General features: G+C 69.3%; 55 protein-coding genes (2 of these 55 only partly in view). 36 read left to right on the forward strand and 19 right to left on the reverse strand.

Going from position 1 to position 56336, the window contains the following annotated elements:
- Positions 1-222, reverse strand: partial view of a hypothetical protein gene (locus SM116_RS06440; protein WP_320943629.1) — the 5' portion only. Its footprint begins 684 nt before the window's first position; only the first 222 of its 906 coding nucleotides appear in the window; its start codon is at positions 220-222; its stop codon lies beyond the left edge, outside the window.
- A 272-nt stretch (positions 223-494) separates the two neighbouring features.
- Here SM116_RS06440 and SM116_RS06445 point away from each other — a divergent pair, with 272 nt between their 5' ends.
- Positions 495-986, forward strand: coding sequence for a hypothetical protein (locus SM116_RS06445; protein ID WP_320943630.1), 492 nt, complete (start codon positions 495-497; stop codon positions 984-986).
- 831 nt (positions 987-1817) lie between these two features.
- Here SM116_RS06445 and SM116_RS06450 read toward each other — a convergent pair.
- A complete protein-coding gene (locus SM116_RS06450) occupies positions 1818-2117 on the reverse strand; it encodes a hypothetical protein (protein WP_320943631.1) in 300 nt (99 codons plus the stop codon).
- Between the two features lie 164 nt (positions 2118-2281).
- On the opposite strand from SM116_RS06450, the gene SM116_RS06455 reads away from it, so the two are divergent.
- The 3 genes from SM116_RS06455 (at position 2282) to SM116_RS06465 (ending at position 4213) form a co-directional block, all read left to right on the forward strand.
- Positions 2282-2851 (forward strand): DUF2510 domain-containing protein, encoded by a 570-nt coding sequence (locus SM116_RS06455; protein WP_320943632.1) that lies wholly within the window; start codon positions 2282-2284, stop codon positions 2849-2851.
- A 527-nt stretch (positions 2852-3378) separates the two neighbouring features.
- Positions 3379-3822: a hypothetical protein gene (locus tag SM116_RS06460; RefSeq protein ID WP_320943633.1), complete on the forward strand. Its 444-nt coding sequence runs from the start codon at positions 3379-3381 to the stop codon at positions 3820-3822.
- Between the two features lie 103 nt (positions 3823-3925).
- The gene (locus SM116_RS06465; RefSeq protein WP_320943634.1) at positions 3926-4213 is read left to right on the forward strand and encodes a hypothetical protein; all 288 of its coding nucleotides are present in this window, start codon (positions 3926-3928) and stop codon (positions 4211-4213) included.
- Positions 4214-4272: 59 nt separating this feature from the next.
- Here SM116_RS06465 and SM116_RS06470 read toward each other — a convergent pair whose 3' ends face one another.
- Positions 4273-4986 carry a TspO/MBR family protein gene (locus SM116_RS06470; RefSeq protein ID WP_320943635.1) on the reverse strand — a complete coding sequence of 238 codons (714 nt, stop codon included), beginning with the start codon at positions 4984-4986 and terminating at the stop codon, positions 4273-4275.
- An 83-nt stretch (positions 4987-5069) separates the two neighbouring features.
- Entirely contained in the window at positions 5070-5240 is a 171-nt protein-coding gene (locus SM116_RS06475) for a hypothetical protein (RefSeq protein ID WP_320943636.1), read from the reverse strand.
- 104 nt (positions 5241-5344) lie between these two features.
- Between SM116_RS06475 and SM116_RS06480 the strand changes: the two genes are divergently transcribed.
- Positions 5345-5848, forward strand: coding sequence for a hypothetical protein (locus SM116_RS06480; RefSeq protein WP_320943637.1), 504 nt, complete (start codon positions 5345-5347; stop codon positions 5846-5848).
- 142 nt (positions 5849-5990) lie between these two features.
- Here the strand turns inward: SM116_RS06480 and SM116_RS06485 are convergent, their stop codons facing one another.
- From SM116_RS06485 to SM116_RS06495, 3 genes are all read right to left on the reverse strand, one after another.
- Positions 5991-6221, reverse strand: coding sequence for a helix-turn-helix transcriptional regulator (locus tag SM116_RS06485; RefSeq protein WP_320943638.1), 231 nt, complete (start codon positions 6219-6221; stop codon positions 5991-5993).
- Positions 6221-6637, reverse strand: a complete 417-nt coding sequence (locus SM116_RS06490; RefSeq protein ID WP_320943639.1) for a hypothetical protein — start codon at positions 6635-6637, stop codon at positions 6221-6223. Before SM116_RS06490 ends, SM116_RS06485 begins: the two co-directional genes overlap by 1 nt.
- 250 nt (positions 6638-6887) lie before the next feature.
- Positions 6888-7751, reverse strand: coding sequence for an SMP-30/gluconolactonase/LRE family protein (locus SM116_RS06495; protein ID WP_320943640.1), 864 nt, complete (start codon positions 7749-7751; stop codon positions 6888-6890).
- A gap of 594 nt (positions 7752-8345) precedes the next feature.
- Between SM116_RS06495 and SM116_RS06500 the strand changes: the two genes are divergently transcribed.
- The 6 genes from SM116_RS06500 to SM116_RS06525 all read left to right on the forward strand — a co-directional run bounded on the left by SM116_RS06500 (position 8346) and on the right by SM116_RS06525 (position 15197).
- A complete protein-coding gene (locus SM116_RS06500; RefSeq protein WP_320943641.1) occupies positions 8346-8987 on the forward strand; it encodes an LON peptidase substrate-binding domain-containing protein in 642 nt (213 codons plus the stop codon).
- Positions 8988-9434: 447 nt separating this feature from the next.
- Positions 9435-10118, forward strand: coding sequence for a hypothetical protein (locus SM116_RS06505; protein WP_320943642.1), 684 nt, complete (start codon positions 9435-9437; stop codon positions 10116-10118).
- Entirely contained in the window at positions 10097-10816 is a 720-nt protein-coding gene (locus tag SM116_RS06510) for a hypothetical protein (protein ID WP_320943643.1), read from the forward strand. The genes SM116_RS06505 and SM116_RS06510 overlap by 22 nt, the downstream gene beginning before the upstream one ends.
- Before the next feature lie 228 nt (positions 10817-11044).
- Entirely contained in the window at positions 11045-11446 is a 402-nt protein-coding gene (locus SM116_RS06515) for a hypothetical protein (protein ID WP_320943644.1), read from the forward strand.
- A 2-nt stretch (positions 11447-11448) separates the two neighbouring features.
- Positions 11449-12663, forward strand: coding sequence for a serine/threonine-protein kinase (locus SM116_RS06520; RefSeq protein WP_320943645.1), 1215 nt, complete (start codon positions 11449-11451; stop codon positions 12661-12663).
- A 182-nt stretch (positions 12664-12845) separates the two neighbouring features.
- Positions 12846-15197: an arylsulfatase gene (locus SM116_RS06525; RefSeq protein WP_320943646.1), complete on the forward strand. Its 2352-nt coding sequence runs from the start codon at positions 12846-12848 to the stop codon at positions 15195-15197.
- A gap of 84 nt (positions 15198-15281) precedes the next feature.
- Here SM116_RS06525 and SM116_RS06530 read toward each other — a convergent pair whose 3' ends face one another.
- Together SM116_RS06530 and SM116_RS06535 are read right to left on the reverse strand one after the other, a co-directional pair.
- Complete coding sequence (locus tag SM116_RS06530) at positions 15282-16349, reverse strand: LacI family DNA-binding transcriptional regulator (protein WP_320943647.1); 1068 nt, start codon at positions 16347-16349, stop codon at positions 15282-15284.
- A 59-nt stretch (positions 16350-16408) separates the two neighbouring features.
- Positions 16409-17437, reverse strand: a complete 1029-nt coding sequence (locus SM116_RS06535; RefSeq protein WP_320943648.1) for a glycoside hydrolase family 2 TIM barrel-domain containing protein — start codon at positions 17435-17437, stop codon at positions 16409-16411.
- A 254-nt stretch (positions 17438-17691) separates the two neighbouring features.
- Between SM116_RS06535 and uxaC the strand changes: the two genes are divergently transcribed.
- The 3 genes from uxaC to manD are packed head-to-tail and all read left to right on the forward strand — an operon-like array spanning position 17692 to position 21643.
- Entirely contained in the window at positions 17692-19086 is a 1395-nt protein-coding gene (gene uxaC / locus SM116_RS06540) for a glucuronate isomerase (RefSeq protein WP_320943649.1), read from the forward strand.
- A complete protein-coding gene (locus SM116_RS06545) occupies positions 19083-20408 on the forward strand; it encodes a mannitol dehydrogenase family protein (RefSeq protein WP_320943650.1) in 1326 nt (441 codons plus the stop codon). Before uxaC ends, SM116_RS06545 begins: the two co-directional genes overlap by 4 nt.
- The gene (manD, locus tag SM116_RS06550; protein WP_320943651.1) at positions 20405-21643 is read left to right on the forward strand and encodes a D-mannonate dehydratase ManD; all 1239 of its coding nucleotides are present in this window, start codon (positions 20405-20407) and stop codon (positions 21641-21643) included. The genes SM116_RS06545 and manD overlap by 4 nt, the downstream gene beginning before the upstream one ends.
- A gap of 74 nt (positions 21644-21717) precedes the next feature.
- Here manD and SM116_RS06555 read toward each other — a convergent pair whose 3' ends face one another.
- The 5 genes from SM116_RS06555 to SM116_RS06575 all read right to left on the reverse strand — a co-directional run bounded on the left by SM116_RS06555 (position 21718) and on the right by SM116_RS06575 (position 29349).
- Complete coding sequence (locus SM116_RS06555) at positions 21718-23613, reverse strand: amylosucrase (protein ID WP_320943652.1); 1896 nt, start codon at positions 23611-23613, stop codon at positions 21718-21720.
- 103 nt (positions 23614-23716) lie between these two features.
- Positions 23717-25894: an alpha-galactosidase gene (locus SM116_RS06560; protein ID WP_320943653.1), complete on the reverse strand. Its 2178-nt coding sequence runs from the start codon at positions 25892-25894 to the stop codon at positions 23717-23719.
- A gap of 100 nt (positions 25895-25994) precedes the next feature.
- Positions 25995-27374 carry an ABC transporter substrate-binding protein gene (locus tag SM116_RS06565; protein ID WP_320943654.1) on the reverse strand — a complete coding sequence of 460 codons (1380 nt, stop codon included), beginning with the start codon at positions 27372-27374 and terminating at the stop codon, positions 25995-25997.
- A gap of 48 nt (positions 27375-27422) precedes the next feature.
- On the reverse strand, positions 27423-28370 hold the full coding sequence (locus tag SM116_RS06570) for a carbohydrate ABC transporter permease (RefSeq protein WP_320943655.1): 948 nt from the start codon (positions 28368-28370) through the stop codon (positions 27423-27425).
- 10 nt (positions 28371-28380) lie between these two features.
- On the reverse strand, positions 28381-29349 hold the full coding sequence (locus SM116_RS06575; protein WP_320943656.1) for a carbohydrate ABC transporter permease: 969 nt from the start codon (positions 29347-29349) through the stop codon (positions 28381-28383).
- Between the two features lie 203 nt (positions 29350-29552).
- On the opposite strand from SM116_RS06575, the gene SM116_RS06580 reads away from it, so the two are divergent.
- Complete coding sequence (locus SM116_RS06580) at positions 29553-30752, forward strand: Gfo/Idh/MocA family protein (RefSeq protein ID WP_320943657.1); 1200 nt, start codon at positions 29553-29555, stop codon at positions 30750-30752.
- A gap of 9 nt (positions 30753-30761) precedes the next feature.
- Positions 30762-31793, forward strand: coding sequence for a LacI family DNA-binding transcriptional regulator (locus tag SM116_RS06585; RefSeq protein WP_320943658.1), 1032 nt, complete (start codon positions 30762-30764; stop codon positions 31791-31793).
- Positions 31794-31824: 31 nt separating this feature from the next.
- Here the strand turns inward: SM116_RS06585 and SM116_RS06590 are convergent, their stop codons facing one another.
- Positions 31825-32541, reverse strand: coding sequence for a hypothetical protein (locus tag SM116_RS06590; protein ID WP_320943659.1), 717 nt, complete (start codon positions 32539-32541; stop codon positions 31825-31827).
- Between the two features lie 206 nt (positions 32542-32747).
- Here SM116_RS06590 and SM116_RS06595 point away from each other — a divergent pair, with 206 nt between their 5' ends.
- The 3 genes from SM116_RS06595 (at position 32748) to SM116_RS06605 (ending at position 34600) form a co-directional block, all read left to right on the forward strand.
- A complete protein-coding gene (locus tag SM116_RS06595) occupies positions 32748-33014 on the forward strand; it encodes a hypothetical protein (protein ID WP_320943660.1) in 267 nt (88 codons plus the stop codon).
- 60 nt (positions 33015-33074) lie between these two features.
- Positions 33075-33851, forward strand: a complete 777-nt coding sequence (locus tag SM116_RS06600) for a COG4705 family protein (protein ID WP_320943661.1) — start codon at positions 33075-33077, stop codon at positions 33849-33851.
- A gap of 71 nt (positions 33852-33922) precedes the next feature.
- On the forward strand, positions 33923-34600 hold the full coding sequence (locus SM116_RS06605; RefSeq protein WP_320943662.1) for a phosphatase PAP2 family protein: 678 nt from the start codon (positions 33923-33925) through the stop codon (positions 34598-34600).
- 28 nt (positions 34601-34628) lie between these two features.
- Here SM116_RS06605 and gnd read toward each other — a convergent pair whose 3' ends face one another.
- Entirely contained in the window at positions 34629-35678 is a 1050-nt protein-coding gene (gene gnd, locus SM116_RS06610; protein ID WP_320943663.1) for a phosphogluconate dehydrogenase (NAD(+)-dependent, decarboxylating), read from the reverse strand.
- A 165-nt stretch (positions 35679-35843) separates the two neighbouring features.
- Between gnd and SM116_RS06615 the strand changes: the two genes are divergently transcribed.
- The 5 genes from SM116_RS06615 to SM116_RS06635 all read left to right on the forward strand — a co-directional run bounded on the left by SM116_RS06615 (position 35844) and on the right by SM116_RS06635 (position 42043).
- Positions 35844-36857 carry a LacI family DNA-binding transcriptional regulator gene (locus SM116_RS06615; protein WP_320943664.1) on the forward strand — a complete coding sequence of 338 codons (1014 nt, stop codon included), beginning with the start codon at positions 35844-35846 and terminating at the stop codon, positions 36855-36857.
- A 165-nt stretch (positions 36858-37022) separates the two neighbouring features.
- Positions 37023-38672, forward strand: a complete 1650-nt coding sequence (locus SM116_RS06620) for a glycoside hydrolase family 13 protein (protein ID WP_320944114.1) — start codon at positions 37023-37025, stop codon at positions 38670-38672.
- A gap of 97 nt (positions 38673-38769) precedes the next feature.
- Positions 38770-40155 carry an ABC transporter substrate-binding protein gene (locus SM116_RS06625; RefSeq protein WP_320943665.1) on the forward strand — a complete coding sequence of 462 codons (1386 nt, stop codon included), beginning with the start codon at positions 38770-38772 and terminating at the stop codon, positions 40153-40155.
- Complete coding sequence (locus SM116_RS06630; RefSeq protein WP_320943666.1) at positions 40152-41075, forward strand: carbohydrate ABC transporter permease; 924 nt, start codon at positions 40152-40154, stop codon at positions 41073-41075. The genes SM116_RS06625 and SM116_RS06630 overlap by 4 nt, the downstream gene beginning before the upstream one ends.
- On the forward strand, positions 41060-42043 hold the full coding sequence (locus tag SM116_RS06635; RefSeq protein ID WP_425563247.1) for a carbohydrate ABC transporter permease: 984 nt from the start codon (positions 41060-41062) through the stop codon (positions 42041-42043). The genes SM116_RS06630 and SM116_RS06635 overlap by 16 nt, the downstream gene beginning before the upstream one ends.
- 257 nt (positions 42044-42300) lie before the next feature.
- On the opposite strand, the gene SM116_RS06640 is transcribed toward SM116_RS06635, so the two are convergent.
- Positions 42301-42720, reverse strand: coding sequence for a GIY-YIG nuclease family protein (locus tag SM116_RS06640; protein ID WP_320943668.1), 420 nt, complete (start codon positions 42718-42720; stop codon positions 42301-42303).
- Positions 42721-42764: 44 nt separating this feature from the next.
- Between SM116_RS06640 and SM116_RS06645 the strand changes: the two genes are divergently transcribed.
- Positions 42765-43604 carry a zinc-ribbon domain-containing protein gene (locus SM116_RS06645; protein WP_320943669.1) on the forward strand — a complete coding sequence of 280 codons (840 nt, stop codon included), beginning with the start codon at positions 42765-42767 and terminating at the stop codon, positions 43602-43604.
- 4 nt (positions 43605-43608) lie between these two features.
- Here SM116_RS06645 and SM116_RS06650 read toward each other — a convergent pair whose 3' ends face one another.
- Both SM116_RS06650 and SM116_RS06655 read right to left on the reverse strand, forming a co-directional pair.
- Positions 43609-43860: a hypothetical protein gene (locus tag SM116_RS06650; RefSeq protein ID WP_320943670.1), complete on the reverse strand. Its 252-nt coding sequence runs from the start codon at positions 43858-43860 to the stop codon at positions 43609-43611.
- 39 nt (positions 43861-43899) lie between these two features.
- On the reverse strand, positions 43900-44505 hold the full coding sequence (locus SM116_RS06655) for a TetR/AcrR family transcriptional regulator (protein WP_320943671.1): 606 nt from the start codon (positions 44503-44505) through the stop codon (positions 43900-43902).
- Positions 44506-44591: 86 nt separating this feature from the next.
- Here SM116_RS06655 and SM116_RS06660 point away from each other — a divergent pair, with 86 nt between their 5' ends.
- From SM116_RS06660 to thrC, 11 genes are all read left to right on the forward strand, one after another.
- Entirely contained in the window at positions 44592-45272 is a 681-nt protein-coding gene (locus tag SM116_RS06660) for a DUF899 family protein (RefSeq protein ID WP_320943672.1), read from the forward strand.
- A gap of 9 nt (positions 45273-45281) precedes the next feature.
- A complete protein-coding gene (locus tag SM116_RS06665; RefSeq protein WP_320943673.1) occupies positions 45282-45656 on the forward strand; it encodes a DUF2200 domain-containing protein in 375 nt (124 codons plus the stop codon).
- 79 nt (positions 45657-45735) lie between these two features.
- Positions 45736-46320, forward strand: a complete 585-nt coding sequence (locus SM116_RS06670; protein WP_320943674.1) for a PadR family transcriptional regulator — start codon at positions 45736-45738, stop codon at positions 46318-46320.
- 48 nt (positions 46321-46368) lie between these two features.
- A complete protein-coding gene (locus SM116_RS06675; RefSeq protein ID WP_320943675.1) occupies positions 46369-48033 on the forward strand; it encodes an ABC1 kinase family protein in 1665 nt (554 codons plus the stop codon).
- 136 nt (positions 48034-48169) lie between these two features.
- Positions 48170-48958 (forward strand): transglutaminase-like domain-containing protein, encoded by a 789-nt coding sequence (locus SM116_RS06680; RefSeq protein ID WP_320943676.1) that lies wholly within the window; start codon positions 48170-48172, stop codon positions 48956-48958.
- A 27-nt stretch (positions 48959-48985) separates the two neighbouring features.
- Complete coding sequence (gene argS / locus SM116_RS06685; protein WP_320943677.1) at positions 48986-50650, forward strand: arginine--tRNA ligase; 1665 nt, start codon at positions 48986-48988, stop codon at positions 50648-50650.
- A gap of 5 nt (positions 50651-50655) precedes the next feature.
- On the forward strand, positions 50656-51810 hold the full coding sequence (locus SM116_RS06690; protein WP_320943678.1) for an LmeA family phospholipid-binding protein: 1155 nt from the start codon (positions 50656-50658) through the stop codon (positions 51808-51810).
- Entirely contained in the window at positions 51807-52556 is a 750-nt protein-coding gene (locus tag SM116_RS06695; RefSeq protein ID WP_320943679.1) for an LmeA family phospholipid-binding protein, read from the forward strand. The genes SM116_RS06690 and SM116_RS06695 overlap by 4 nt, the downstream gene beginning before the upstream one ends.
- Positions 52557-52673: 117 nt before the next feature.
- On the forward strand, positions 52674-54095 hold the full coding sequence (lysA, locus tag SM116_RS06700) for a diaminopimelate decarboxylase (protein WP_425563248.1): 1422 nt from the start codon (positions 52674-52676) through the stop codon (positions 54093-54095).
- Positions 54092-55408 carry a homoserine dehydrogenase gene (locus tag SM116_RS06705; RefSeq protein ID WP_320943680.1) on the forward strand — a complete coding sequence of 439 codons (1317 nt, stop codon included), beginning with the start codon at positions 54092-54094 and terminating at the stop codon, positions 55406-55408. The genes lysA and SM116_RS06705 overlap by 4 nt, the downstream gene beginning before the upstream one ends.
- Before the next feature lies 1 nt (position 55409).
- A protein-coding gene (thrC, locus tag SM116_RS06710) for a threonine synthase (protein ID WP_320943681.1) crosses the window boundary here: on the forward strand, positions 55410-56336 show its 5' portion. The gene runs 162 nt beyond the window's last position; 927 of the gene's 1089 nt are visible here — the first part of the coding sequence; the start codon lies at positions 55410-55412; its stop codon lies beyond the right edge, outside the window.

A 56336-nucleotide genomic window follows, 5' to 3' on the forward strand; every position in this document is an offset into this window, starting at 1 on the left:
CACCATGAACACGTCGGGACCGAGTAGAACGAACAGATCGACCATGACCCCGGTCGCCGTGTACCACACCGCGACGAGCACGGGCAGCAGCCCACCGACGACGGCGAGGGCAGCCAGCCGGCCAGACAGTGAGACGCCATGCCGACGCATCACCATCCAGACGACGGCCGCCAGGAAGCCAAGCACAAACGGTATCCACGCGACCAGCAGGATCCACTCCACCGGCACCTCCAGGTGTATCAACTGAGTGTCACACAATGTAGCAAACAGCTGTTACACCCGGCAGGCTCGCGCGTGGATGCTGAGGAGCTTCGCCCCTCCCGAGAGGTCGTGAGCTGGCGTCTCTGGGCACATGCGGGTCCTTCAGCGAACGACGACGCGCGCTGCCACGCGGAAGTGGTCGTTGGCGGCGGAGTGTTGTCGTGCCGCCATCTGCCTGGGTTCCGTTGGGCAACGGGTGGCGCGATCATCGAATGTTCGATGACGATGGACGGATGGTGAAACGGCTGACGACGATCGGGGTCGGATGGGTCGGGCCGGCGATCGGGTACGGCGTGTCGCTCCTCATTGGGTTAGCCGTGTCGCTCGCGCTGTTCCTCTCCGGCTGTCAGGACGCGGGCATGGTGCCCGTCCTCCCGTTTCGTGAGCTGTGCCTCTCGGGCGCCGAACGTGAGGTTGTTGTCCAGTCCGCGACGGTCGTGATGCTCGCGTTGATGAGCGGCGGAACACTGCTCGCCTGCGCCGCAGCGCTCTCTCATCTGAACCGCGGCGTACATTCCTCGCTGCAGGCGAGTGCGTTGCTGATGACGACGGTGCTCGCGGGGACGGCCGCCATCCTGATCGGGGCGCAAGCTTTGCCCTTCGGCGGGCTCAATCCGTTCTCTCTCGGTGTTGCCTGTGTCGCGGGGGTGGTGTGCATCATCGTGATCGGCCCCTTGGCCGCGTGGGTCGCGGGCCTGATCGAGCGGCGCCGAAGCACCGCGTAGTCGCGAGCCCTGGCTTGTGCACAGACCGGTCCGCATACGTGCGGCAGCGACATTCGCGGGGTTCGTGACCCGAGAGGTGCAACAGCAGCCGTCGGGGCGTTGGTCGCCGACAGGGCATGCGTGAAGCTTGGAAAGGTGATGAGACCAAACCGCAATGCGGGAACCTGGGCCTGGCGCGTTGAGGTGAATACCGTGGATGCGTGACTTGGTGGCGGAGGTTCTTCGCGCCGGCCGCCGTCTCGATCATGGTGGCTTCGTGCTGCGTCGGCTGCACACTGGCCGCATGCACACGGCCGGCGGACGGCGGCCCGGCGGTATGGCTGGACGCCTCACCGTGGTTAGCAGCGCATCCCGGCCAATCGCTGGAAGCATGTTTCGCACAGAGATGTCAGCGTCTGGGGCCGCAGCAGTCCGTCGGGCAACTCGTCCAGGACAACGGCACTCTGGGCGCGAGGCAGCCGTTGACGGTATCGACCGCGGGAGATTTTCCTCGGCAGTTGTTCGAAACGCGTACAGCCTTGACGGATGTTGTGCAGCACGGCCCGTGCGGGGATGACCACTTCTGGGGGCTGAACGCGCGGGTTGGCGACGACGGGCAGGTCATGATCCTCGGGTGGTCGGGTGCCCGCCTGCGACCGACGACCGTCGTTCCCCGCCCGACAACAGCGCCTACCTTCTCCCGCTAGAGGACACCGCCGCCGGTCCGACCGCAGGATCCTCACTCGACGTGTACTCGGATGGCACCCACCCATCGATGACGCGGGCGCCTCGAGACGGTGACACCTCACCATGTCGTCTGTGCTGTGACGAAGTGTCGACCAGCGGTGATGATCAGCGCGTGAACGCGTCGAGGTCGAGGGCGACCAGATCGGGACGGCCTGGCGGAATCCGCGCGGGCACCACCATTCCGACACGCGGCCAGTGCTTGACCCGCAGCACGGCCTCGAAGGTCACGGTCCGCGGCTCGATTTCCGGCGCCTCCGCGATGACCTCGAGCACGCATTTCGAGTATGGGGCACGACCGACGGGCTCGGAGACCGACAGGATCTTCGCGCTGCCCTTGACGGCATCCGCCATCGGATCGCTGAAGAACCTCTTCAGCCATCCTGCCTCGGTGCCGCTGTCAGTCATGGCATCAGCCTAGATCGCAGGAGCGCCGAGCAGTCCGCGCCAGCCGAGGATCCACAGACGGCCACTGGCCCGGAAGGGCGCCCGCCCGGAGCGTTGCACCTGCGTCGTCGATCCGATGAGCACATGTCGGGTACCGCGGCCGCTCGCGCGAGTAGCCTCGATTCATGGTCGCGGCGGCGGAGCCCGGGTGGTACGACGACGGCACCGGCGCGATGCGCTGGTGGGACGGTTCGCGGTGGACCGAGCACTTCGCGGACTTCGGGTTCGGGGTCGAGCTGCACACGGGCGCCGCCCCGGCAGCGTCCCCGACCGCTGCGGGCTGGTACGACGACGGTCGCGGTCGGATGCGCTGGTGGGACGGACGCCGCTGGACGGCGCAGTCGCGATTCAGCGGCGGCGAGGAATCCTACGCCGGGGTCGTGGTCGACGGCCGGTGGATCCACCTCGGCGAGCGGAGTCAGCCGGTCGCCGGTGTCGTCGCGGTCGTGGACAGCCTCGAGCGCATCGGCAAGCGGTCCGGCTTCGCCCGGGCGGCTCACGCGAAGGCCTTGTTCGATCCGCGCGGCCGGGTCACCTGGCACCAGTTCGGCCGCTTGGACCGTCGCGTTCTCGGGCTCGCGATCGAGAGCGCGGACCAGGCGTGGATCACCTTCCCCCGGCCCGGCGACGAGGCGCGAGCACGCCAGTTCGCCGGCTGGATCACGGCGAGCGCCGAGCACTACCGCTACAGGTGACGGATGCCGCCTGCACGCCTGCCCGACCGCAAGCCGTTCGGCTTCGAGGTGGAGTGGACGGGGGAAATCCATTCGCTCGTTGAAGTGCAGGGACGGTGCCCTGGCGGGCTAGCATCAGCCCATGAACCCACGGTCGAGTTGGCCCGCGTGCCCGTTCGCCCGACGACATCCTGGCGCCGTGCATGACTGACGCTGTTCCCGATGAGCTGGGTGCGCTACGGGAACGGGCCTACGGGCCGTCCGCCGACATCCACGAAGACCCCGAGGCTATGCGACGCCTGGAGGAGCTCGAGGCTGCTCAATCCCCGTCGCGTTACGAGCGGACGGATGCTGGTCCCCGAGAGGTCGTCGGGGTTCGTCCCAGCTCCCCGCCCCCCATCGTGTCCTCGGAGAGTCCGGACGCGGATCAGACGGATCGCTCACTCGAGCCCGGGGATGACGCTCCGACGCCGGTAGCCGCCCCTCCGGGAGGGGTCTCGCCTCGCCTGTGGCGGTGGGTTCCCGCGTTGTGGATCGTATCGATTCTCGTGGCCTTCGGCATCGGAGCGGCGGCGACGTCGATATGGGCCGTGACAGCGTTCGCGCCGATCACGCGCGGACCGGCCATCCCGCATCACGTCGCCGTCCTGTCGGAAGCGCCCGATCCCGCGCCCTCCGGCACGCTCGGGCTCAGCGGTCTGCGGTCGTTCGGCGACTTCTACGGTCTGAGCATCCTGTCTCCGAGTCCTGGCACGATCGGGCCTCGCAGTTCACGCTGCTTGATCGTCATGAAGACGGCCGATTATCAGGACTCCGCCTCCGACGTCCGCGGCCCGGTCAACTTCAGCTGCAGTGCCGGCAGGTTTCCGGCAACCGTCGTGATGTCGGTGGAGGCGGATGCGCCGACGGAATTGCGGGCGATATTCCGTACCGGGACGGCTCTGCAGTTCGTTCTCGACGGCTCGAGGGTCGGTGTCTTCACCGACCGGTGAACACACGAGGAAGACCACCTGTGATGTGTCGATTTCGGAGGTGCTCGCACGTCGTACTGCTGAGTCGACATCCGACGTCGACCAGGACCACAAGGAGTACATCATGTCTGCTTTCGTTCTTGCTTTCCGCAACGACCCCGCTGTGACGGCCACCGAGGACCAGGTCGCTGCCTGGGGCACCTGGTTCCAGGAGCTCGGGTCGGCGGTGACCGACATGGGCAGCCGCGTCGGGGCGACCACGCTGCTGGGATCGTCCGCCGGAGCCAATGCATTGTCCGGCTACGTGCTTGTCGACGCGGCCGACCTGACCGCGGCGACCGCATTGGCTGAAGGATGCCCCGGCCTCTCCTACGGGGGCAGCGTCGAGGTGGGCGAACTGATCGCGATGTAGACCAGCACTGTTGATCGGCAGTCAGGCAGTCGCCCGAACGGAGTCTCACACGGCGGGTGTCACGTCGTGCGCTGTGCAAGGCGTGTCACGGCTGTGACGACGAGAATCACGCCCGCCACCGCGAAGGCCGTCACGGCGACGATCCACGAGTGAGGCGTCCCGCTCGCGCGGGCGACTCCGATCCAGAAGACGCCCCATGCCGTAGCGAAGGCGGGCGCGATGCGTCCGCGATCCCAGACTGCCAGAGCGGTGGCGATCGCTCCTGCCGCGATGAGGACGATCACGCCCCACGCCTCGGGTCCGATCCCTGCGCTTGTGAAGCCGACGCGAACAAGGACGACCGCGACGTTCGCCACCGTCGCGATGAGGACCCACCCGAGGTAGAGGCCCATCGTGCCGTGCACGACGATCGCATCCGCCCAGCCGCTCGCGCGAATCACTCGCAGCCGCATCAGGATCACGACGAGGTCAGCCAGGAGCACCGCGATCACGACAAGCGAGAGGGCGACGAGCCCGGCCTGCACGACGAGGATCCACGCGGCGTTCAGCAGAACCGAGGCCAGCGCCCACCATCGCACGCAGCGGTGGACGGCGCGGCCCGCCTGCCGAGGGAGCGCTTGATAGACGGCGTAGGCGATGAGACCGAGGTAGATCGCCGACCAGATCGAGAACGGGCACAGCAGGAGCGAGCATCGTGGCGTCGGCAGCGAACGCCCCTCCTGCGGCGTCCTGGATCGGCGTGCCGCCCGCGGCGCCGGACCCGATGAACGCACCGACCGCTGCCAGTGCGGTGCCGATGGCGACTGCTACCTGGCGGATGCGATCCGAAAAGATGGCCGCTTCGTCTGGGAATCCATCACGCTGTCGGATTCCGGATCGCTTCGATGATTGCTTTCGCGGCGAGGATTGTCGTCAACTGCCCGTTCAGCTGGTCCCGATGCGCGACGTCGGTGGCCACAACCTGTCCAAGTTCGGCACGAACCTCGTCCTCACGCTCAGTGAGCCGCTCGAAGTGTGGATCACTCATCATTCGTCTCCCCGGCGCATCCGTCTTCGTAAGAAGAAAATTACCGTTGCATCGTACTCGTCAAGGGTCTGGATGACTGACCGCTCAGCGGCGACATTCGAGGTATGAGCAACGTAGAGAACACCCAGATCTTCGACTTCGTGAGTGGAGCGATCGAGGCCTCGGCAAGCTTCAGGAAGGCCGGCTTCGGTTCCCGGGTAGACGAGGAACGGGAGGCATGGCCGCTCTGGACGCAGACCCTGAAAGAAGAGATCACTCTGCTGATCGGCACTCAGCCCGTGCGGTACATCCAGGCAAAAGGCGACTCCGAGCAAAGCCTGGCGGACAATGAGGCGCACCTGCTCATCGTCACCGACCGCCTTCTTGTTCGGGTGTACGTCAGGAGATTCGCGGAGCCCGACATCGCCGAGATCCGGATAACCAGTCATTCGCTCTCGCGTGTTCGGTCGCTCACTCTGGATTCTTCAGCGGACTCCCGCACACTGACCGCCGAGTTCGAAGGTGGCGACAGCCTGAATCTTCCGTTGGTCCCCTCCGAGCCGCTGGCCCCGGGCATCGGGTTGCCGGCCGTCATTGCGGTTCTGCGTGACGCACTGGCGAGCGAGTAGCGTCTGCGCACACATGACGGAAACCGCCGATCGCCGCGGCCCGCGCACTGTCACATGCTGTCGCCGATGAGCGGGTACAGACACGCGTCGCCGCCGTCCGCGGCGCGCACGCCGGGCCGCTTCCGCGCTCGCAACCGCGGAACTACGGGCGCTTCTGGAGATGCCCGGTGTCTCGGATGGCAGGTGTTGGAAAGAAGAGTTCTTCAACGGACTTACCGAAGAGGCTGGCGATGCGGAAGGCCAAAGGCAGGGAGGGATCGTATCTGCCTGTTTCGATAGCGACGACCGTCTGGCGCGAAACGTCGAGGTGTTCGGCAAGTCCCGCCTGGGTCCAGCCGCGTTCCACGCGTTCCGCGCGGATGCTGTTGTCCATCAGGCGACAGGTGCCTTGACGAGCAGGTTCGTGACCTCCCACGCGACGATCCCGAGAAGGGCGACCGGCCACCCGGCGTGCGGCACGCTGTATCCGGCGGAACTGAGGGTTCCGAGCGTGAGGGCGGCGAATATCGAGACCGTGAAACCGACCGCCAATCCTGGGAAGAAGAGCTTGACCTGGTATTCGTCCATCTGACGCACTCTGAGCACGATCAAGCCCACAACCCATGCCATGAATGCGAGGGGCAGCAGTGCCCAGACAAGACGCCACGGGCTGTTTCCGTGTCCCCACTGGTAGAGGGCCAGGCTCGCGAGGAGGTAGCACCCGGTGCCGATCCATAGCGGTACTCGGAAGGCGCGACGGCGCCGGCGTTCGGTCGGTGAGTCCTTCTCCGAGTCAAGGTCGCTTGTCATCCTCCGACGGTACGGCGGCGAATCCCGCGGTGTCAAGGGCCCTTGACACGGCGGGATGGCTCCATCGACAGAGGAAGGCTGACGCGCCACGCACTCTCAGGCTGCAGAAGTGGGTCCCCGACCGTGCGACTTCGACCTTGGACATGGCCGACGGCCGCCGTCTGTGACAAGCCCAGGGATCAGACATCGCCCGACGTGCCCGTCGCCCCGGCGACCACGGTGCGCCTTCTCGACCTGCCGGTCCTCGGCGTCAGGGGTTGATGCGGATGCGGTAGAGGCTGGTGGATGCGGTGATGTAGAGCGTTGCACCGTCTGCGTCTCCGAAGCAGAGATTGGACACGACCTCGGGAACGGGGATCGCGCCGACGACGGCACCGTCCGCATCGAAGACGATGATGCCGGTGGCGCTGGATGCCCAGACGCGCCCGCGGGCGTCGACGCGCAGGCCGTCGCAGACCCCGTCCCCGATCAGCGCGAAGGTCTCGCCCCGATCGCAGGCGCCCTCGCGGACGCGGTAGCGGCAGATGTGGCGCGGGACGCCCGGTTGCGTGCTCCCGGCCGTGTCCGAGACGTAGAGGACCGTCTCATCCGGTGAGAACGCCAGTCCGTTCGGATGCACCATATCGGTGATGACCGGCTGCAGCTCTCGCATCCGCTCGTCGAAGCGGAAGACGAAGCATCCTTCGTACTCGGCCGCCGCGGCGTGTCCTTCATGGTCGGAAAGGATGCCGTAGGGCGGATCGGTGAACCAGATCGCGCCGTCCGACGCGATCACCACGTCGTTCGGCGAGTTGAAGCGGACGCCGTCCCATCGATCGACGATCGGCGTCACGATTCCGTCGACGTCGCGCTCGATCCGGCGCAGCCCGTGCGAGCACTGCACGACGCGACCCTCGAGATCGAGGGTCCGACCGTTCGTGAACTCGACTCCGGTCCGATACACATCCACGCGCCCGGTCGCGGCGTCGAACTGCAAGATCCTGTCGTTCGGGATATCGCTCCAGCGCACGGCTCCGGCATCCGGGAGCCAGACCGGTCCCTCGGCCCAGGCCATGCCGGTGTGCAGGCGCTCCAGATGTGCACCGGGCTGCGTCAGAGGCGTGGTCTGGGTCATTTCACGGTCAACTCTGTCATGTTGCCGCGGAATGCGTCGAGGGCATCGGCAGTGTCGCCGTCCGTTGCCACTCCGTGACGATGGAGCGATGTCAGCGACGCATGTGCGACTGGCGCGATCGACGCCTCGCCTCGCTGGGCGTACCCTGATGCGCATCGGCCGGGGAGGGATCGTGAGGAAGCACGACGCACAGACTGCAATCAGCGCCGACGAGCAGCTTTGGCGATACGCCTATGTCTTGGGGAACGGGCCGGCGTCCATCGCGGACCTGGAGATCGACTAACATCCACCGTGGATGCACGAGCTCGCCGGGCACGAGACCACCCCGATCGACGCGGGGGGAAGCCACCGCCATGGGGTGAGTTTCGGCGAGTGATGCACGCTTGCCATCCGCCCACTGCAGCTTCTGCGTCGAACGCTCGATCCTCGCGAGGGCACGGCCCAGCCCATGGCCGGATGAAGGCCGGTGGTCGACCGTGCGCAAACTGGTCGCTCCTTGCAGGCTTGGACCTTGGCCACGGAACCGCTGCCAGGAGTGACAGGGCGGACCGTCCCGACGCGCGAGCAGCGCGTCCGGCTGATTGACTGGTGCGTATGGACGTCGTCGCGATGTTCCCGCTTGGCAGCGTGCTCTTCCCCTACACACCGCTGGTGCTGAGGGTGTTCGAGCCGCGCTACCTCACCATGATGGGCCGTCTGCTCGACACGGAGGATCCGGAGTTCGGGGTCGTGCTGATCGAGCGCGGGCGTGAGGCCGGTGGTGGCGAGGAGCGCGCATCGATCGGCACCATGGCGCGCATTCTGCAGATCGAGGCGGGGGCCGCGGACTTGTACGTGGTCGCCCGGGGCGGGGAGCGGATCACCGTGAACACGTGGCGCGAGGACGACCCGCACCCGATGGCCGACGTGTCGACGATGGCCCCGCTCGTCTGGGACGACGCGCTCACATCGCTGCACCGCGAAGCGGAACGGGTGGTGCGCCGCCTCGCGACGCTCGCCTCCGTGCTCGATGAGGCTCGATGGGATCCCGCGACGGCGCTATCGGATGATGCCGTGGTGTCGGCCTGGCAGCTCGCCGCGCTCGCTCCGCTCGGCGAGTACGACCGATTTCGTCTGCTGGGCTCGACCAGCCTCGGAGGACTTCTCGGCGGGATCATCGACCTGTGCCTCGAGGAGGAGCCAGTGCTCATCGCGCGGGCTGCTGATGCACGCGACGAGGATGACGGCGACCTTTAGATCGCGCACCAGGGCGATCTTCCGCATCCAGACCGGGACGAACCAGGCGAACTCGGATGGTTCGACCATGACGACATGGTCGAGCTAACCCGACACGACTGCATCGACAGAGCCATAACCGACGGCATTCAGCGGTGCCGTGCCGCTCGTACCCGCGTGCGAGGTGGAGTTGCTGTCGAGCCGTCGCGTTTTAGCGGCGAAGAGAGGGTCAGCGGCCCGGCCATAACGTGGCAGACGACTGCGCCGAACCCCGCTGCTGGCGCTGTTGCCGCCGTCGCGGGCGCCGCTGCCGCCGCCGTCGCGGGCGCCGGCTCGTAGGCGCGCGACTGCCCGCGTGCGCCGGCGGCGCCTCATCGGCATGGCCCATCTGGGACCGAGGAAGCACACGTCTCGGCTGGATTCCGCAATCGCATGCTATAAATATTCCGAGTTCGGAAGGTTTATGGCATGGCGGAGATTTCGGTACGGGAAGCTGCTCGGCGTCTCGGTATCAGCGAGAGGCGCACGCGCGAAATGCTGCGCGGGCAAGAGCTCGTCGGCAGGCAGATCGACGGTCACATCTGGCAAATCGATGCGACGAGCGTGCAGGACCGTGCCCGGGCCGATGCCGGCAACGGTCGGCCTTGGGCGGATCACACGGTCGAAGCAATCGTCGAGGCGCTCTCGGACGGCATCAAGATCGACCCGAAGTCGGCGTACCGTCTGCGGCGCACGGAGACAAACCAGCTGTGGCGCAAGATCGCCCAAGCGTTTACGGTGCGCCGGTACAACGCCCGCAACCTGGACACACTCCACCCGCACCTGGCTCTCACGGGAGAGAGCGCGATCGAGCAAATCGGGGAGCGGCTTGTCGGGCAGGCACGGTCCTTGCATGGCTACCTTCACGGAATGAGCCTCCAAGAGTTCATCGACGAAGCCGGGCTCGTCGCAGCTGGCGATGGCGACCTTGTCGTCTACCAGCTCCGATCAGGCGGCATGTACGACGGAGGCGCGTCTTGGATCGGCGACGAGTACGCGCGACGCGCGCTCATCGCTGTCGACTGTGCGCGCTCGGCGAGCACGCGAGTGCGCAGCACAGGCATCCGTGCACTGGACGAGATGAGGAACACGTGGCTGGCGACGAGCATCTGATCGAGGTCCCCGACGCCGAGGACCCGTGGCCGCTCGTCTTCGAGGTGGCGGCAGCAACACCGGAAGGCTCCTGGGTGCTCGTCGGGGGGCTAATGGTGCACGCACACGCGATGCGCGCCGGCATTACGCCATCGAGGCCCACGCGGGATGTCGACCTGCTGCTCGACATCGGTGCCTCCAAGGTCAGCGACGTCACGGGCCCTCTGCAGAAGCTCGGGTTCCGACCGCTCGAAGGCGCCGGCGCCGTCCACCGGTTCGTCCGTGGCGACGACATCATTGACGTCATGGTCGAACAGGGCGTGTCGGCGAGGTGGACGAGGAAGCCCATCTTCGCGGCCCCCGCGGCCCGCCAGGCGATCAACAGGCGGGACCAATACACACTCGAGGGATCGTCGAGTTCTGTCAGCATCGGCATCCCCGATGCGCTCGGTGCCATTGTCGCCAAAGCGGCCGCCTACCGGGTGGATCAGCGCGACCGGGGCCGACACCTCGAGGACATCGCGGTACTGCTCGCCTCTGCCGGTGGTGTCCGAATGCTCGCGCTGGACCGGCTGACGAGGAGGGACAACCAGCACCTGCGCCCCGCGTTCGGCGAGCTCAGCGATGACGGGCACGAGGCATGGTTCGTCCTCAAGGCAGATGATCAGGTCGTCGGTCAGCGGGGGCGTGACGCGATCTCCGCGGCCATTGCGGCGTAGCGGTGCGCGCTTGGGTTGAGCCAGCCAGCCGTTCACCGACATTCCGGTGCAACTTGTGCGATGTGGACAAGGGATGCTTCCCCGTGCCGCCTAGCCCTCATCGACTGTGGGGTCAAGCCCTGCACGAACGCGCAGGCTCCATCACGCGGAGGGTTTAGCGTGGTCGGTGACCGGGTCGGGAAGGCGGGCGATGTGGGCGTAGGCGAGCGGAGAACCCGATGGGCTGTCGTGGCCGCGGTGGCGCTCGCGCTCGCGCTGACCGGCTGCAGCGGTGGCGAGTCCTACTCTCGCGACACGGCCAGTACGCTGCAGCACGCGGTGCTCGCCGTCGCGCAGGCGGCGAGCACGAACGATCTCGCCGGCGCGCAAGCGAAGCTCGCCGACCTCGAGCGGATGAACGACGCCGCCGTCCGCAAGGGCGACATCAGTCGTGCTCGGCACGATGCGGTCGCCGCATCCATCGCGACGATCCGCGCGGATCTCTCCCAGCTGCTCGACGACGCGGCCAATGCGCGCCTGCAGCAACAGCTTCAGCAGCTCCAGCAGCAGCAGAACCAGCAGCAACCGGCGCCGGGCAACGACAAGGGCAAAGGCAAAGACGGCAAGGGCGCCACCAAGGGCGGAGGCTGAGCATGTCCGGAACCAAGAGGCTGCCTCAGGCTGAATCGCCGCTGGAGACCGGAAGAGTCGCCGGCCGCTACCGAGTGACCGACCGGATCGGCCAGGGCGGAATGGCGGACGTCTACCGCGCGACCGACGAGGCGCTGGGCCGTGAGGTCGCGCTGAAGGTCTTCCGCGCCGAGCTCGCGTCGGCCGACGATCTGGCTCGGCAGCAAGGGGAAGTGCGCCTTCTGGCGAAGCTGTCGCATCCCTGCCTCGTCACGTTGTTCGACGCGATCGCAGACACCGACGGCCGGGTTGTCCTGGTCCTGGAATTCGTTGCGGGCACCGATGCCGCACACCGTTTGCGGGATGGCGGCGCGCTGGACCGAGCGGATGTCGCGGCGATCGGCGCAGACATCGCCGGCGCGCTGGCGTACATCCATCACGAGGGCGTCATCCACCGCGACGTGTCGCCGGGCAACATCCTCCTGCCGGACTCACCGCATGCCGTCGCGGCCAAACTCACCGATCTCGGTATCGCGCGCCTCGTCGACGAGGCGAAACTCACCGCCACCGGTCTGGTCACGGGAACGGCGAGCTACATGAGCCCGGAGCAGGTCGCAGGGCAGCACCTCACCGCCGCCAGCGACGTCTACTCGCTCGGGCTGGTGCTGCTGGAGTGCCTCACGGGGCATCGTGAATACCAGGGCAAAGCCGTCGAGGCTGCCGCCGCGCGACTGGCGCGCGACCCCCGGATTCCCCGAGAGCTCGGCACCGAGTGGCATGGCCTCCTGCAAGCCATGACGGCCCGCGATCCCGCACGGCGCCCCGCCGCGGAGGAGGTGGCGACCCGCCTGAGCCGACGGCCGCATCCCGCAGCGGGTGCCGAGGCTCCCGTCGAAGCGCAGGCGACGGCTCCGATGCCGCCCGCGACCGGCCTCGACACTCCGCGATCCACGGGCGCGACGATGCTGATGCCGGCCGCCGAGCCCTCTCCGGGTCAGATGTCGGCGAGCAGCGCGCAGGCCGCAACGCCGGCGCGCCTCCGCGCCCGCCCGCGGGCGATGGTCCTGGTCGCCGCTCTCGTTGCCGTTGTGGCCGCGATCGTCATCGCGCTCGTCGCGATTCCCGCTGCGACGCATCCCGTTCCCGACCCCGTCCGCACCTATCCCGCGGTCGGCGGCCAGTTGGGCGACCACCTGCAGCAGCTCGAGCATCAGGTCTCGACCAGCACCACACCCTGACCGACGCCGCGAGTCGCGGGCGCGAGTGGGACCGGGTAGGAAGATCCGGGCTCGCAGGACGAATGACCCCCACGCCGGCGAGCCCGTGTGCGATCTTCTCGACTGCCGGATGTGCTCGCTGCGCCGCCTCCCTATGCTGAGCCGCAGACGCGCGTGGGGCGCGCCGTGAGGGGTAGCGCATCATGGCAGAGAAGTTCGCCGGCAAGATCTCGCTCGACATCCGGGACTCGGTTCCCGATTGGACGCCGTTCCAGGCTCCGAAGGCGCCGGCCGAGGCGCCCAACGTCGTCTTCATCGTCTGGGACGACGTGGGCTACGGCACGATGGACTGCTTCGGCGGCCCGGTGCGCACACCCACGATGGGCCGCATCGCCGATCACGGCGTCAGGTACTCGAATTTCCACACCACCGCGCTCTGCTCGCCCACGCGCGCATCGCTGCTGACCGGGCGCAATGCCACCTCCAACGGCATGGCCACGATCGCGGAATTCTCCTCCGGCTTTCCCGGCATCTCTACGCGCATCCCGTTCGAGAACGGCTTCATCTCCGAGGTCCTCGTCGAGAACGGCTACAACACGTACTGCGTCGGCAAGTGGCATCTGACCCCGGGTGAGGAGACCGGCATGGCGGCGTGGAAGAAGCGCTGGCCCCTGGGCCGCGGCTTCGAGAGGTTCTACGGGTTCCTCGGCGGTGAATCGAGCGGCTGGTTCCCCGACCTCATCCACGACAACCATCCGGTCGAGCCGCCCGCGACACCGGACGAGGGCTACCACATCGCGAAAGACCTGTCCGATCGGGCGATCGAATTCATCCAGGATGCGAAGTCGGTCGATCCCGACAAGCCGTTCTTCCTGTATTTCTCACTGGATGCGGCGCACGCGCCCCACCACGTCTTCACGGAGTGGGCCGACAAGTACACGGGCATGTTCGACGAGGGTTACGAGGCGATCCGCGCCGGCATCCTGGCCCACCAGAAGGAGCTGGGACTTCTCCCGGAGGACACCGAACTGTCGGGCATCAACCCGCACGGCGAGCCCGGCGTGACCGGTCCTGACGGGCAGCCGTGGCCGATGCTCGACACCGTGCGTCCCTGGGCCACGCTCAGCGACGACGAGAAGCGGCTGTTCGCCCGCATGGCCGAGGTCTTCGCCGGGTACGTCGAGTACACCGACGACCAGGTCGGCCGCGTCGTCGATTTCCTCGAGAGCTCGGGCCAGCTCGACAACACGATCATCGTCGTCATCTCCGACAACGGCGCGAGCGGCGAGGGCGGCCCGGATGGCACATTCAACGAGTGGCGCTTCTTCAACGGCGCGCCCACTCCCACCGAGCTGACCTTCCAGCACATCGACGAGCTCGGCTCGCCGGCGTCGTACAACCATTACAACACCGGGTGGGCCTGGGCTTTCGACACCCCGTTCCCGTACTGGAAGCGCTGGGCAGGGTACGAGGGCGGCATCGCTGACATGTGCATCATGTCGTGGCCGGCCAAGATCGAGCCGTCTGCGAGTCCCCGACCGCAGTACGTCCACGCGGTCGACGTGGTTCCGACGATCTACGACCTGATCGGCGTCACGCCGCCCGACACGATCAACGGCTTCGCGCAGAGCCCGATCGAGGGCGAGAGCTTCGCGGCATCCCTCACCGACGTCGGCGCCCCCGGCAAGCGCACCCAGTTCTACGCGATGCTCGGGCAGCGCGCTCTGTACGAGGACGGATGGCTGGCCGCCACGCTGCATCCGCCGCTGAGCGGGTGGGGGAGGTTCGACGAGGATGTGTGGGAGCTGTACCACGTCGAGACCGACCGCTCGCAGTCCACGAACATCGCCGACGCCGAACCGGAGCGGCTGCAGGCGATGATCGCCCGCTGGTTCGATCTCGCCGAGCAGTACAACGGCCTGCCGCTCGATGACCGCACCGCGCTCGAGCAGACCCTCGCCGAGCGCCCGAGCGGCTCACCGAAGCGAGAACGGTACGTGTACTACCCGGACTGCGCGTCCGTGCCCGAGCAGTCCGCGGTGTCGATCCCGGGCCGCTCGTACACGATCGCCGCAGGCGTCGAAGCGGGGGCCGATGCCGAGGGCGTGCTCTTCGCACACGGCGGCGTCGCGGGCGGGCACAGCCTGTACGTGCAGGACCACCGGGTGACGTACGCCTTCAACTGGCTGGGCACCTCGCTGCAGGTCATCACCGCCGACCGCGATCTCGCTCCCGGCGCGCACGTCGTCACCGCGGAGTTCACCGCGACCGGGCGAAACGCCGACCCGGCCATGCCTGGGGCGCGCGGCATGCTCTCGCTCTACATCGACGGCGACGTCGTGGGTTCGGGGGACATCGTCACCCAGCCAGGCCTCTTCTGCGCCGTCGGCGACGGACTGTGCGTCGGGCGCGACGATGCCTCATCCGTGACGCCCGCCTACACCGCGCCGTACCGGTTCACCGGCGGGAAGATCGACAAGGTCGTCGTGGACGTGTCGGGCGACCGGTACGTCGACCACGAGTCCGAAGTGCGGGGGTGGTTCCTGCTCGACTGAGACGGCCCGCGTCACCTGATGAGCGTGATGCCGGGCGCCGGCGTGGTGCGTGCTCGGCTCACGCGGCAGGCGCCTGCCTCCAACCTAGGCGCGCGCCGCCGGCCCGGTGGAGCCGCGCACGATCAGCGTCGTCGTCAGCGGTGGGGCCGCGTTCGGCTCTTCGCCGTTCAGTGCGCTGAGGAGGCGGCCGACGGCGAGCTCCCCGGCGCGGACCAGCTGGGCGCGCACGGTGGTGAGCGCGGGGGAGATGAGCTCGCTGCCGAAGATGTCGTCGAACCCGGCGACGCTCAGTTGCTCGGGGATGCGGATGCCCTGCTCGGCCGCGGCCTGCATGAGCCCGATGGCGATGAGGTCGTTGAACGCGACGACGGCGGTCGCGTGCGCGGCGAGCACCCGGCGAAGCGCCGCCTTCCCGCCCTCGATCGTCGGCGGGGTGGGCCCGATCTCGACGAGCGCGGTGCCCGATCGCTCGGTGGCGTCCAGCATCCGCTCGAAGCGCCTCTCGCTGATCCACGATGCGGCCGGGCCGGCGAGGTACACGATCGATCGATGCCCCAGGTCGGTGAGGTGCGCGAGCAGCTCCTGCACGCCGCTGTCGACGTCCGGGAGGATGCCCTCCAAGTCGGGGACGGCGCGGTTGATGAGCACCATCGGCTTGCGGCGCGCGAGCTCGCGGATGCGGTCGTCAGAGAGGCGGGTGGTGGCCAGCACCACGCCGTCGACGCTCGGCAGCAGCCGTTCGATCGCCTCGGCCTCGGCATCCCCGGATTCCTGCGATTCCGTGATGACCAGCGTGTAGCCGGCCGCGCTGGCGGCCGTCTCCGCACCGCGCACGATGCCGAACACGACGGGATTCGTGATGTCCGCGACGACCAGCGCGAGCGTGTGCGTGCGGCCGGTCTGCAGCGCCCGCGCTGCGGGGTTGATGCGGAAGTCCAGTCTGTCGGCGGCGGCGTGGATGCGCGCGGTCGTCGGTGCGCTGACCCGACCCGGCTTGGACAGAGCACGCGAGACGGTGGACGGGTTGACCCCCGCGAGCTCGGCGATGTCGTAGATCGTCGCCGACCCGCCGCGCCGGCGGATCCGTTCGGCCAGGTCCGCGGGAATCGTCGGGTCGAGGGCCAGCGCGTCGGCGTGGGTCCTGTCAGACATGGGTCTCCCGGTCCGTGACGGTGTTCTCGCGGTCGTCGCCCTCATCCTGTCAGGTCACCTCAGCCGGCGTCGGGAGCGGAGGTGCCCGGCTTGCGGCCGTCGAGACCGCACCAGCGATCGCGCAGGGCGAATGCGGCGGACTTGGGCCTGCGGTCGCGGGTGAACACGCCCTTCTTGTTGCCGTCGACGCGGTGGATGCCGTTCGAGGTGGCGAAGTCCGCGAAGTTCCACACCTGCTCGCCCACGAACTCCGGGAACCGGTCGAACACCCGGTGGTTCATCGCAAGGTAGTCGCGCTGATACTCCTCGGTCCACGCCTGGTCCCACACCGAGTGGAGGCCCGCCTGGGTGTCTGCGCCATATTCGGTCATGATGATCGGCTTGCCGGTGCGCTCGATCCAGCCCCGGATGTCGCCCTCCAGGTACCGCTCGGCGCTCTTCAAATCCGTCAAGCGCACCCGCACCTCGCCGTCGCCGGCGGTCTCGACACGGTAGTCGACCGTTCCGGTCGTGCCTTCCAACCCCGTCACGACGGTGACGTCCGAGATCGACAGCGAGGGGATGCTGTGCAGCCACACCGACCGGGCGAGCCCTGCGTAGTTGAAGAAATCGTGGAAGTAGGTCTGCGTCCGCCGGCCGTCCACGCCGACCTCGATCCTGCCGGGCGGGATCGTCTCGTTCGACAGGTCGCCGCTGACAGCGACCGTCAGCCGGAACGACCCTCCGGGCTCGACGCGATCGGTGATGTCCACGTCGAACGGCGTGTACCCGCCGACGTGCTCGCCCGCGAGCGTCTCGTCCACGTACACGCGGGCCGCGTGCGTCGCCGCGTCGAAGCGCAGCAGGATGCGGCCATCCGTCCATCCGCGCGGGACGCGCACCTCGCGCTGGTAGTACACCCAGCCGACGTGCCCGCGGATCTCGGGGTCGGTGAACAGGTCGTTGTAGCTCGCCGGCACGGCGGCCTCGAGGGGCGTGTCGAGGCGACCCGTCCAGGGAGTCTCCGGCAGCCGTGAGTCGATGCCGAATCGCCACACGCCGTCCAGGTTGACGAGCTCACGGGTCGGGGATGCCTGGGGCTTGAGCATGTCCGTGATCCTCTCAGGCCAGGCCGTCGCGACGGGCGCTGTCGACGTGGCCGCTCTCGATCTGGTGGGGCGCCGTCGAGGCTCCCCAGCGGAAGCCGGTCGGGAAGTTCGCCATGGCAGTCCTTGGAGCCGGGTCGACCGAATGTCAACCGATTGCCACTGAAGATAGCACGAGCAATCTGATACCGCAGGGCCAGAGCGATAATCCGTGGCAATCGGTTGACAAGACCCGCCCCGATGTGTTGACTGCATCCATGCCCGCGACGCTCCGCGACCCCGATCGCCTCCTGCCCGCCGACCCCGGCACGCGGGCGATCGCGCGCGAGCTGTACGAGTCGGTCGCGAGGCACCGCATCCTCTCGCCCCACGGACATGTGGCCGCCGAGCTGCTCGCCGAGGACCGTCCGTTCGCCGATCCCGCGGGCCTGTTCGTCACGTCCGACCACTACGTGACGCGGCTGCTGCACGCCAGTGGCGTTTCGCTCGGGGAGCTCGGTGTCGGGACGACGGATGCCGACCCCCGCGCGATCTGGCGGCGATTCGCCGAGCGCTGGCACGTCTTCGAGGGGACCGCGAGCGGCTACTGGCTCCGCGAGGAGTTGACCGGGGTGCTCGGCGTCGTCAGCGAGCTCGACCCGGACAACGCGGACGAGGTCTACGACGACATCGTCGCGCAGCTCGCGCGGCCGCAGTTCCGGCCGCGTGCGCTGTTCGACCGGTTCGGCATCGACGTGCTCGCCACGACGGATGACCCTCTCGACGATCTCGAGGCGCACGCCGCCTTGCAGGTCAGCGGCCTCAGCGGACGTGTGGTGCCCACCTTCCGTCCCGACGGCTATCTCGACCCGGATGCCGTGGACTTCCGCGAGCGGATCGAGCGACTGCTCGCGGCGACCGGTGAGCCGGCTTCGTTCACGGGCTACCTGGATGCGCTGCGCGCCCGGCGCGAGCACTTCCTGCGTCACGGCGGCGTGTCGACGGATCAGGGTGTGGAGGAGCCGTACACCGTCGACCTCGACCTGAACGAGGCGGAACGGCTCTTCACGGCGGTGATCGACGGGACGGCGGATGCCGCGGACCGCCGCGCCTTCCGTGGTCACATGCTGTTCCAGATGGCACGGCTGAGCGTCGAGGACGGCCTCGTGATGACCGTTCACGCCGGGGTGCGCCGCAACCACAGCGCGGCCACGCACCGCGAGTTCGGGCCGGACACCGGCCACGACATCCCCGTCGCCACCGAGTTCACCCGCAACCTGCAACCGCTGCTCGAAAGCTTCGGCCTCGAGCCGGGGTTCCACCTCGTGCTGTTCACGGTCGACGAGACGACGTACTCGCGCGAGATCGCTCCGCTCGCCGGCTTCTATCCGAGCGTCTACGTCGGCGCGCCCTGGTGGTTCCTCGACGCGCCCGACGCCATCGCGCGCTTCCGCGCGGCGGTGACCGAGACCGCCGGCTTCACGCGGGGCTCCGGCTTCATCGACGACACGCGCGCCTTCCTCTCGATCCCGGCACGCCACGACACCGCGCGCCGAGCGGACGCCGCCTATCTCGCCCGCCTCGTCGCCGAGGGGCGGATCGGGATGCCGAGCGCCCTGCGCATCATCGACGACCTCGTCGACGGGCTGCCTCGAAGGGTGTTCAAGCTGTGACGGCGGCCACCATTCAGCAGGCGTACCGGGCTCAGGCGCGGGCCCTCCGGCCGCCCGCGCGCATCGTTCACCTCGGTCTCGGCGGATTCCATCGCGCCCACCAGGCCTGGTACACGGCTCACGCGGCGAATTCCTCGGACTGGGGCATCCACGCCTTCACCGGCCGCAGCCGCGAGCTCGCCGACCGGCTCGCGGCGCAGGACGGCCTGTACACCCTCGTCACCCGCGATGCCATGGCCGACCGGATGTCGATCGTCGACTCGATCGTGCGCGTCGGCACGGCCGCCGAGCCGCGCGCCTTCGCCGCCGCCGTGGCCGACCGGCAGACATCGATCGTCAGCCTCACGATCACCGAGCCCGCCTACGGGCTCACCGCGAACGGCGACCTCGACGCGGCGACCCTCGCCGACATCGATGCGATCCGACGGCGCGTCGCCCCCTCGACGGCCATCGGACGGCTCGCCGCGGGCGTGATGCTGCGGCGGACCGCGCACGGAAGCCCGCTGACCCTCCTCTCGTGCGACAACATCCCGTCGAACGGGATCGTGCTCCGTCAAGCGCTGAGCGCCATCATCGAAGCCGTGGATCCGGCGGCGACGGGCTGGCTCGCCGAGAACGTCACGTTCCCCTCCTCGTCGGTCGACCGGATCACGCCGCACACTGATGCGACGGAGAGCGCCCGTGTCGAGCGGCTCGCCGGGTGGATCGACGCGGTGCCCGTCGTGACCGAGCCGTTCTCCGACTGGGTGATCGCGGGCGACTTCGCCGACGGCCGGCCCGCGTGGGAGACGGCGGGCGCGCGGTTCGTCGCGGACGTCGAGCCGTGGGAGCGCCGCAAGCTCTGGCTGCTGAACGGCGCGCACACGATCCTGGCCGCGGTGGGTCTGCGGCGTGGGTGCACCACCGTCGCCGAGGCGGTCTCGGATGCGGCGATCCTCGCGGTCGTCGAGGGCTTCTGGGACGAGGCATCCCGCCACCTGCCCGGCCTGCAGCTCGAGCAGTACCGCGCCGACCTGCTGCAGCGGTTCGCGAACCCGCGCATCGCACATCGGCTCGAGCAGATCAACGAGCACAGCGAGACCAAGGCCCGCCTGCGTCTCGTCCCCGTCGCGCTCGCCGAACGGGCTGCGGGTCGCAGCGCGGCCGGCACCGCGCGCGCCCTCGCCGGCTGGATCGCCGGCGAGCTCGACCGCGGTGCCGCCGACCCGGCGACCCTCCTGCACCGGTTGAGTCCGCCGCTGGCAGCCGACACATCCTTCCGCCACCTGGTCGAGGCGCTCGTCGCCGACCCGACCGGCATCCTGAACGGGGCATCCGCATGATCATCGACAAGGCCGACGTCATCGTCACCAGCCCGGACCGCAACTTCGTCACCCTCAAGCTCACCACGGACGACGGCCTGACCGGCCTGGGCGACGCGACGCTGAACGGGCGCGAGCTCGCGGTGGTCGCCTACCTCAGGGACCATGTCGTGCCGCTGCTGATCGGCGCCGATGCGTCGAGGATCGAGGACACGTGGCAGTTCCTCTACCGCTCCGCCTACTGGCGCCGCGGACCCGTGACGATGGCCGCCATCGCGGCGGTCGACATGGCGCTGTGGGACATCAAGGGCAAGGCCGCGGGGATGCCGGTCTACCAGCTGCTGGGCGGCGCATCCCGCACCGGCCTCCTCGCGTACGGGCACGCCTCGGGCGTCGACCTGCCGTCGCTGTTCGACTCGGTGAACGAGCATCTGGAGAAGGGCTTCAGGGCCATCCGCATCCAGTCCGGCATCCCGGGACTGCATGCGATCTACGGCATCGCGTCGCAGTCGTCGTTCGCCGGCGGGGGAGAGGCGCGGTACGACCATGAGCCGGCCCGCCGCGGTGCCCGCCCCGTCGAGGAGGACTGGGACACGCGCGCGTACCTGACGCACCTGCCGGGTGTGTTCGAGGCCGTCCGCAACGAGTTCGGCCCCGACATCCCGCTGCTGCACGACGGGCACCACCGGATGACGCCGATCCAGGCCGCGCGGCTGGGCAAGGCGCTCGAGCCGTACGACCTGTTCTGGCTGGAGGACTGCACGCCCGCCGAGAACCAGGAGGCGCTGCGCCTGGTGCGTCAGCACACCACCACCCCGCTGGCGATCGGCGAGGTGTTCAACACGGTGTGGGACTTCAAGGACCTCATCCGGGACCAGCTGATCGATTACGTCCGCGGCGCGGTGACCCACATGGGCGGCATCACCGCGCTGAAGAAGACGCTCGACTACGCCGCGATGTACCAGATCAAATCCGGCATGCACGGCCCCACCGACATCTCCCCGGTGGGCATGGCCGCCGCGATGCATCTCGGGCTCGCGATCCACAACTTCGGCATCCAGGAGTACATGCAGCACGGGCCGAAGACCGACCAGGTCTTCGAGCAGTCCTTCACCTGGCGTGACGGGATGCTGCACCCCGGCGACCAGCCCGGCCTGGGCGTCGAGCTGAACCTGGACGAGGCCGGGAAGTACCCGTACGAGCGGGCCTACCTGCCCTACAACCGGCTCAAGGACGGCACCGTCCACGACTGGTGACGAGCCGATCGCCGCCGACGGGATCGGCAGCACGGCGACGATCGTCGCGCGCTGCGGAGCATCCGCCGTGCATGTCAGGCGGGCTTCACCCGCAGCCACACGAACCCGTGCGCCGGCAGCTCGAGACCGTCATCGAGCCGGATCGGGCGGTCGGTCACGACGTCGACCGCCTCGGGGCTGAAGCCGGACAACGTCGCCGCGTCGACCGGGACGGCGTGGTCGCCGACGTTGGCGAGCACGAGCACCGTGTCGTCGTCGCCGGGCCGCTGATAGCCGATCACCGACGGCTCGTGCGCCTCGAACGGGAGGAGCGTGTTGCCGGCGAGCTCGCGCGTGCGCCGCCGGGCGGCGATGAGCGCGGTGAGCCGTTCGTGCACGCGACCGGCGGAGGTGGACAGGTCGTGGCGGGCGGCGTACGCCGCCTCGGGACGCTCGGGGCGATGCACCCAGCGGCTGTCGCCGGCGCGCGCCGGGTCGTCGCGGTAGGTGTAGTCGTTGAGCTGCGCGACCTCGTCGCCGAGGTAGATGAGCGGGATGCCGCCGGTGGACAGCGCGATCGCGTGGGCGAGGATCACGCGGTCCTCGCCGCCGTCGTCGCCCGCTTCGATGCCGGCGAGGGATGCGGTGGTCCCCGCGATGCGCGCATCCCCGGTCTTCGGGTTCTCCTGGAAGGGAACCCCGCGCGAGAACGTCCCCTCGATGCGGCCGACGTAGAAGTCGTTCAGGAAGCGCCGGTGCGGGTAGCCCTCGATGCCGAGCTCGGCGGCATCCTCGTCGGCGAACGTCCATCCGATGTCGTCGTGGCTGCGCACGTAGTTCACCCAGGCGGTACCGGCCGGGAGCGCGTGCCGGCGCTCGAGCGCCTGCTGCAGCAGACGGCCGTCTCGAGTGGCGAGCGCCTCCCACGTGAGCGCCATCTGCAGCGGGTTGTACGAGAGGCGGCACTCCTCCGGCGAGATGTAGGCGACGACCTCGTCGGGATGCACGATGGCCTCGGACTTGAACAGCACCGACGGTGCACCCATGTGCAGCACCGCGTTGAATGCGCGCAGCAGCAGGTGCGCCTCGGAGAGGGACTCGCACGCGGTGCCGAGGCGCTTCCAGATGAAGGCGACGGCGTCCATCCGGAGGATCTCGACGCCCTGGTTGGCGAGGAACAGCATCTCGCCGGCCATGGCCTGGAACACCGCGGGATTCGCGTAGTTGAGATCCCACTGGAAGTGGTAGAACGTCGCCCAGATCCAGCGGCCGTCGGGCAGCTGCACGAACGCGCCCGGGTGGTCGTCCGGGAAGATCTCGCGGACCGTCTCCTCGTACCGGTCCGGCATCGAGCGGTCGGGGAAGATGAGGTAGAAGTCCTCGAACCCCGGTTCGCCGGCGACGGCCTTGCGTGCCCATTCGTGCTCGTCGCTCGTGTGGTTGAAGATGAAGTCGACGACGAGCGAGATGCCGGCATCGCGCAGGTCGGATGCCAGGTCCGCGAGCTCCTCCATCGTCCCCAGGGGCGGATCGACCTGCCGGTAGCTCGACACCGCGTACCCGCCGTCGTTGTTGCCCTCGGGCGACGCGAACAGCGGCATCAGATGCAGGTACGTCAGGCCCAGCTCGCGGAAGTACGGGATCTGCGCGCGGATGCCGGCGAGCGTGCCGCCGTACCGGTCGACGTAGCAGACACCGCCGAGCATGCGCTCGGACTGGAACCAGTCCGGATGCGCCTCGCGTTCGGCGTCGTGGACCTTCAGCGCGGCGGGTCGGGCGCGCCACGATGCGGCCGCGGCCGCGATGACGGATGCGAGCGCCTCGCGGCCGTCCGCTCGGTCGCCGTACAGCTGTGCGAAGAGCTCGTGCAGTATCGGAAACGACTGCGCGAAGCGGTCCAGGAACGTGCGGTCGTCTCCGCCCAGCGCCTGCCGGGCGGCGGCGAGCGCCACGTCGCGGTCGTCGGCGGTGTCCGCGTTCAGTCGTGCCATGCTTCTCCATCCGTCGAGATGGGCGCGAGTCGGTGCCCCGAGGCTTCGAGCGCCATGCTCTCACCCGCAGCCCCGGAGGGCACACCCGGTGTGCGAATCGCCGTCACGCGTCCGCTGGTCGGTCGATGGCCGTCGCGTGGAGCAGCAGGGCATGTGCGGGCTGGAGGATCGGCAACGCGACCCCGACTTCTGCGAGGAACGATCCGGATGCCTCGGCCCCCTCCTCCATCCAGGCTGGCGCCGCGATCTGCATGAAGCTGCTGCGGGGGCCGGCATCCGTCGACTCACCCGGGCCGGAGGAGTCGAGCGCGATGGGCTCCACGCGATAGCGTCGCTGCGGATCGAGGCCGGGGAGTCCGACGGACCCCGGCATCGTCGCGACCGACGAGCCGAGCGCCACCGCGGCGAACAGGCCCTCCGATCCGTCACCGGCGATGACGCCGTGCAGCAGCAGGTTCGGGTCGGGGAGGTCGGCGTTCACCCGGCGGCCGGTGTGCAGCAGACCCCGGTGCTCCTTGTAGAGCGCCACGGCGCGGGCGAGGGTCTCGAGCTCTGCCGCCCCTGCCTCACGGAGGTCCCACTCGATGCCCAGGTGCCCGAACAGGGCCGTGATGGCGCGGAACGAGAGGTCGAGCGCGCGCCCCGTCGTGTGCGCTCGCGGCGGCCCGATGTGTGTTCCGACGAGCTCGGGCGGCAGCACCGCCTGCGTCCACCTCTGGATCGTCTGCCGTTCCAGCGCGTCGTTGCAGTCCGACGGCCAGACCCGGTCCGTGCGCGCGAGGATCCCGAGGTCGATGCGACCGCCGCCCGAGGCGCAGGACTCGATCTCGACCGTGGGATGCGCGGCCTTCAGCGCATCGATGAGCCGGTAGAGCGCCAGCGTCTGGGCGTGCACGGACGGGTGGCCCGCGTGCCCGGCCTCCGTGAGGTCGCGGTTCTGATCCCACTTCAGGTACGCGATGTCGTACTCCTCGAGCAAGGCGTGCATGCGCTCGTAGACGTACTGCCAGGCCTCCGGGTTCACGAGGTCGAGCACGTGCTGATGGCGGAACTCCAGGGGCAGACGCGCGGCTCCCACCGAATCCACGGGTCCGCTGATCCAGTCGGAATGCGCCCGCGCGAGGTCGGAGTCGACGCTCACCATCTCGGGCTCGACCCAGAGCCCGAAGTCCATCCCGCGTGCGTGCACCGCATCGATGAGCGGCCCGAGGCCGTCCGGCCAGCGCTCGCCGTCGACGAACCAGTCGCCGAGCGCCCGGTGGTCGTCCCGCCGGCCGCGATACCAGCCGTCGTCGAGCACGAACCGCTCGACGCCCACAGCGGCGGCGCGATCGGCCAGCGCGACGAGCGGCTCGAGCTCGTGATCGAAGTAGACGGCCTCCCATGTGTTCAGCACGACCGGGCGGGGGCGGGCCGGGTGCGTCTCGCGCTCGCGGAACCACTCGTGGAAGACGGCGCTGATGCCGTCGACGCCGGCGTCGGAGTAGGCGGCGTACAAGACGGGGGTGGAGTAGGTCTCCCCGGGCTCGAGGACGATCTCGCCGGAGCCGAGCAGCTCGGCTCCGGCGAGCATCCGTCGCCCGTCGGTGAGGGCGTCGAGGTACTGCTCGCGATCGCCCGACCAGCCGAAGTGGGTCGCCCATACGCGGCCGCGGCGGTTGGCGAAGCCGGGCGTGCCGACCGCGATGAGCAACGACGAGTCGTGGCCGGTGCGGGCGTGTCGCCCGCTGCGGACCCACGTGCCGTCCTCGATGCGGTGACGCCGCGGATGCTGCTCGCGGCACCACCGGCCGGACAGGTCGAGCAGCTCGGTCGCGCCGGCGGGAACGGGCAGCACGAGTCCCAGCTCGTCGAGCTGGTATGGGCTCGCGCCGGTGTTGCCCAGCTCGGCGGAGAGCTCCAGCATGCCGTTCGCGTGGAGGTGGAGGCGGTGCGTCACCGCGAGACCGGCGACATCGTCGGCGTGCACGATGCGGGCCGCCCGCCCGTCGGGGGTCGGCTCCACTTCCGTCAGGCGCAGGGCGGGCGAGAAGTCCTTCCCGTCGCGGCTGCCGCGCAGCGCCTGCCGGCCCAGCCACCCCGAAGAGGCCTGGGGCAGGAGCCCCGCGACGACCGGAACGTCGAAGGCGGAGTGCGAGATCGGCGGCGTGAGCAGGCTCAGGTCGGCGTCGGCGTCGGCGAGGGCGGGCCCCCAGTGGAGGACCTCGGCCTGAGGGGCGTGCGCGGGACCCGTGCTGAGGAGGACGCTCACGGAGTCGGAGCGCAGGTGCAGAGTGCTCATGGGTCTTTCTGGGAGGGATGCGGATGGGCGGGGCTCCGGTCGGCCCGGGCGTGCATCGGGGGTCCGGCGTTGCCGAACCCCCGACGCGAGAAGGCCTCGGCTACTGCGCGAAGAGCGCGTCGACCTGGGTGTTGGCATCGGTCAGGGAGGATGCCGGGGATGTGAAGGAGAACACCGAGTCCATGGCCGGCTGCATGATCGTGGTGATCTTGGCGGCGTTCTCGGACAGGGGGTAGAGGGCGGTGGTGCCGTCCTTGATGTGCACGAGGAACGCGGACATGTCGAGCCCCTTCGCGGTGAAGGCGGCCTGGGCCTTGTCGGTGGCCTCCTTGATGGCCGGGAAGACGATCGCCTTGGACGCGATGATGTCCTGGCATGCGGGGGAGGCGAGGTACTCGACCCACTTCGCGGCGGCCGGCTTGTTCTTCGAGCCGACCCAGATCGAGTCGCCGAGGCCGTTGAACATGCTGGCGCGCTTGCCCGATGGGCCGACCGGGGTCGGCGCGAGGCCGAGCTTGGCGCCCATCTGGCCGCTGGCCGAGCTGGTGACCCAGTCGCCCTGCAGCAGCATCCCGTACTTGCCGGCGGCCAGGAGGCTGACGGAGTCCTGGTTGGTGACGGCGGCGACGGAGGGCATGTAGCCCTTCTTGATCATGCCCGAGAACCAGGTGATCATCTTCTGGAACTTGGGGTCGTTGAAGTTGAACGCCGTACCCCACGTGTCCTTGTTCATGTACTTCCAGGACCCGAGGCTGAGGGCATACGGCGCCCACTGGGTCTGGCCGACGTAGCCGCCGGATCCTCCGTCGAGCCCGAGCCCGTAGACCTTCACGTGGGCCGGATCGAAGCCTGGCTCGTCGCCGCGCTTGCCGTTCTGGTCCACGCTGAGGTGCGCCGCGACCTTCTCGAGCGTGCCGCCGTCGTTCGGGTTCCAGGTCAGCGAGCCGAGCTGGGCGGGCGTGACGCCCGCGGCATCCGCCATGGTCTTGTTATAGAAGTAGGCGGTCGTGTCGAAGTCCTTGGGCAGGCCGTAGCGGTGCCCGTCCTTGCTGACCCAGAGGTCCGCGAGTCCCGGCTGGTACTGCGTGAGGTCGATCTTGTCGTCCGTGACGAGCGAGTCGAGCGGCACGAGCTGCTTGTCCTTGACGAACTGGGGGTACTGCGAGATGTGGTCGGTGAAGACGTCCGGCGCGGTGCCGGAGGCGAACCCGGTGGTCAGCTTGGTCCAGTAGTCGCCCCAGGAGTACTGGGTGATCTTGACGTCGATTTTGGGGTTGGCCTGGTGGAACGCGTCCGCGCACGCCTGATAGGCCGGCTGCTGGTTGTTGTCCCAGAGCCAGTACGAGACCGTGCCGGAGGCGTTCTTCGTCGTCAGCGCGGCGTTGTCGCTGGAGCCGCTGGCGCCGGAGCATCCGGCGAGGGCGACGCCCACGGCGGCGATGCCGGCGACGACTGCCGTGATCTTGGTCGTGCGAGACATGGTGGTGCCTTTCATTGGTTGGAGCGGGGTGGGGTGGGGGCTCGAGCGCTACTTGAGCCCGGAGAATCCGATCGAGTCGACGACTCGTCGGCCGAAGAGGAAGAAGAGGATGAGGACGGGGAGGGCGGCGATGACGGTGGCGGCCATAAGGCCCGCCCAGTCGGGTGCGCCACCGGGTGTCTGCGACTTGAAGACGCCGAGTGCGACGGTGAGGACGCGGCTGTCCTCGGTGCCGCCCACCAGCAGGGGCCAGAAGTAGTCGTTCCAGGTGCTGATGTAGGTGAGGATGCCGAGGGTCACGATCGGTGCGGTCGACATCGGCACGATGATGCGGAAGAAGATCCGCAGGTGACCTGCGCCGTCGATCTTCGCCGCTTCCTCGATCTCCTTGTTGATGCCGAGGAAGAACTGGCGCAGGAAGAAGATCGAGAACGGCGCCATCAGCAGGGTGGGCAGGATCATGCCGATGATCGTGTTGAGCAGGCCAATGTCCCTGATGAGGAGGAAGTTGGGCAGGATCGTGAAGATCCCGGGGATCATCAGCGCCGTGAGGAACACGAAGAACACGGCGTTGCGTCCCGGCCAGCGCAGGCGGGCGAACGCGTAGGCGGCGAAGGAGCAGAACAGCAGCTGGCCGAGCGTGACCGCGGTCGCGTAGATGACGGAGTTGCGCAGGTACAGCAGGAAGTTCACGTTCGCCCCGGACCCGCCCTCGGCGATCGCCTCGGCCGGGGTGGCTAGGCCGAGCACCCGCAGGTAGGGGCCGATGGTGAAGTCGGCCGGCAGGATGCTCGTGGGATTCGTGAACAGCGCCTTGTCGCTCGAGAACGAGGTGCGCAGCATCCAGTAGAACGGGAACAGGGTCAGCACGAGGACGGCGATCAGCAGCGCCCAGGCGAGGAAGCGGCCGGGGGAGAGGCGTCGCCGGGGTCGGGCGATCTTCTTCTTCGACGCGGCGCCCGCGGTGATCATGGTTTCGGTTGCGGTGACAGTCATGGCGGATTCCTTAGGCGAGGTCGGACTGGTCGGCGCGCAGAAGCCGCAGCTGGGCGAACGCGATGAGTGCGAGGATGACCATGAGCACGACCGACAGGGCGCTGGCGTAGCCGAACTCGTAGTTGCCGAATCCCTGCTGGTAGATGTAGTACTGCATGACCCGGGTGGCGTTGATGGGGCCGCCGCGGGTGGTCACGGCAACGGTGTCGAAGATCTGGAACGAACCGGTGACGGACGTGACGAGCACCAGAGCGAGGACGGGGCGCAGCAGCGGCAGGGTGATGCGCCAGAACGACTTCCATTCGGTGGCGCCGTCGATCGACGCGGCCTCGTACAGGTAGTTCGGGATCGTCTGCAGGCCCGCGAACACCAGCAGCGCGGTGTAGCCCATGTACTTCCAGACGTTCACCAGGGCGATCGTCGGGATCGCCCAGGTCGGGTCGTTGAAGAACGCGATCTTGTCGATGTGGAGGAACGAGAGGATCTCGTTGACGAGGCCGATCTGGTAGTCCAGCAGCCAGAACCACACCATCGCCGCGATCACGTTCGAGATGAGGAACGGGATCAGCAGCGACCCGCGGATGGTCAGCGACTTGGTCAGCCGCTGCATCAGCACCGCGAGGAGGACGGCGACGATCGTCTGCACCACGATGTTGATCAGCACGTATTCGACGGTGACCGCGAGCGCGTTCCAGAACAGCGGGTCGCTGGCCATCTTGAGATAGTTCTTCAGACCGATGAACTGAGGGTCTGAGAGCAGGTCGTAGGACGTGAGGCTCAGGTAGACACCGCGGATCGTCGGGTACAGGTAGAAGACCAGGAACCCGATCAGCGCGGGGGCGATGAACGCCAGTGCGATGAGGGTCTCGCCGCGGCTGTAGCCCTCCGGCTTCGGCCGGCGCCGACCGGCCCGACGCTTCTTCTGCGTCTCGAACTCGCCGACGGCCTCGGCGGTGGCGAGGTAGCTCTCCGTGGTCATGAGCTCGCCCGCCGGTCCAGATGGGACGTCATCGTCTCTTCCCCTTCACCTGCTCCGTGGCCCCGCGAATCGGACCCTTGGCGAGTGAAGCTACACGAGTAACCATGAGCATGCAAGGGATTATTTCCCGGAAAAACAAGTGAATGCTTTCATTCAGCTCATCACGTGTTGACTCGTGTAAACAAGAATGCAACACTCGCCTCATGACTTTCACGCTCGGCATCGTCGGCGCCGGACAGTTCTCCGGCCAGTTCGCCAAACTCTTCGACGCGCACCCCCTGGTGGGTGACGTCTACGTCACGGATGTGCTTCCGGAACGGGCGCGCACGCTCGTCGAGCGCCAGGGGCTGGCCGGCACCTACCCGAGCTTCGAGGCCATGCTCGCGAGCGACCTGGATGCGGTCGCGATCTTCACGCAGCGCTGGACGCACGGTCCACTCGTCGTCCAGGCGCTGCGCGCCGGCAAGCACGTCTACTCGGCCGTCCCGATGGCCGTCACCGAGGACGAGATCGCCGCGATCATCGAGGCCGTGGCCGAGACCGGCCTCACCTACATGATGGGCGAGACGAGCTACTACAACCCCGCGACGATCTACGCGCGCAAGCGCCGCGAGGAGGGCTCGTTCGGTCGCATCTTCTACGCCGAGGGCGACTACGTCCACGACATGGACCTCGGCTTCTACGCGGCCTACCAGTACTCGGGAGGCGCGGCGTGGAAGAGCACGGCCAGCTACCCGCCCATGCTGTACCCGACCCACTCGGTGGGCGGCGTGCTGGGCGCGATCGGCGGCCGCGCGGTCAGCGTCAGCTGCATCGGCGTGCGCGACGACCGCGGCGACGGCGTCTTCGACCGCGAGGTCAGCGCCTTCGACAACGACTTCTCCAACGCCAGCGCGCTGTTCGAGCTGGAAGGGGGCGGCGCGATGCGCATCAACGAGTTCCGCCGGGTCGGGTACCCGTCGCACCTCCGTGAGAGCCGCTTCCGGTACTTCGGCACCGAGGGCAGCTTCGAACAGCTGGTCGCCTCAGCCGTGTGGCAGGACAAGCAGGGCTTCACGGATGTCTCCGAGCTCATCGAGACGCGTCCGACGCTGGATGCCGACGACCCGTCGCTCGCGATGGTCGACCCGGCGCTGCGGGATGCGTTCGTCTCCGGGCTGGCGCCCGTGCACGATCCGTCGCGACTTCCGGCGGCGCTGCGGGCCCTGCCGAGCGGACACGAGGGCAGCCACCAGTTCCTCGTGGACGACTTCGTCGTGGCGGTGGCCAACGGAACTCTGCCGCCGGTCAACGCGTGGGAGGCGGCTCGCTACACGCTCCCCGGCATCGTCGCCCACCGGTCGGCTCTGCTCGGCGGCGAGCGTCTGCCCATCCCCGACCTGGGGGACGCACCCCGTTCCTAGGATGGTGTCGTGCCGCGCATCCCGACTTCGAGCAAGCCCGCCGCCACCCGCAACGACGTGGCGCGCCTGGCGGGTGTCAGCACCGCGGTCGTCAGCTATGTGCTGAACGAGTCCAAGCGTGTGTCGCCCGAGACGACGGCGAAGGTCCGTGAGGCCGTGGCCATGCTCGGCTACCGTCCCAATCAGGCGGCCCGGGCGCTGCGCCTCGGCTCGCCGGAGATGGTCGGCATCGTCATCCCGGACGCCACGAACCCCTTCTTCGCCGACCTCACCCACGAGGTCGAGCTCGCGGCCGAGGAGCGCGGTCTCGCCCTGCTCGCCGCGAACGCGGACGGCTCGCCCGCCCGGGAGCGCCGGCTGGTGGAGAAATTCACGACGCGGCGGGTGGACGGTATCCTCCTCAGCAGCACGCTCGCGGTGCCGGATGTCCAAGCGCTCCTGCCCGGCGACGTGCCGTTCGTGATGCTGAACCAGTACGACGACATTCCCGGCGTGAAGTCGGTGGGTGTCGACCTCCACGAGGGCGCCCGCCTCGGCGTCGCGCACCTCGCCGGCCACGGGCACCGCACGGTCGGGCTGATCTCCGGCACGACCTCGGGGGGCAACCTCGACGCCCGCGAGTCCGGCTGGCGCGCGGCGATCGAGGAGCACCGGCTCACGCCGGGCCCGATCGTGCGCGACACCTTCACGATGAAGGGCGGCTACGCCGCCGGCCGCTGGATGATCGAGACCGATACGATGCCGTCCGCGCTGTTCGTCAGCTCCGACCAGATGGCGATCGGCCTCCTGCTGGCTCTGCATGAGGCGGACATCCGCGTGCCGGAGGACGTGGCGATCGTGTCCTTCGACGGGACCAAGGACGGTGAGTACAGCTGGCCGCCGCTGACCTCCGTAGCACAGCCGGTCCGCGCCATGGCCCAGGCGGCGGTCACCGCTCTCGTCGACCCCACCGCGGAGGCGCGTGGCCAGCTCTTCGCGCCCACGCTCGTCCGCCGAATCTCGTGCGGCTGCACGGTCGAGGGCAGCCGCGTGCACGGGTGAGCCGGCCCACCGTCGGAGAGTGAGCCGGACGTCACATCGGGGCGTGCTGGTCTGCGCCCTCGGAGGTGTGGTCGACGGGTGCGCCCGAGTCCTGCCGGTCGGGCTGGTCGTGCCGGGCTCGGATCGCCCGCCAGACCAGGAAGGCTCCGGCGCCGATGACCGCGAGCGGCCACAGCACGTTCACGACGGTGAGCAACTGGGCAGCGCTCGCCAGGACGGCGAGGGCGCTGATGGCGAGAGCCCCCGCCGGAAACCACGCCCACCAGCGCCGCCCCGCTTCTGCGGGGGCCACGGCGACGAGCACGAAGGTGAGCGCCGCACCCAGCAGGAAGATCGCCCCTGTTGCGGCGGCTCCGACTGCAGCCGGCAGGGCGCTGACGATCGACAGCGTCAGCAGGATGCCTGCGGGGATGAGCGACCACCAGTGCGAATGATCGCGGAGGTAGACGGCCCAGAAGCCGACGCTGATCCCGGCGAGCAGCGGTACGCGCGTCCATTGCGCGAGGCCGCCCTGATCGAGGTCCATGAGGGTCGCGGTCGCGACGCCCAGCAGAGCGCCGGCCGGGATCGCTGCCCACCAGGATCGCCGTTCTGTGACGAAGACGTAGCCGAAGGTGAGTCCCGCGGCTCCCGACACCACGGCCCAGGCCGCGGGGAAGAGGGGCACGTGCAGTGCCTCGAGCAGCATCAGGATGCCGGCGAGCAGGACGAGCACGCCAAGGGCGATCCGAACGGTCAGTCGCTTCATTTTCCGGCCCTCCCGTGTGGCAGCGGTCGCGCGGAGTGTGCGCATCTCAAGGTTGCGTCCCGCGACGGGGAGGAGAGGGGACCATGGTCCCGCGACGTCGAGGTCTTCTCGAGAAGGGACCAATGGCCTGACCCCACGCCGTCCCGGCAGTCTCAGCGGCGGGTTCATGGATCCCGTCGCTGTGGGCGGACGAGATCACCAGCATCATGTCGGCTCAGCGGTCGCTGCCGTCGCTGCTCGGCAACCTGGATGCCGTCCACGGGAGGTACTACGCCGGCCTCCACGTGTGGGGCTGGATGTTCGGGGTGTCGCCGTTCGCCGTCCGGCTCCCGAGCGCCATCGCCGTCGGGCTCGCCACGTCGGCCGTCGGCGTCCGGGGGCTGGAGGCGATCGGCTACCGGCCCACGGGCACCCGCATCCCGACGCACCGGGGACTCGTGACGCTCTTCACGATGTCCGGCGATGCCCGATGAGCCCGTCCGCTCCGATCCATTCTCAGAGCATTCTGAGAATGGATCGCAGAGGCTGAGAGGATGCGTCGTACCAAAGTCCCCGAGGTCACCGCCCTTTTCTGGGTGACGAAGCTGCTGACCACGGCGATGGGCGAGACGACGTCGGACTACCTCGTCAGAACCTTCGATCCGTACCTCGTGGTCGGCATCACGTTCGTGGTCTTCGCCGCCGCGCTCGTGCTGCAGTTCGCGGTGCGCCGCTACATCGTGTGGGTCTACTGGCTCGCGGTGCTCATGGTCGCGGTCTTCGGGACGATGGTGGCGGATGTGATGCACGTGCAGTTCGGCATCCCGTATCTGGTGTCCGCGACCGGCTTCGCGCTCATCCTCGCCGGCGTGTTCGCCCTCTGGTATCGCAGCCAGCGGACGCTCTCGGTCCACTCGATCAACACCGGCGTGCGCGAGTTCTTCTACTGGTGCGCCGTGCTGGCGACGTTCGCCCTCGGGACGGCGGTCGGCGATCTCACCGCGGTGACGTTCGGGCTCGGGTTCCTCGCATCCGGCATCGTCTTCGGCGTGCTCTTCGTGCTTCCCGGCGCCGCCCACCGCTGGTGGGGGATGGGGGCGGTGGCCGCGTTCTGGACCTCCTACGTCCTCACGCGCCCGTTCGGCGCGTCGTTCGCGGATTGGTTCGCGCGGCCGGAGGCGCTCGGAGGACTGGGCTTCGGCACCGGTCCGGTCAGCCTCGTGCTGCTCGTCGCGATCGTGGTCTGCGTCGGCGCGCAGTCGGTGCGCAGGACGCCGGAGGCGGCGCGGATCGGAGCGGGTCCGGCGACCGTCGCCGCGCCGGACGCCTGACCGGGCTGCTGAGCTTGTAGATTCCCCCCGAGCGCGGTCGACGACCCGGCCGCCCGACGAAAGGTCCCGCCGTGAAATCCGCCCTGCTGCGCATCCCCCGCCACTGGATCGTGTGGACCGTCGTCGTGTTCGTCCTGACGTTCGCACTCGGATTCGCGGCCAAGGCCGTCCCGGCCCTGCGGCTTGCTGCGCTGGATGCGGCGATCAACAACGTGCACTCGCCGCTCCTCGACCAGATCGCCCTGGGGCTCGATGTCCTGGATCACCCGCTCGTGGTCGCGGTGATCCTCGTCCTCACGTTCGTCGTGCTGCTGTTCGTCAAGGGATGGCGGCTCGCGCTCGCGGTGTGCGTCGTCACCGGGCTCGGATGGCTGACCACCCTCCTCGTGAAAGCCGTGGTGGCGCAGCCGCGCCCGTCGACGTCGGCGCTGAAGCACCTGCTGCACGTGAATCCGGCCACCCTCAGCTATCCGAGCGGTCACGTGGTGTTCGCGGCCGCTCTGGTCACGGCTCTCGTGATGGTGTGCCGCGGCGCCGCATCCCGCTCCGTCGTCATCGTCGTCGGCGTGCTGTTCGTCCTCGTCGTCGGCTGGTCGCGCCTCTACGTCGGCGTGCACGACGCGTCGGACATCGTCGGCGGCGTCCTCAACGGCGTCGCCGGCGTGATCCTCTTCGCGGGGCTGTGGAATCTCGTGGCCGCGCGGGTGTTCCGGAGCAGGGTCACCGACGGCGATCGCGCGCGCGGGTAGCCGCCCCCTGACCAGAGCGGGAGTCAGGTCAGTCGGCCTTGCGTCCGCCGGCCTCGAGCACGTCGCCGGCGGGGCGCTCCTGGTGCCCGCCGAACTGCAGCCGCATCGCGGAGAGCACCTGGTTGGCGAAGTGGTCCTCGTCGCGTGACGCGAACCGCTCGAAGAGGGATGCCGCCAGCACCGGCGCGGGAACGCCCACGTCCACGGCCGCCTTCACCGTCCAGCGGCCCTCGCCGGAGTCGGAGACCCGCCCCGCCAGGCCGTCGAGCGTCGGATTCGCCTGCAGCGCCGCGGCCGTGAGGTCGAGCAGCCACGACGAGATCACGGAGCCGCGCCGCCAGAGCTCGGCGACCTTTCGGGTGTCGATGTCGAACCGGTAGAACTCCGGCTCCTCGAGCGGGGCGACCTCCGCGGAGTGGTCCGCCTCGCGGATGCCCGCATCCGCGTTGTGCAGGATGTTCAGTCCCTCGGCGAGCGCGGCCATCACGCCGTACTCGATGCCGTTGTGCACCATCTTGACGAAGTGGCCGGCGCCGCTCGGCCCGCAGTGGAGGTAGCCGAGCTCCTCGGGGGCCAGGTCGCCCTCACGTCCCGGCGTGCGCCCGATGTCGCCCGCGCCCGGCGCGATGGTGCGCAGGATCGGGTCGATGACCTCGACCGCCTCGTCCGGTCCGCCGACCATGAGGCAGTAGCCGCGCTCGAGCCCGAACACGCCGCCGCTCGTGCCGATGTCGACGTACCGGATGCCGTCCTGCTTCATCGCCGCGGCGCGTCGGACGTCGTCGTGGTAGTTCGAGTTGCCGCCGTCGATGATGATGTCTCCGGGCTCCAGGACCGCCGCGACCTCGTCGGCGACCGTGCCGGTGAGCCCGGCCGGGATCATCAGCCAGACCACGCGCGGAGCCTGGAGCTTCGACACCAGGTCGGCGAGGCTGTCGGACGCGGTGGCGCCCTCGGTCGCGAGGGCTCCCACGGACGCCGGGTTCACATCGAAGACCACGCAGTCGTGGCCGTCGCGCATCAAGCGGCGCACGATGTTCGCACCCATCCGGCCGAGGCCGACCATTCCCACCTGCATGACGTCTCCCTACTGCGTGCGTTGGCGTGCCGAACGGCACGATCCCCATCATCCATCGCTCCCCGCGCGGAAGCGCACCCTCTTGACAGCCGCGAATGCGCGACCTTCCGAACGAGATGCATGCCGCTTGCACAAATCACGCAAGTTCTTGCGTAGAGTGTGCGCATGTCGAAACGCCTTGCCGAGGTCGCCAAGAAGGTCGGAGTCAGTGAGGCGACGGTCAGTCGCGTCCTCAACGACAAACCGGGGGTGTCGGATGCGACGCGCCAGGCGGTGCTCACCGCGCTCGACGTGCTCGGCTACGAGCGGCCGACCAAGCTGCGCGGCGAGCGGTCGCGGCTCGTGGGGCTCGTGCTGCCGGAGCTGCAGAACCCGATCTTCCCCGCGCTCGCCGAGATCGTGGGCGGCGGGCTGACGCAGAACGGGTACACGCCGCTTCTGTGCACGCAGACCGCGGGCGGCATCACCGAGGCCGACTACGTCGACCTGCTGCTGCAGCAGCAGGTGAGCGGCGTGGTGTTCCTCGGCGGCAACTACAGCCAGGCCGACGCGCCGCACGATCACTACGAGCGGCTGCGTCAGGTCCGTCTGCCGACGGTCCTCGTGAACGCGCGGGTCGACGACCTCGCCTTCGCGACGGTGTCGACGGATGACGGCGCCGCCGCGGAACAGGCGGTGTCGCACCTGCTGCAGCTGGGCCATCGCCGCATCGGCATGCTCATGGGGCCGGCCGACCACATCCCGTCGCGCCGCAAGCTCGCAGCGGCGCAGGAGGTTCTGGCGCGTGCGGGCGTGTCGTTCGACGGGTCACTGGTGGTGCGCGGCCTCTACTCGCTGGAGTCGGGGCAGGCCGGAGCATCCCGCCTCCTGGCGAGCGGGGCGACCGCGATCGTCTGCGCGAGCGATGTGCTCGCCCTCGGCGCCGTTCGCGCCGCACGCCGCACCGGACGCTCCGTGCCCGCCGACGTCTCGGTCGTCGGCTTCGACGACTCGTTCCTGATGAGCTGCACGGAGCCGCCGCTGACGACCGTGCGCCAGCCGATCGAGTCCATGGGCCGCACGGCGATCGAGCTGCTCCTCGCCCAGATCTCGGGGTCCGCGGAGGCGGGCGACGAGCTCCTCTTCGAGCCGGAACTCGTCCTGCGCAGCACGACCGGACCCGCCCCAGCGCAGACATAGGACTGCAAGTCGTATGAAAATTACGTAAGTCAGTTACGTTCTTGCGTCAGATTGTCCGGATGGTTACTGTGAACCGAACACAGCCCCCGGACGATCAGGAGCGCCGTGGACACCGATGTCCCCACCACCGCCGACGCCCATGCCGCCCCTGCACAAGCGCGCGGCGTGGAACGCCCCGCTACCACCCTCGAGCCGTCGACGACCGACCCGCTCTGGTGGCGCTCGGCCGTCATCTATCAGGTGTACGTCAGAAGCTTCGCCGATGGGAGCGGCGACGGGACGGGCGATCTCGCCGGTGTCCGCGCCCGGCTCCCGTACCTGAAGCGGCTCGGCGTCGACGCCCTCTGGTTCAACCCCTGGTATCCGAGCCCGCTCGCCGACGGTGGCTACGACGTGGCCGACTACCGTGCGATCCACCCGCAGTTCGGCACGCTGGCCGAGGCCGAGGCGCTCATCGGCGAGGCGCTGGAGCTCGGCATCCGCACGATCATCGACATCGTCCCGAACCACATCAGCGATCAGCATCCGTGGTTCCAAGCGGCTCTCGCCGCCGCCCCGGGGAGTGCTGAGCGCGCGCGGTTCTGGTTCCACCCGGGCAAGGGTCCCCACGGCGACGAGATGCCGACGCACTGGGTGTCGAACTTCCAGGGGGAGACGTGGACCCGCACGGCGAACCCCGACGGCACGCCGGGGGAGTGGTACCTCCACCTCTTCACGCCCGAGCAGCCCGACCTGAACTGGAACCATCCCGACGTACGGCGCGAGCACGAGGACATCCTGCGGTTCTGGTTCGACCGCGGCGTCGCCGGCGTGCGCATCGATTCGGCGGCCCTGCTCATCAAAGACGCCGACCTGCCCGAGCTCGGCGAGAAGCCCGAGCACCCCACCGAGGACCGCGACGAGCTGCACGACGTCTACCGGTCCTGGCGCGCGGTCGCCGACTCCTACCCCGGGACGCGCATCCTCGTCGGGGAGGTGTGGGTGCCGGACATCGTCCGGTTCACGAACTACCTGCGGCCGGACGAGATGCACACCGCGTTCAACTTCGACTTCCTGGCGCGGCCGTGGGGCGCCGCATCCTTCCGCACCTCCATCGACCAGACGCTCGGCGCCCACGCGCCTGTCGGCGCGCCGTCGACATGGGTCCTGAGCAACCACGACGTGACCCGGCCCGTCACCCGCTACGGCCGTGAGGACACGGCGTTCGCGTTCCTCAAGAAGCGCTTCGGCGTGCAGACCGACCCCGAGCTCGGCCTGCACCGCGCCCGCGCCGCCGCGCTGCTCGTCGCGGCCCTCCCGGGAAGCCTGTACGTCTACCAGGGCGACGAGCTCGGTCTTCCCGAGGTCGAGGACCTCCCGCTCGACCTGATCCAGGACCCGATGCACTTCCGGTCCGGCGGCATCGATCCGGGACGGGATGGATGCCGGGTCCCCCTGCCCTGGTCGGGCGATCGCCCGCCGTTCGGCTTCAGCCCCGACGGCGTGGACACGTGGCTGCCGCAGCCCCCGTCGTGGCGCGACCTGACCGTGGAGGCCGAGGAGGCGGACCCGGCGTCCACCCTCAACCTGTACCGCGACGCGATCCGCCTGCGTCGCGACCTCGTCGCCGAATCCGGCGAGGCCTTCGACTGGATCGCGGGGCCCAGTCCCGAGGTCCTCGCGTTCCGGCGCGGCGACGCGTTCGTCTGCGTCGTGAACACGGGCGACACCCCGGTCGCCCTGCCCGCGCATGAGCGCGTGCTGCTCTCGAGCGCCCCGCTCGAGAACGGCCGCGTGCCGGGCGACTCCGCCGCGTGGCTGCGCACCGTCCCGTGACCGTCATGCGGGGCGGCACCCTGCACCGAAACACCGCAACACCCACCCCGGGGGAGGCGCCGAGAGGCGGCGCATCCCTCACAAGAAAGGAATGACGATGAAGTCACCAGGCAAGGTCCTGCTCGCCGGTGCCGCCGTTGTAGCGACGGTCGGAGCGCTCGCGGGCTGCTCCTCCGGCAGCGGAGGCGGCGGCGGCGACTCGAAGATCCACCTCGTGGTCGCCCCCGTGCTTCCCGGCGCCACCGCCGACGCACTGAACGCGCTGGCCCAGCGTGTGAAGGAGTTCGAGAAGGCGAACCCCGACATCGACGTCAAGGCGATCGAGTACCAGTGGACCGGCACGACGTTCGCCGCCGAACTCGCCGGCGGAACCCTGCCGGACGTGTTCAACGTCCCGTTCACCGATTCGAAGACTCTCGCGAACAACGGGCAGCTCGCCGACATCACCGCGGACTTCACGAAGACGTCGACCGCCGACAAGTGGAACAAGAACGTGCTGAGCGTCGCCACCGGCGACAACGGCAAGATCTACGGCATCCCGTGGGGCCCGTACGCGATGGCCCTGTCGTACAACCGCGAGATCTTCCAGAAGGCCGGCCTCGACCCCGACAAGCCGCCGACCACGCTCGACGAGATCCGTCAGGACGCCAAGACCATCTCCGAGAAGGTCCCGGGGGTCGCCGGGTACATGCAGATGACGAAGGACAACACGGGCGGCTGGAACCTGACCACCCTGACCCAGTCGCTCGGCGGCCGCATGGAGAAGGTCGGCTCGGACGGCAAGGTCACCGTGACCGCCGACAACGCGCAGACCAAACAGGGTCTCGAGTGGCTGAAGTCGATGCGCTGGGACGACGACTCGATGGGGTCGAACTTCCTGTTCGACTGGTCGGGAATCAACCAGGCGTTCGCGTCGGGCCAGGTCGCGATGTACATGAGCGGCTCGGACGTCATCGGCTCGCTCATGCAGGCCAACGGCTTCGACCAGACGAAGTACGGCGTGACTACCTACCCGCTCGCATCGGGATCGGATGCCGGCATCCTCTCCGGGGGCAACGTCGACGTGGTCAACGTCAAGGACTCGCCCGAGCAGATCGCCGCGGCCGTGAAGTGGATCGACTTCTACCGCACGCAGCCGACCGTCGACAAGAACGCGGCGGTGAAGAACGCGCAGACCCTGAAGGCCGGCAACCAGGCCGTCAACGCCCCGACGCTGCCGGTGTTCGACAAGGCGACCTGGCAGCAGAACCAGGAGTGGATCAAGCCCTACGCCAACATCCCGGCCGCGAACATCGCCCCCTTCAACGCGGGCATCTTCACCCAGCAGATCGTGCCCGAGCCGCCGCGCCACACGCAGGACCTCTACAACGCGCTCGACGGCGTGGTGCAGGCCGTGCTGACGGACAGGAATGCGGATATCGACGCGCTGCTGAAGGGCGTCGACACCAAGGTCCAGGCGCTGATCGACGCCGACGGCAAGTGACGAACGCAGCCTCCCGCACCCCGCGCCGCACCCCCCTCACGTGGGTGCGGCGCGGGGGCCTGTCGACCCTCGTCTTCCTGCTGCCGATGCTCGTCGTGTTCGGCGTCTTCTCGTGGACGCCGATCGTGGAATCCGTCGTGATGAGCTTCCAGCACACCAACCTCGTGACCGCGCCCGAGTTCGTCGGCTGGGCGAACTTCTCGGCCGTGCTCGCCGACCCGACGTTCTGGATCGCGGTGCGCAACACGGCGTACTTCGCCGTGCTCGCCCTGATCTTCGGCTACCCGCTGCCGCTCATCGCTGCGGTCCTCCTGAGCGAGACACGGCGGATGCGGGGGGTCTACAGCGTGCTCGCCTACCTGCCGGTGATCATCCTCCCGGTGGTCGCGGTGCTCCTGTGGAAGGTGTTCTACGACGCGAGCCCGAACGGCGTCTTCAACACGATCCTCGGGTGGTTCGGCATCCCGCCGCAGCCGTGGATCCAGGATGCGACGACCGCGATGCCGTCGCTCGTGCTCCAGGCCACGTGGGCCGGCGCCGGGGCGACCGTCATCATCTACCTCGCGGCCCTGCGCTCCGTGCCCCCGGAGCTGTACGATGCGGCCGAAGTGGACGGCGCCTCGATCTGGCAGAAGGTGTGGCACGTCACGCTGCCGCAGCTGCGCGGCATCCTGTTCATCACCCTGATCCTGCAGATCATCGCGACCGCACAGGTCTTCCTGCAGCCGTTCCTGTTCACCGGCGGCGGACCCAACAACGCCACCACGACGATCCTGCTGCTGATCTACCAGTACGCGTTCCAGAACAGCCTCGGCGGCGCCTACGGCAAGGCGACGGCGCTGAGCCTCATGCTCGCCGTGTTCCTGGCCGTGCTGTCGATCGTCTACTTCCGCATCACGCGCAGATGGAGCACCGAGTGACCACCACGATCCCCGCCGACCTGCCCCTGCAGGAGCCTGTCCAGGCCGAGCGCATCCGGCGGCGCGCCCGACGCGTGGGGGCGCGGGATGCCGAGGACCGCGGCATCCTCGGCATCGCCGACCGCCGCCGCACCGGCGTGCGGACGGGCTCCGCCGTCATCAACGTGCTGCTCGGCGCGGCCCTCGTCATCACCGGCCTGCTGCCGCTGCTGTGGCTCGCGAAGTCTGCGATCACCCCGACGCAGGACACCCTCCTGACGCCGCTGCGCCTCTTCCCCAACGGCATCGCGTGGTCGAACCTCGATCGCGCGTGGAACGACGTGCACATCCAGAACTTCTTCTGGAACACGATCGTCATGGCCGCGGGATCCTGGGCCGTCCAGATGGTCGTCGCGACGACCGCCGGGTACGCGCTCGCGGTGCTGCGGCCCGCCTACGGCAGGATCCTCACCGGGCTCGTGCTCGCGACGCTGTTCGTGCCCGCCGTGGTGCTGCTGGTGCCGCTGTACCTCACGGTGCTGCATCCGCCGCTCATCGGCCACTCGCTCATCAACACCTTCTGGGCCGTGTGGCTGCCCGCGGGCGCGAGCGCGTTCAACGTGCTGCTCGTGATGCGGTTCTTCGAGAGCCTGCCGCGCGAGGTGTTCGAGGCCGCGCGCACCGACGGCGCCGGAACCTTCCGCCTCTTCTGGTCGGTCGTGCTGCCGATGTCCAAGCCCATCCTCGGGGTCGTCTCGATCTTCGCGATCAACGCGGCCTGGGCCGACTTCCTGTGGCCGAACCTGGTGCTCACCGACATCGCCATCCAGCCGCTGTCGGTGCGGCTGCCGCAGATCCAGTCCTCGACCGACCTCGGCGTCTACCTCGCCTCGCTCACGATCGCGACGGTCATCCCCGTGGCGATCTTCCTGCTGTTCCAGCGCACCTTCCTGTCGGGTGCCGGCCTCGGCGGGGCGGTGAAGGGGTAGCTCAGGCCGCCGTGCAGCCCCCTCTCCTTGTTCGTCTGTCACGTTCTGCCCACTCACCCGACGGTTCGTGACGGATGAGCGGCCCCCCTCCTTGTTCATCTGTCACGTTCTGCCCACTGACCCGACGATTCGTGACAGATGAACGGGCCCCCTCCTTGTTCATCTGTCACGTTCTGCCCACTCACCCGACGATTCGTGACAGATGAACAGGCGGGATGCCGACCGATGCGGGACGTCGTCGGCCACAGAGCGTCGGCTCAGCGGAGGGAGTCGGCGATCCAGCGGGCGTAGGAGTGCCACGGATCGCGGTCCCGGAACCCGGCGATGTGCGCGAGCAGCTCGGGTGCGGCGGTGAACCACTCGCCGCCCTCGCGCAGGTGCGCGAACTCCCGATGGCGCGCCTGCTCGAGCGGACGTCCGCCGCGCTCGAAGGCGAGGAGCTCCTCGTGCCAGATCGCGGCGAGCCGCTGCCGGGGGTTGCGGGAGGTACCGATCTTGATCCGCTCCCGGTATCTCAGGTAGTACACGACCTCGACGACGGGTCGGGGCAGGTCTGCGTCGGGAGCGTCGCCGACGCGCCAGCCGCAGATCGCGCACTCCCAGCCGTCGGGCTCGCGCACGCCGTCGGTGGCGCCGCACAGGGAGCACGGCCCCGGCAGATCGCCGCGCTCGCTCATGCGGCACCCGCCCGAGTGGGGGAGGTCGGTCGTATGGTCGCCCCATGCCGGAGAACGTCGCGAACTGGTGGGCACGCCGCCAGTTCTCGCGCGGCGCCGAGGTGCCGTATCCCGTCGGCACGTATCGGGATGCCTGGGCGCCTTTTCCCGCCCTCATCCGGCAATACCATCCCGACCTCAACTCCGGCCTGACGCTCACGCAGATCCCGCCCGCGGCCGATGTGCTGCTGCTGTGGCAGTGCGAGGCCGGGCATCTGTTCGCAGCCACTCCCGACGAGCAGCGCAACCGTCCCGGGCCGACCCGTCGCCGGTCGGCGTGGTGCCCCGAGTGCGCGATGCAGGCGGTTCCGCCCCGCATCCGTCCGGCGGGAACGCCCCGTGTCAAGACCGCCAAGCCTGCGCGGCCCGTGTGCGGCAAGACGCCCGACCTGCCGGTCGGCGAGCCCTTCGTGAGCACGTGCGCGCCGAAGCCGGCGTCGGCCGTCGAGGCACGCCTGCGGCAGCAGCTGTTCGCGCGGCTCGACGTGACGCCCGGTCTGAACGCCGTCAAGGTCTCGCGGCCGTTCTACGGACACCTCGAGGTGTGGCCCGACTTCCTGCTTCCCGAGCTGCGGATCGCCATCGAGTACGACACCCCGGGCCGCTTCGGCCTCGAGCACGTGGGCCCGCGCGAGCACAGCGACCTCAAGAAGGACCGCCTGCTGCGGTCCGCCGGGTGGGAGGTCGTGCGCATCCGCACCGGCAAGCTCGAGGCGATCGGCCCGCACGACCTGCAGCTGAACTCGCTCGGCCGGCGCGCGGTCGATCGGGTCGTCGATCGTCTGCGCGAGATCCGCGGTCCGCTCATGGTCGACGCGTACGTCGTGGACGGCCGCGATGCGTGATGCGCTACGCGTACGTGCGGTGCACATGCCAGTCGTCCTCCGCCCGGTAGACGTCGAAGACGAAGGATGCTCCGTCCTCGTCCGTCGCCTGGAACCGCCAGCCGTACAGGCTGCGGGGCTCCTCGAGCGGCACCGCCCAGACGCTCTCGCGCAGACGGGTCGGAGTGTCCGTCACGCGCCAGCGCCGGCCCGCGTAGATCATGCGCGCGGGGACCTCGTCGACCATCCATAGAGTAACCGTGGTTTCGACAGTCATCCCGTTCATGGGACTCTATTGTAGAAGAGAGATTCGATTTCAGCCAGACGTCGCGAGCAGCCCCGCGATGATCGCATCCACCGTCCATTCGGCGGCCGCCGTGACGTCGTCGAGAGGAACCGTCCGCAACGGTCCGCGCAGGGCCAGCAGGGCGAACCCGTGCACCGCCGACCAGCACGGCCACTCGGCACCCGCCCGCGCGGCCTGCGACAGTGCGCCCTCGGCGACGAGCCCGTCGAGCGCGTCGACGAGCGCGGCCAGGGGCGCCGGGATGCTGCCGGTGCCCGGGACGGCCGTCAGGTCGGAGAACGCGACGTCGAACCAGCCGGGCTCCTGCAGCGCGAAGCCGATGTAGCCGAGGCCGACCGCGCGCAGTCGCTCGCGGGCGGTGCGGGGTGCGGCATCCCGATGCATCTGCTCGGCCATCCGCTCCTGGATGCGGGTGGCGACTGCGGCGAGCAGCGACTCGCGATCGGCGAAGTGGCGGTAGGTCGCGCTCGGCGAGACGCCCGCGCGCCGGGCGACATCGCGCAGCACGAGTGCGGATGCACCGCCCGTCCGGGTGAGATCCAGGGCCACGTCGACGAGCGCGGAGCGCAGGTTGCCGTGGTGATACGTCGTGCGGGCGGGGGAGGGCTGCGGCATCCGTCCTCCTCGGGGGTTGACGCTCGGCCACCGATGTGTACGCTGTAAACATACCATGTGAACGCCTTACACATCGGAGGAGAGCCATGACCACCGCCCTGCCGCCCGTCGTCGACCACGACACGTGGAAGCAGCAGCTCGACGAGCTGCGGGTCCGCGAGAAGGCTGCGACGCGCGAACTGGATGCGATCGCCGCCCAGCGCCGGCGCCTGCCGATGGTGAAGATGCCGGCGTACACGCTCGCGAGCAAGGAGGGGCCCGTGCGGCTCGTCGACCTGTTCGACGGGCGGTCCCAGCTCATCACCTACCACCACATGTGGCACGACGGCGCGGAGTGGCAGTGTCCCGGGTGCACCGGGTTCACGGCGCAGTTCACGCGGCTGGAGTTCCTCGACGGGTACGACGCGCGGTTCGTGATCGTGACGCAGGGCGAGATCGGCGAGGCCCTCGCGTACCGCGAGAAGGTCGGCAACCGGATGGAGTGGTACTCGACGGCCGAGAGCGAGTTCGGGGCGGATGTGGATGCGCCGAAGGACGGCGGATTCGCCGTCAACGTCTTCCTGCGCGACGGCGACGACGTGTATCGCACCTGGACGACGACCGGTCGCGGCACCGAGCAGCTCACGCACACGTTCGCCCTCGTGGACCTGCTGCCCTGGGGCCGGCAGGAGGACTGGCAGGTCGTGCCCGAGGGATGGCCGCAGTCTCCGACGTACAGCCGGTGGACGGGCCCGCAGGCCATCGCGGCCGCGTACGGCCCTCGTTAGCCTGGAGGCATGGAGCACCGCATCTTCACGACGACCGTCGCGTCCGTCTACCCGCTCTATGTCGCGAAGCTCGAGCGCAAGGGCCGCACGCAGGCCGAGCTGGACGAGGTCATCCGCTGGCTGACGGGCTTCGACGAGGCGAGGCTGCAACGTGAGCTCGACGAGGGCGCGACCTTCGAGGAGTTCTTCGCGGATGCCGACCTCAATCCCGGCGCGTCCCTGATCACCGGCGTGGTCTGCGGCGTGAAGGTGCAGGAGATCGAGGATCCGCTGATGCAGAGGATCCGCTATCTCGACAAGCTCGTCGACGAGCTCGCGAAGGGCAAGCCGATGGAGAAGGTGCTCCGTCCCCCGCTTCCCGACCCCCTTCCCAAGACCGTCTGAACGATATATCGTTATGTATCGTTGAGCTTCGGCCGGCCCGCACCCGCGCGGCCAGGACGGCTCACCCCAGGAGGTCGACATGAACGGTTCCTTCGACTCCGGCTTCGGCCGCGGCTTCGGTTCGGGCTTCGGCTCCGGTTCCGGTGGCATGGGCGGACCGGGTGGTCCGAACATGAATCCCTGGGATCTCCTCGACCAGCTGCGCTCGGCGTTCGAGCCGCGCTCGACGCCCCGCATGGCGAAGGGCGACGTGCGCACGGCGGTGCTCACGCTCCTGGCCGAGCAGCCCATGCACGGGTACCAGATCATCTCCGAGATCGAGCAGCGCAGCGGCGGATCGTGGAAGCCCAGCGCCGGCTCGGTCTACCCGACGCTCCAGCTCCTCGCGGACGAGGGCCTCATCACCGCGTCCGAGTCCAACGGCCGCAAGACGTACTCGCTGACGGATGCGGGGCAGGCCGCGGCCGCCGAGGTCACCGGCAAGGGCGCGCCCTGGGAGGGTCATCGCTCCTCGGGCGGTGGCAGCCTGACCAAGGCCGGGATCGAACTGGCGCAGGCGGCCGCCCAGATCGGCCGCAGCGGCTCGGCCGACCAGGTCGCGGAGGCCGTCCGGGTGCTGGAGGACGCTCGGCGTAGGCTCTACAGCATCCTCGCGGAGAACTGACCAGACTCGACGGTCATCGCTCGCCCGACGACGGATCCAGGAGGTCCGATGCCTGACGACACGTCGCCAGGCACGCCCGCGCCCATGCGCGCCCGCTACCGCCGCATCCTGCGGTTCGCCTCCGTGTACATCGCGGAGATGTGGTGGTACGAGCTCGTGCTGCCGCGGATCGGCTTCGGGAGCGTCACGAGGAGCACCCGCACCGCGCGGCTCACCCACATCGCGCAGCGCTTCCGCGTCCTCGCGACGGAACTCGGCGGGTTGATGATCAAGGTCGGCCAGTTCCTGTCGTCGCGGCTGGACGTGCTGCCGCCGGAGATCACGAACGAGCTCTCCGGCCTCCAGGACGAGGTGCCCGGCGTGCCGTACGCCGAGATCCGCGCGCTCGCGGAGGCGGAGCTGGGGGTGCCGCTCGACCAGGTGTACACGTTCTTCAGCGAGGATGCGGTGGCCGCCGCATCCCTCGGCCAGGCGCATCGCGCTCGTCTCGCCACGATGGATGCGGGCTTCGACGAGGTCATCGTCAAAGTGCAGCGGCCCCGCATCGAGCAGATCATCGACGTCGACCTCGCGGCGCTGCGCCGCGTCGCGGGATGGCTCAACCGGGTGCGGGTCGTGTACGACCACGTGGACCTGCCCTCGCTCGTCGAGGAGTTCGCCGCCACGAGCCTCGAGGAGATCGACTACCTCCACGAGGCGGCGAGCGCCGAGCGGTTCGCGGAGGACTTCGCCGACGACCCGCGGGTCGGCGTGCCGCAGATCGCGTGGGAGCGGACGACGCGGCGGGTCCTGACGCTCTCGGACGTCACCGCCATCAAGATCAGCGACGTCGACGCGCTCCGTGCCGCGGGAATCGATCCCTCCGCGGTCGCCCGTGCCTTCGCGGAGGTCATGTTCGAGCAGCTCTTCGACAACGGGTTCTTCCACGCCGATCCGCACCCGGGGAACATCTTCGTGCTGCCGCTCGTGGACGGCGACTTCCGGCTCGACTTCATCGACTTCGGGATGATGGGCACCGTCCCCGACCAGCTGCGCAACGGCCTGCGGCGGCTGCTCGTCGCGGTCGCGTCCCGCGACGGGCGCGGTCTGGTGGAGAGCATCCGGGAGGTCGGGGTCCTCCTGCCGTCCGCCGACACCGTGGAGCTCGAGCGCGCTGTCACGGGCCTCTTCTCGCGCTTCGGGGGGATGGGCTTCGCGCAGCTGCGGGAGGTCGACGAGCGCGAGTTCCGCGACTTCGGGAAGGAGTTCGGCGACGTCGTCCGCTCGCTGCCGTTCCAGCTGCCGGAGAACTTCCTGCTCGTGATCCGCGCGATGTCGCTGACCTCGGGGGTGTGCAGCACCCTGGACCCGGAGTTCAACATCTGGGACGCCGTGGAGCCCTTCGCGTCGCGGCTCCTGTCGGCCGAGAGCGGCAAGGCGCTGCGCGATCTCGCGAAGGACGCCGGGATGCTGGCGCGCCTGCCCAAGCGCCTGGACGGCCTCGTCGCGCGCGTGGAGGAGGGGCGCCTCTCGGTGACGTCGCCGTCCCTGGATCGGCGCATCGCCCGGCTCGAGCGCATGGAGCGCCGCATCGTGTGGGCCGTGCTGTTCGCCGGCCTCCTCATCGCCGGCGCCGTGCTCCTGCCGTCGGTGTTCGGCATCGTGCTGATGAGCGTGTCCGTGCTCCCGCTGCTCCCCGCGCTCTTCGGCGGTCTGGGCGCGCGACGCCGCTAGACCTGTGTCGCGCTGGAGCGGAGTTCTGCAGTTCTGCGGATCCCTTCACAGCGCCGCGTCCGCAGTTGCGCAGAACTCCGCGTCAGTGGGGAATCCCCTGCACGCGGCATGCGGAAGAGGCACGTAGGATGCTTCGGTGCACCGCGTCGTCTCCGCCGAAATCGACCTCGAGACCGCGGCATCCGTCGACCTGATCTTCCAGATCGCCACACGTGCAGACGTCCCCCTCGCGAGCGAGTCCCTGACCTTCAGCCAGGACGTCGACCCGGTCGAGCTGATCGCCGCCGACGGCACCAGGTACCACCGCATCCGCAGTCTCGAGGGCCGCCTCGAAGTCCGCTACACCGCGGTGGTCCAGACGCAGGATGCGCCGTCCCCGACCTCCGACGTCGAGCTCATCACGTACATGCGCCCGAGTCGCTACAGCGAGTCCGACATCCTCTTCGGGCAGGCGCGCCGGCAGTTCCGCGGTCTCGCGGGCGCCGAGCTCGTGCAGGCCGTCGCCGACTACGTGTCGGAGAGCCTGGCCTACACGAGCGGTGCATCCAACGGCACCGACAGCGCCGCCACGATCCTCCCCAAGGGCCAGGGCGTCTGCCGCGACTACACGCACTCCGTGGTCGCGCTCCTCCGTGCGATGGACGTCCCTGCGCGCTACACCGCCTGCTACGCGCCCGGGCTCGTCCCGATGGACTTCCACGCCGTCGCCGAGGCGTACCTCGACGGCGCGTGGCATGTCATCGACGCGACGCGTCTCGCGAACCGCCGCGGACTCGTGCGGATCGCGACGGGAGTGGATGCCGCCGCGTGCGCCTGGCTCAGCTACCACGGCGGCAGCGTCTCGCTGAAGCGACTGCAGGTCGACGCCGAGGCGGACGCACCGCTCGCCGATGACGACCACACGGCGCTCGTCCAGATCGCGTGAGACGCTCGCCCGTAGACTGGGCCGTCTATGGGACCCGAACAGCTCTCCGCCGCACTCCTCGCCGTCATCGCCCCGCTCGCCGAGGCGCGACGCCCGGGCTCGGCTAGCGGACTGACGGTCGACGACCTGCCGCTGGACCGTCCGAAGAACCGCGAGCACGGCGACTGGGCATCCAACGCCGCCCTCAAGCTCGCGAAGGCGGTCGGCGCCAACCCGCGTGAGTTCGCCGCCGAGATCGCCGCCGAGCTGGCCAAGACCGACGGCATCGCCGACGTCGAGGTCGCCGGACCCGGTTTCATCAACATCCGCCTGGACGCGGCCGCCGCCGGGGCGCTCGCGAAGCAGATCGTGGATGCGGGATCCGCCTTCGGCACCAACGACAGCCGCGCCGACGAGGTGATCAACCTGGAGTTCGTCAGCGCGAACCCCACCGGGCCGATCCACCTCGGCGGCACGCGCTGGGCCGCTGTCGGCGACGCTCTCGCCCGCATCCTCGCCTCGCAGGGCGCCCACGTCACGAAGGAGTACTACTTCAACGACCACGGCGTCCAGATCGACCGCTTCGCGCGCAGTCTCATCGCCGCGCACCGGGGTGAGCCCACGCCCGAGGACGGCTACGGCGGCGCCTACATCGGCGACATCGCCCGCCGCGTCGAGCTCGCCTACCCCGGAGACCTCGACGAGCTCGACGCCGCGGAGCAGCAGGAGGTCTTCCGCGCGCTCGGCGTCGGCTTCATGTTCAGCGAGATCAAGCACAGCCTCCACGAGTTCGGCGTCGACTTCGACGTCTATTTCCACGAGAACGACCTGCACGACTCGGGCGCGGTCGGCCGCGCGGTCGCGCGCCTGCGCGAGCTCGGCCACATCTACGAGCAGGACGGCGCCACGTGGCTGCGCTCCACCGAGTTCGGGGATGACAAGGACCGCGTCATCATCAAGTCCGACGGGCAGGCGGCCTACTTCTCCGGCGACCTCGCCTACTACCTCGACAAGCGCGAGCGCGGCTTCAACCGCTGCATCATCATGCTCGGTGCCGATCACCACGGGTACGTCCGCCGCATGATGGCGATGTGCGCCGCCTTCGGCGACGAGCCGACGGTCAACCTGCAGATCCTCATCGGCCAGCTCGTCAACCTGGTCAAGGACGGCCAGCCGATCCGCATGTCCAAGCGCGCCGGCACGGTCGTCACGCTGGAGGACCTCGTCGAGATCGTGGGGGTGGATGCCGCGCGTTATGCCCTGACCCGCAGCTCCACCGACTCGAACCTCGACGTCGACCTCGACGTGCTCCAGCGCCGCACGAACGACAACCCGGTCTTCTACGTGCAGTACGCCCACGCGCGCACCCACAACGTGGGACGCAACGCCGCGGCCTCCGGTGTCGACCGCTCGGAGTTCGCGCCCGAGCAGCTCGACCACGAGACCGAGTCGGCATTGCTCGGTGCGCTCAACGAGTTCCCGCGCATCGTCGCGTATGCGGCGGAGGTGCGCGAGCCGCACCGCATCGCCCGCTACCTGGAGGAGCTCGCCGGCCTCTATCACCGCTGGTACGACAACTGCCGCGTCATCCCGCTGGGCGACGCGCCCATCGAGCCGGTGCACCGCACGCGGCTCTGGCTCAACGACGCCACCGGACAGGTGCTGCGCAACGGCCTGACCCTTCTCGGAGTGAGCGCTCCCGAGCGCATGTGACGGCCATGGACGAGCGCGAGCGTCGCCCGGAATCGGAGGGGATCGTCATCCCTCCGCGCCCGCCCCTGCCGCCGGGCGCGGCTGCGCCGGCATCGGAGGGCGCGGCCTCGTCGGAGAACGAGACGGTCCCCATCGAGCGCCCGGTACCGGATGCTGGGGCGCCTGCGGAGGCCGCGCCGCCTGCGGAGGCCGCGCCCGAGCCTGCGGTGACCGAGCTCATCGCTCATCGGGAGCAGCCCGGGGCGGCCGCCGAGCCTGCGGTGACCGAGCTCATCGCGCACCGCGGCGAGCCGGCACCCGAGCCCGAAGCGACGACCCTCCCGCTCCCGATCGTCGGTGCGCCGGCCGAGGCTCCTGCGGCCCCGCGGGCGCCGGCCGCCGACAAGCCGAAGAAGAAGCGCCACCGCGGCCGCGCCGTCGCCTGGACGCTCGTCTCGGTCGTGCTCGTGCTCGTGGTCGTCGGCGTCGTCGGCTGGTTCGCCGGCGAGGCGTGGGCCGAGAAGACCGTCACGGCGACCGTCCAGCAGCAGACGGCGAAGGCGCTCGGCCTCTCCAGCGGCAAGGATGTGCAGGTCGGCCTCACCGATCCCGTCCTGCCGCAGGTGCTCGCGGGATCGCTGAAGACCGTCGACGTCACGGTCCCGAACGCGCCCATCGGCGGATCGACCGGCACCGTCAAGCTCCACGCCACGGACGTGCCGACGCGCGGGTCGGGCACGGCCTCGAGCGCCGACGCATCCATCACCCTCTCGCCCGGCGCGCTCGCATCGCTGGCCGGCGCGCAGAAGGACATCGTGCCGGGATCCCTGAAGGTCGTCGGCTCGAACATCGCCGTGACGCTCGATCCGGCGATGTTCCTCAGCCACGTCGCGTTCACGCTCACCTTCGCCCCCTCCGTTTCGCAGGGACAGCTCGTCCTGACGCCGAGCGGCTTCCAGGTCGCGGGGTTCGACGTCTCGGCCGAGACGATCCGCAAGCGGTTCGGGGGCCTGGCGGCCGGTATCCTCGCGCCGCGGACGATGTGCGTCGCCTCGTCCTTCCCGAAGGGGCTGACCCTCACCGGCATCCAGGTCTCCGAGACGGCGGTCGTCGCCGATTTCGCGGTCGATCCGCACATCGCGACCGACCCCGCGCTGCAGGCGAAAGGCACGTGCCCATGAGAAAGCCTTGGCTCTGGATCGCCGGCCTCGCCGGTGTGGCCGTCATCGCCGTCGTCGCGTGGTTCGCGGGGGAGTGGATCGCCACCCAGATCGTCACGTCGACCGTCCGCCAGCAGGTGATCGAGCAGCTCGCTCTGCCGGCCGACCAGCAGGTCGACGTCACGGTGCAGGAGCCGGTCATCCCGCAGCTCGTCAAAGGCTCGATCGACGCCATCACGGTCTCGTCTCCGGACGTCCCGATCGAGTCGTTCAGCGGCGACGTGACGGTGCACGCCACCGGCGTGCCGATCCGCGGCGACGGCGACGTGCAGAGCGCCACCGCGACGGTCTCGATGGACCAGAAGCAGCTGCAGGGCCTCCTGTCGACGGTCGACGGGTTCCCCGCCGACTCGGTCGGGCTCGCAGACCCGAACGTCACGATGTCGAAGGATGTCAGCTTCCTCGGCGCGTCCATCCCGTTGGGGATCGGCCTCACCCCGAGCGCGAAGAACGGCGAGCTCGTCCTCACGCCCGACTACGTCAAGGTGGGCGGCGCGCAGCTGAGTGCGGCCGACGTCGAGCGCAGGTTCGGCACGGCGGCGGATGCCGTCCTCCACGACTATCCGGTGTGCATCGCCAAGTACCTGCCGGTCGGGATGAAGCTCGCCCACGTCGCTGTGACGGGAGACCAGCTCGTCGCGCATTTCGACATCGACGGCGCGATCATCCATGACAAGACGCTTCAGCAGAAGGGCACGTGCGCCTGAGCCCCGCTCCGGGGTGCCCTAGACTTTCAGGAACCCCCGGAGCCCGAGCGGCCTTGCCCGGCGCTCATACCCGCGCCGCAGGGCCGCTCTGAACGACGACCGATTGGCCTTCACCCCGTGACCGCGTCTCCTCTCACGCCGTCGTGGCTCGTCGTGCCCGAGGGTCCGGACGGTCAACCCGACGCGAACGGTCTCGCCTCCGCGGTGTGGCCCGCCTCAGCGGAGCGCGTGGACGGCGAGCTGCAGGTCGGCGGCGTCTCGGCGTCCGAGCTCCGAGAGCGCTTCGGCACCCCGCTGTACGTCCTCGACGAGACCGAGGTCCGCGCGCACGCGCGGCGCACGCTCGACGCCTTCCGTGCCGCGACGGGGCGCCACGGCGTCATGACGCGCGTCTACTACGCGGGCAAGGCGTTCCTGTCGACGGAGGTCGTGCGCTGGGTGACCGAGGAGGGCCTCGCGGTCGACGTCTGCAGCGGCGGAGAGCTCGAGGTCGCGCTCGCCGCGGGCGCCGTTCCCGCCCACGTCGGCTTCCACGGCAACAACAAGTCCATGGCCGAGCTCGAGCGCGCCGTCGAGGCGGGTGTCGGGTCGATCGTCGTCGACAGCCCGATAGAGATCGAGCGGCTCGCCGCCATCGTCGAGCGCCTCGGCGCGACGCAGCCCATGCTGCTGCGCGTGCGCAGCGGCGTGCACGCCGAGACCCACGACTTCCTCGCGACGGCGCACGAGGACCAGAAGTTCGGCTTCTCGCTGGATGACGCGCCCGCCGCGGTCGCCCGCATCCGCGAGATCACGGGGCTCGTCTTCATCGGCCTGCACTGCCATATCGGATCGCAGATCTTCGACTCGTCGGGCTTCACCGAGTCGGCGTCGCGTCTCGTCGAGGTGCACGCCGCGCTGCTCGAGGACGGCGACATTCCCGTCATGAACCTCGGCGGCGGCTTCGGCATCGCCTACACGTCCGTCGACGACCCGCAGCCGATCGAGCAGATCGCCGAGGGCATCGTCGCGGCGGTGGCGCAGGAGTGCGCGGTGCGCGGCATCCCGATGCCGAACCTGGCCTTCGAACCGGGCCGCGCGATCGTCGGCCAGGCGGGCGTCACGCTGTACGAGGTGGGCACGGTCAAGCCCGTCGTCGTGTCGAACGACCTCACGCGCCTCTATGTCAGCGTCGACGGCGGCATGAGCGACAACGCGCGCCCCGCCCTGTACGGCGCGAACTACTCGGCCCGGCTCGCGTCGCGCGTCAGCGAGGCGGCTCCGGCGCTCGCGCGCGTGGTCGGCCGGCACTGCGAGTCCGGCGACATCGTCGTGGATGCCGAGTACCTCCCCGGCGACGTCGCCCCCGGCGACCTCCTCGCCGTGCCCGCCACCGGCGCCTACTGCTTCTCGCTCGCGAGCAACTACAACTACACGCCCCGCCCGCCCGTCGTCGCCGTGCGCGACGGGCAGGCGCGCGTCATCGTCCGCGGCGAGACGGTCTCCGACCTGCTCGCGCGCGACGCCGGCCTCGCGGCCGCAATGGAAGGGAATGCATGACCGACTACCGTCGCCTGCGTGTCGCGCTCCTCGGAGCCGGCTCCGTCGGATCCCAGGTGGCAGCGCTCCTGCTGCGCCACGAGGACGAGCTCGCCGACCGTGCCGGGGCTCGCCTCGAGCTCGCCGGCATCGCGGTGCGCGATGTCGACGCGACGCGTGACGTCGAGCTGCCCCGGGACCTCTTCACGACGGATGCGGAGTCCCTCATCGTGGGCGCCGATATCGTGATCGAGCTGCAGGGCGGCATCGAGCCGGCTCGCACCCGCATCCTCCAGGCGATCAACTCGGGCGCCGACGTCGTCACCGCCAACAAGGCGCTGCTGGCGACCCACGGCGCCGAGATCTTCGAAGCCGCCGACCAGGTCGGCGCGCAGGTCTACTACGAGGCCGCCGCGGCCGCCGCCATCCCGATCATCCGGCCGCTGCGGGACTCGCTCGCCGGTGACCGCGTGCGCCGCATCATCGGCATCGTCAACGGCACGACCAACTACATCCTCGACCGGATGGACCATGAGGGCGCCGAGCTCGCCGACGTGCTGGCCGACGCGCAGCGTCTCGGCTACGCCGAGGCAGATCCGACGGCGGATGTCGAAGGCTACGACGCGGCGCAGAAGGCGGCCCTGCTCGCGAGCCTCGCGTTCCACACCTCGGTGCCGCTCGAGGCGGTGCACCGCGAGGGCATCCTCGGGATCGATCGGGCGATGATGGATGCCGCGCGCCACGCGGGCTACGTCATCAAGCTGCTGGCCGTGTGCGAGCGCCTGGCCGACCCCGCGAACGGGAGTGCGACGGGCGAGGCGATCTCGGTGCGCGTGTACCCGGCCCTCATCGACCGCAGCCACCCCATGGCCAACGTGCGCGGCGTCAACAATGCCGTGTTCGTGCAGGCCGAGGCGGCGGGCGACCTCATGTTCTACGGCGCGGGCGCCGGGGGCGTCCAGACGGCGTCGGCCGTCCTCGGCGACGTCGTCTCGGCCGCGCGCCGCCACATCGCCGGCGGCGTCGGGGTGGGCGAGTCGACCCGCGCCAATCTGCCGATCCTGCCGATCGGGCGGGTGGTCACGAGCTACCAGATCACGCTCGAGGTCGACGACCGGCCCGGCGTGCTGGCCGAGGTGGCCGGCATCCTCTCCGACGGACGCGTGTCGATCGCGACCGTCGAGCAGACCCTCGTCGACGACCAGGCGTGGGCGCGCCTCGTCATCGGCACACACAAGGCCCTCGAGCAGGACCTCAGCGAGACCGTCGAGCGTCTCGCCTCGAGCGACGTCGTCGAGCGCGTGGTCTCGGTCATGCGCGTGGAAGGAGACTGACATGGCACACGTCTGGCGCGGAGTCCTCCGCGAGTACGCCGATCGACTCGGGGTGACCGACTCGTCGACGGTCGTCACCCTCGGCGAGGGCGGCACGCCGCTCCTGCCGGCCCCCGCCCTCTCCCGCCGCACCGGCGCGGACGTGTGGGTGAAGTTCGAGGGCATGAACCCCACCGGTTCGTTCAAGGACCGCGGTATGACGGTCGCCATCTCGCGCGCGATCGATCACGGCGCGAAGGCCGTGATCTGTGCGTCGACGGGCAACACATCGGCCTCCGCCGCCGCGTACGCGGCGCACGCGGGCATCACTGCGGCCGTGCTCGTCCCCGAGGGCAAGATCGCGATGGGCAAGCTCAGCCAGGCCGTCGCGCACGACGGCCGTCTCATCCAGATCCGCGGCAACTTCGACGACTGTCTCGAGATCGCCCGCGAGCTCGCCGACAGCTACCCCGTGCACCTCGTGAACTCGGTGAACCCCGACCGCATCGAGGGTCAGAAGACGGCGGCGTACGAGATCGTCGAGCAGCTCGGCGACGCCCCCGACTTCCATTTCATCCCGGTGGGCAACGCGGGCAACTACACGGCCTACACGCGCGGCTACACCGAGGAGGCCGCACGCGGCATCTCGACCCGCGTGCCGCGCATGTTCGGCTTCCAGGCCGCCGGCTCCGCCCCGCTCGTGCGCGGCGAGGTCGTGAAGCACCCGGAGACCATCGCGACCGCCATCCGCATCGGCAATCCGGCATCGTGGCACCTCGCCCTCGAGGCGCGGGAGGCGACGGACGGCTACTTCGGCGCTGTCGAGGACGAGAAGATCCTCGCCGCGCAGAAGATCCTCGCGGCCGAGGTCGGCGTCTTCGTCGAGCCGGGCTCCGCGGCGAGCGTCGCCGGTCTGCTGGACCGCGCCGAGGCGGGAGTCATCCCGGCC

It is taken from the genome of Microbacterium rhizosphaerae, from assembly GCF_034120055.1.
GTDB classification, from domain to species: domain Bacteria; phylum Actinomycetota; class Actinomycetes; order Actinomycetales; family Microbacteriaceae; genus Microbacterium; species Microbacterium rhizosphaerae.

Excerpts from the sequence above, each read along its gene's own strand:
- SM116_RS06445 (WP_320943630.1), top strand. The coding sequence starts at position 495 with ATGGTGAAACGGCTGACGACGATCGGGGTCGGATGGGTCGGGCCGGCG.
- SM116_RS06450 (WP_320943631.1), bottom strand. The coding sequence starts at position 2,117 with ATGACTGACAGCGGCACCGAGGCAGGATGGCTGAAGAGGTTCTTCAGC.
- SM116_RS06455 (WP_320943632.1), top strand. The coding sequence starts at position 2,282 with ATGGTCGCGGCGGCGGAGCCCGGGTGGTACGACGACGGCACCGGCGCG.
- SM116_RS06465 (WP_320943634.1), top strand. The coding sequence starts at position 3,926 with ATGTCTGCTTTCGTTCTTGCTTTCCGCAACGACCCCGCTGTGACGGCC.
- SM116_RS06475 (WP_320943636.1), bottom strand. The coding sequence starts at position 5,240 with ATGAGTGATCCACACTTCGAGCGGCTCACTGAGCGTGAGGACGAGGTT.
- SM116_RS06480 (WP_320943637.1), top strand. The coding sequence starts at position 5,345 with ATGAGCAACGTAGAGAACACCCAGATCTTCGACTTCGTGAGTGGAGCG.
- SM116_RS06485 (WP_320943638.1), bottom strand. The coding sequence starts at position 6,221 with ATGGACAACAGCATCCGCGCGGAACGCGTGGAACGCGGCTGGACCCAG.
- SM116_RS06490 (WP_320943639.1), bottom strand. The coding sequence starts at position 6,637 with ATGACAAGCGACCTTGACTCGGAGAAGGACTCACCGACCGAACGCCGG.
- SM116_RS06495 (WP_320943640.1), bottom strand. The coding sequence starts at position 7,751 with ATGACCCAGACCACGCCTCTGACGCAGCCCGGTGCACATCTGGAGCGC.
- SM116_RS06500 (WP_320943641.1), top strand. The coding sequence starts at position 8,346 with ATGGACGTCGTCGCGATGTTCCCGCTTGGCAGCGTGCTCTTCCCCTAC.
- SM116_RS06505 (WP_320943642.1), top strand. The coding sequence starts at position 9,435 with ATGGCGGAGATTTCGGTACGGGAAGCTGCTCGGCGTCTCGGTATCAGC.
- SM116_RS06520 (WP_320943645.1), top strand. The coding sequence starts at position 11,449 with ATGTCCGGAACCAAGAGGCTGCCTCAGGCTGAATCGCCGCTGGAGACC.
- SM116_RS06525 (WP_320943646.1), top strand. The coding sequence starts at position 12,846 with ATGGCAGAGAAGTTCGCCGGCAAGATCTCGCTCGACATCCGGGACTCG.
- SM116_RS06530 (WP_320943647.1), bottom strand. The coding sequence starts at position 16,349 with ATGTCTGACAGGACCCACGCCGACGCGCTGGCCCTCGACCCGACGATT.
- SM116_RS06535 (WP_320943648.1), bottom strand. The coding sequence starts at position 17,437 with ATGCTCAAGCCCCAGGCATCCCCGACCCGTGAGCTCGTCAACCTGGAC.
- uxaC (WP_320943649.1), top strand. The coding sequence starts at position 17,692 with ATGCCCGCGACGCTCCGCGACCCCGATCGCCTCCTGCCCGCCGACCCC.
- manD (WP_320943651.1), top strand. The coding sequence starts at position 20,405 with ATGATCATCGACAAGGCCGACGTCATCGTCACCAGCCCGGACCGCAAC.
- SM116_RS06555 (WP_320943652.1), bottom strand. The coding sequence starts at position 23,613 with ATGGCACGACTGAACGCGGACACCGCCGACGACCGCGACGTGGCGCTC.
- SM116_RS06560 (WP_320943653.1), bottom strand. The coding sequence starts at position 25,894 with ATGAGCACTCTGCACCTGCGCTCCGACTCCGTGAGCGTCCTCCTCAGC.
- SM116_RS06565 (WP_320943654.1), bottom strand. The coding sequence starts at position 27,374 with ATGTCTCGCACGACCAAGATCACGGCAGTCGTCGCCGGCATCGCCGCC.
- SM116_RS06570 (WP_320943655.1), bottom strand. The coding sequence starts at position 28,370 with ATGACTGTCACCGCAACCGAAACCATGATCACCGCGGGCGCCGCGTCG.
- SM116_RS06575 (WP_320943656.1), bottom strand. The coding sequence starts at position 29,349 with ATGACCACGGAGAGCTACCTCGCCACCGCCGAGGCCGTCGGCGAGTTC.
- SM116_RS06580 (WP_320943657.1), top strand. The coding sequence starts at position 29,553 with ATGACTTTCACGCTCGGCATCGTCGGCGCCGGACAGTTCTCCGGCCAG.
- SM116_RS06590 (WP_320943659.1), bottom strand. The coding sequence starts at position 32,541 with ATGAAGCGACTGACCGTTCGGATCGCCCTTGGCGTGCTCGTCCTGCTC.
- SM116_RS06595 (WP_320943660.1), top strand. The coding sequence starts at position 32,748 with ATGTCGGCTCAGCGGTCGCTGCCGTCGCTGCTCGGCAACCTGGATGCC.
- SM116_RS06600 (WP_320943661.1), top strand. The coding sequence starts at position 33,075 with ATGCGTCGTACCAAAGTCCCCGAGGTCACCGCCCTTTTCTGGGTGACG.
- gnd (WP_320943663.1), bottom strand. The coding sequence starts at position 35,678 with ATGCAGGTGGGAATGGTCGGCCTCGGCCGGATGGGTGCGAACATCGTG.
- SM116_RS06615 (WP_320943664.1), top strand. The coding sequence starts at position 35,844 with ATGTCGAAACGCCTTGCCGAGGTCGCCAAGAAGGTCGGAGTCAGTGAG.
- SM116_RS06625 (WP_320943665.1), top strand. The coding sequence starts at position 38,770 with ATGAAGTCACCAGGCAAGGTCCTGCTCGCCGGTGCCGCCGTTGTAGCG.
- SM116_RS06635 (WP_425563247.1), top strand. The coding sequence starts at position 41,060 with ATGGAGCACCGAGTGACCACCACGATCCCCGCCGACCTGCCCCTGCAG.
- SM116_RS06640 (WP_320943668.1), bottom strand. The coding sequence starts at position 42,720 with ATGAGCGAGCGCGGCGATCTGCCGGGGCCGTGCTCCCTGTGCGGCGCC.
- SM116_RS06645 (WP_320943669.1), top strand. The coding sequence starts at position 42,765 with ATGCCGGAGAACGTCGCGAACTGGTGGGCACGCCGCCAGTTCTCGCGC.
- SM116_RS06650 (WP_320943670.1), bottom strand. The coding sequence starts at position 43,860 with ATGACTGTCGAAACCACGGTTACTCTATGGATGGTCGACGAGGTCCCC.
- SM116_RS06655 (WP_320943671.1), bottom strand. The coding sequence starts at position 44,505 with ATGCCGCAGCCCTCCCCCGCCCGCACGACGTATCACCACGGCAACCTG.
- SM116_RS06660 (WP_320943672.1), top strand. The coding sequence starts at position 44,592 with ATGACCACCGCCCTGCCGCCCGTCGTCGACCACGACACGTGGAAGCAG.
- SM116_RS06665 (WP_320943673.1), top strand. The coding sequence starts at position 45,282 with ATGGAGCACCGCATCTTCACGACGACCGTCGCGTCCGTCTACCCGCTC.
- SM116_RS06670 (WP_320943674.1), top strand. The coding sequence starts at position 45,736 with ATGAACGGTTCCTTCGACTCCGGCTTCGGCCGCGGCTTCGGTTCGGGC.
- SM116_RS06675 (WP_320943675.1), top strand. The coding sequence starts at position 46,369 with ATGCCTGACGACACGTCGCCAGGCACGCCCGCGCCCATGCGCGCCCGC.
- argS (WP_320943677.1), top strand. The coding sequence starts at position 48,986 with ATGGGACCCGAACAGCTCTCCGCCGCACTCCTCGCCGTCATCGCCCCG.
- SM116_RS06690 (WP_320943678.1), top strand. The coding sequence starts at position 50,656 with ATGGACGAGCGCGAGCGTCGCCCGGAATCGGAGGGGATCGTCATCCCT.
- SM116_RS06695 (WP_320943679.1), top strand. The coding sequence starts at position 51,807 with ATGAGAAAGCCTTGGCTCTGGATCGCCGGCCTCGCCGGTGTGGCCGTC.
- SM116_RS06705 (WP_320943680.1), top strand. The coding sequence starts at position 54,092 with ATGACCGACTACCGTCGCCTGCGTGTCGCGCTCCTCGGAGCCGGCTCC.